The 55,580-nt window shown below is 65.9% G+C and carries 53 protein-coding genes and 1 tRNA gene (2 of these 54 cut by a window edge); 25 read left to right on the top strand and 29 right to left on the bottom strand.

Annotated elements, in window-relative coordinates:
- Together LZA78_RS08860 and LZA78_RS08855 are read right to left on the bottom strand one after the other, a co-directional pair.
- Positions 1–807: the 5' portion of an EAL domain-containing protein gene (locus tag LZA78_RS08860; protein WP_233676569.1), read on the bottom strand. Its footprint begins 36 nt before the window's first position; only the first 807 of its 843 coding nucleotides appear in the window; its start codon is at positions 805–807; the stop codon falls past the left edge of the window.
- A 93-nt stretch (positions 808–900) separates the two neighbouring features.
- Entirely contained in the window at positions 901–1,443 is a 543-nt protein-coding gene (locus LZA78_RS08855; protein WP_233676568.1) for a TlpA family protein disulfide reductase, read from the bottom strand.
- Positions 1,444–1,468: 25 nt separating this feature from the next.
- Here LZA78_RS08855 and argH point away from each other — a divergent pair, with 25 nt between their 5' ends.
- The 3 genes from argH to LZA78_RS08840 all read left to right on the top strand — a co-directional run bounded on the left by argH (position 1,469) and on the right by LZA78_RS08840 (position 6,997).
- The gene (gene argH, locus LZA78_RS08850; protein ID WP_233676567.1) at positions 1,469–2,869 is read left to right on the top strand and encodes an argininosuccinate lyase; all 1,401 of its coding nucleotides are present in this window, start codon (positions 1,469–1,471) and stop codon (positions 2,867–2,869) included.
- 303 nt (positions 2,870–3,172) lie between these two features.
- Positions 3,173–4,438: a diaminopimelate decarboxylase gene (gene lysA / locus LZA78_RS08845; protein ID WP_233676566.1), complete on the top strand. Its 1,266-nt coding sequence runs from the start codon at positions 3,173–3,175 to the stop codon at positions 4,436–4,438.
- Between the two features lie 30 nt (positions 4,439–4,468).
- Complete coding sequence (locus tag LZA78_RS08840) at positions 4,469–6,997, top strand: DUF4175 domain-containing protein (RefSeq protein WP_233676565.1); 2,529 nt, start codon at positions 4,469–4,471, stop codon at positions 6,995–6,997.
- Positions 6,998–7,000: 3 nt separating this feature from the next.
- On the opposite strand, the gene LZA78_RS08835 is transcribed toward LZA78_RS08840, so the two are convergent.
- On the bottom strand, positions 7,001–7,828 hold the full coding sequence (locus LZA78_RS08835) for a zinc-ribbon domain-containing protein (protein ID WP_233676564.1): 828 nt from the start codon (positions 7,826–7,828) through the stop codon (positions 7,001–7,003).
- 146 nt (positions 7,829–7,974) lie between these two features.
- Here LZA78_RS08835 and LZA78_RS08830 point away from each other — a divergent pair, with 146 nt between their 5' ends.
- Genes LZA78_RS08830 through LZA78_RS08820 form a run of 3 tightly spaced genes read left to right on the top strand, consistent with a single transcriptional unit; the run spans position 7,975 to position 10,273 of the window.
- On the top strand, positions 7,975–8,646 hold the full coding sequence (locus LZA78_RS08830) for a cell division ATP-binding protein FtsE (RefSeq protein WP_233676563.1): 672 nt from the start codon (positions 7,975–7,977) through the stop codon (positions 8,644–8,646).
- Positions 8,646–9,542, top strand: a complete 897-nt coding sequence (locus LZA78_RS08825; protein WP_233676562.1) for a cell division protein FtsX — start codon at positions 8,646–8,648, stop codon at positions 9,540–9,542. The genes LZA78_RS08830 and LZA78_RS08825 overlap by 1 nt, the downstream gene beginning before the upstream one ends.
- Positions 9,542–10,273, top strand: coding sequence for a lysophospholipid acyltransferase family protein (locus LZA78_RS08820; protein WP_233676561.1), 732 nt, complete (start codon positions 9,542–9,544; stop codon positions 10,271–10,273). The genes LZA78_RS08825 and LZA78_RS08820 overlap by 1 nt, the downstream gene beginning before the upstream one ends.
- Positions 10,274–10,276: 3 nt before the next feature.
- On the opposite strand, the gene sugE is transcribed toward LZA78_RS08820, so the two are convergent.
- The 3 genes from sugE to LZA78_RS08805 all read right to left on the bottom strand — a co-directional run bounded on the left by sugE (position 10,277) and on the right by LZA78_RS08805 (position 12,709).
- Entirely contained in the window at positions 10,277–10,591 is a 315-nt protein-coding gene (gene sugE / locus LZA78_RS08815) for a quaternary ammonium compound efflux SMR transporter SugE (protein ID WP_233676560.1), read from the bottom strand.
- A complete protein-coding gene (locus LZA78_RS08810; RefSeq protein WP_233676559.1) occupies positions 10,588–11,550 on the bottom strand; it encodes an acetyl-CoA carboxylase carboxyltransferase subunit alpha in 963 nt (320 codons plus the stop codon). The genes sugE and LZA78_RS08810 overlap by 4 nt, the downstream gene beginning before the upstream one ends.
- 202 nt (positions 11,551–11,752) lie before the next feature.
- Positions 11,753–12,709, bottom strand: a complete 957-nt coding sequence (locus LZA78_RS08805; RefSeq protein ID WP_233676558.1) for an L-malyl-CoA/beta-methylmalyl-CoA lyase — start codon at positions 12,707–12,709, stop codon at positions 11,753–11,755.
- A 283-nt stretch (positions 12,710–12,992) separates the two neighbouring features.
- Between LZA78_RS08805 and dgcN the strand changes: the two genes are divergently transcribed.
- The 3 genes from dgcN to LZA78_RS08790 all read left to right on the top strand — a co-directional run bounded on the left by dgcN (position 12,993) and on the right by LZA78_RS08790 (position 15,902).
- A complete protein-coding gene (gene dgcN, locus LZA78_RS08800; RefSeq protein ID WP_233676590.1) occupies positions 12,993–13,994 on the top strand; it encodes an N-acetyltransferase DgcN in 1,002 nt (333 codons plus the stop codon).
- 70 nt (positions 13,995–14,064) lie between these two features.
- Positions 14,065–15,027 carry an N-acetyl-D-Glu racemase DgcA gene (gene dgcA / locus LZA78_RS08795; protein WP_233676557.1) on the top strand — a complete coding sequence of 321 codons (963 nt, stop codon included), beginning with the start codon at positions 14,065–14,067 and terminating at the stop codon, positions 15,025–15,027.
- Positions 15,028–15,041: 14 nt separating this feature from the next.
- Entirely contained in the window at positions 15,042–15,902 is an 861-nt protein-coding gene (locus LZA78_RS08790; protein WP_233676556.1) for a D-amino-acid transaminase, read from the top strand.
- A gap of 72 nt (positions 15,903–15,974) precedes the next feature.
- Here LZA78_RS08790 and LZA78_RS08785 read toward each other — a convergent pair whose 3' ends face one another.
- Positions 15,975–16,592: a hypothetical protein gene (locus tag LZA78_RS08785; RefSeq protein ID WP_233676555.1), complete on the bottom strand. Its 618-nt coding sequence runs from the start codon at positions 16,590–16,592 to the stop codon at positions 15,975–15,977.
- Between the two features lie 245 nt (positions 16,593–16,837).
- Positions 16,838–17,581, bottom strand: a complete 744-nt coding sequence (locus LZA78_RS08780; protein WP_233676554.1) for an N-formylglutamate amidohydrolase — start codon at positions 17,579–17,581, stop codon at positions 16,838–16,840.
- Positions 17,582–17,715: 134 nt separating this feature from the next.
- On the opposite strand from LZA78_RS08780, the gene pyk reads away from it, so the two are divergent.
- The 6 genes from pyk (at position 17,716) to pheT (ending at position 23,743) form a co-directional block, all read left to right on the top strand.
- Positions 17,716–19,161 carry a pyruvate kinase gene (pyk, locus tag LZA78_RS08775; RefSeq protein ID WP_233676553.1) on the top strand — a complete coding sequence of 482 codons (1,446 nt, stop codon included), beginning with the start codon at positions 17,716–17,718 and terminating at the stop codon, positions 19,159–19,161.
- Positions 19,162–19,191: 30 nt separating this feature from the next.
- On the top strand, positions 19,192–19,419 hold the full coding sequence (locus LZA78_RS08770; protein ID WP_233676552.1) for a hypothetical protein: 228 nt from the start codon (positions 19,192–19,194) through the stop codon (positions 19,417–19,419).
- Between the two features lie 126 nt (positions 19,420–19,545).
- Entirely contained in the window at positions 19,546–19,746 is a 201-nt protein-coding gene (rpmI, locus tag LZA78_RS08765) for a 50S ribosomal protein L35 (protein WP_097068479.1), read from the top strand.
- A gap of 15 nt (positions 19,747–19,761) precedes the next feature.
- Positions 19,762–20,127: a 50S ribosomal protein L20 gene (gene rplT / locus LZA78_RS08760; protein ID WP_218631129.1), complete on the top strand. Its 366-nt coding sequence runs from the start codon at positions 19,762–19,764 to the stop codon at positions 20,125–20,127.
- Between the two features lie 128 nt (positions 20,128–20,255).
- A complete protein-coding gene (gene pheS / locus LZA78_RS08755; protein ID WP_233676551.1) occupies positions 20,256–21,338 on the top strand; it encodes a phenylalanine--tRNA ligase subunit alpha in 1,083 nt (360 codons plus the stop codon).
- The gene (gene pheT, locus LZA78_RS08750) at positions 21,335–23,743 is read left to right on the top strand and encodes a phenylalanine--tRNA ligase subunit beta (protein WP_233676550.1); all 2,409 of its coding nucleotides are present in this window, start codon (positions 21,335–21,337) and stop codon (positions 23,741–23,743) included. The genes pheS and pheT overlap by 4 nt, the downstream gene beginning before the upstream one ends.
- A 43-nt stretch (positions 23,744–23,786) precedes the next feature.
- On the opposite strand, the gene LZA78_RS08745 is transcribed toward pheT, so the two are convergent.
- Genes LZA78_RS08745 through putA form a run of 3 tightly spaced genes read right to left on the bottom strand, consistent with a single transcriptional unit; the run spans position 23,787 to position 28,330 of the window.
- Positions 23,787–24,173, bottom strand: coding sequence for a GFA family protein (locus LZA78_RS08745; RefSeq protein ID WP_233676549.1), 387 nt, complete (start codon positions 24,171–24,173; stop codon positions 23,787–23,789).
- The gene (locus LZA78_RS08740; RefSeq protein ID WP_233676548.1) at positions 24,173–24,901 is read right to left on the bottom strand and encodes a rhomboid family intramembrane serine protease; all 729 of its coding nucleotides are present in this window, start codon (positions 24,899–24,901) and stop codon (positions 24,173–24,175) included. The genes LZA78_RS08745 and LZA78_RS08740 overlap by 1 nt, the downstream gene beginning before the upstream one ends.
- A gap of 30 nt (positions 24,902–24,931) precedes the next feature.
- The gene (putA, locus tag LZA78_RS08735) at positions 24,932–28,330 is read right to left on the bottom strand and encodes a bifunctional proline dehydrogenase/L-glutamate gamma-semialdehyde dehydrogenase PutA (protein ID WP_233676547.1); all 3,399 of its coding nucleotides are present in this window, start codon (positions 28,328–28,330) and stop codon (positions 24,932–24,934) included.
- Between the two features lie 114 nt (positions 28,331–28,444).
- Here putA and LZA78_RS08730 point away from each other — a divergent pair, with 114 nt between their 5' ends.
- On the top strand, positions 28,445–28,927 hold the full coding sequence (locus tag LZA78_RS08730; RefSeq protein WP_233676546.1) for an Lrp/AsnC family transcriptional regulator: 483 nt from the start codon (positions 28,445–28,447) through the stop codon (positions 28,925–28,927).
- Here LZA78_RS08730 and LZA78_RS08725 read toward each other — a convergent pair.
- Positions 28,908–29,312 (bottom strand): META domain-containing protein, encoded by a 405-nt coding sequence (locus tag LZA78_RS08725; RefSeq protein ID WP_233676545.1) that lies wholly within the window; start codon positions 29,310–29,312, stop codon positions 28,908–28,910. The genes LZA78_RS08730 and LZA78_RS08725 overlap by 20 nt on opposite strands.
- A 76-nt stretch (positions 29,313–29,388) precedes the next feature.
- Positions 29,389–30,207, bottom strand: coding sequence for a MerR family transcriptional regulator (locus LZA78_RS08720; protein ID WP_233676544.1), 819 nt, complete (start codon positions 30,205–30,207; stop codon positions 29,389–29,391).
- Between the two features lie 111 nt (positions 30,208–30,318).
- Here LZA78_RS08720 and LZA78_RS08715 point away from each other — a divergent pair, with 111 nt between their 5' ends.
- The 6 genes from LZA78_RS08715 to LZA78_RS08690 all read left to right on the top strand — a co-directional run bounded on the left by LZA78_RS08715 (position 30,319) and on the right by LZA78_RS08690 (position 35,586).
- Positions 30,319–31,602 carry a 4-aminobutyrate--2-oxoglutarate transaminase gene (locus LZA78_RS08715; RefSeq protein WP_233676543.1) on the top strand — a complete coding sequence of 428 codons (1,284 nt, stop codon included), beginning with the start codon at positions 30,319–30,321 and terminating at the stop codon, positions 31,600–31,602.
- Between the two features lie 4 nt (positions 31,603–31,606).
- Positions 31,607–32,071, top strand: coding sequence for an Lrp/AsnC family transcriptional regulator (locus tag LZA78_RS08710; RefSeq protein ID WP_233676542.1), 465 nt, complete (start codon positions 31,607–31,609; stop codon positions 32,069–32,071).
- Positions 32,072–32,190: 119 nt separating this feature from the next.
- A complete protein-coding gene (locus LZA78_RS08705; RefSeq protein ID WP_233676541.1) occupies positions 32,191–34,149 on the top strand; it encodes a heme lyase CcmF/NrfE family subunit in 1,959 nt (652 codons plus the stop codon).
- Between the two features lie 3 nt (positions 34,150–34,152).
- Entirely contained in the window at positions 34,153–34,614 is a 462-nt protein-coding gene (locus LZA78_RS08700; RefSeq protein WP_233676540.1) for a cytochrome c-type biogenesis protein, read from the top strand.
- A 66-nt stretch (positions 34,615–34,680) separates the two neighbouring features.
- The gene (locus tag LZA78_RS08695; protein WP_233676539.1) at positions 34,681–35,457 is read left to right on the top strand and encodes an enoyl-CoA hydratase-related protein; all 777 of its coding nucleotides are present in this window, start codon (positions 34,681–34,683) and stop codon (positions 35,455–35,457) included.
- A gap of 43 nt (positions 35,458–35,500) precedes the next feature.
- Positions 35,501–35,586: transfer RNA gene (locus LZA78_RS08690), tRNA-Leu, on the top strand.
- Between the two features lie 7 nt (positions 35,587–35,593).
- Here the strand turns inward: LZA78_RS08690 and LZA78_RS08685 are convergent.
- Genes LZA78_RS08685 through LZA78_RS08655 form a run of 7 tightly spaced genes read right to left on the bottom strand, consistent with a single transcriptional unit; the run spans position 35,594 to position 41,344 of the window.
- A complete protein-coding gene (locus LZA78_RS08685; protein WP_233676538.1) occupies positions 35,594–36,307 on the bottom strand; it encodes a GNAT family N-acetyltransferase in 714 nt (237 codons plus the stop codon).
- Positions 36,304–37,431: an o-succinylbenzoate synthase gene (gene menC / locus LZA78_RS08680; RefSeq protein WP_233676537.1), complete on the bottom strand. Its 1,128-nt coding sequence runs from the start codon at positions 37,429–37,431 to the stop codon at positions 36,304–36,306. The genes LZA78_RS08685 and menC overlap by 4 nt, the downstream gene beginning before the upstream one ends.
- Before the next feature lie 8 nt (positions 37,432–37,439).
- Positions 37,440–38,207, bottom strand: a complete 768-nt coding sequence (locus LZA78_RS08675; protein ID WP_233676536.1) for an ABC transporter ATP-binding protein — start codon at positions 38,205–38,207, stop codon at positions 37,440–37,442.
- A gap of 11 nt (positions 38,208–38,218) precedes the next feature.
- Positions 38,219–38,917, bottom strand: a complete 699-nt coding sequence (locus LZA78_RS08670; RefSeq protein ID WP_233676535.1) for an ABC transporter permease — start codon at positions 38,915–38,917, stop codon at positions 38,219–38,221.
- Between the two features lies 1 nt (position 38,918).
- A complete protein-coding gene (locus LZA78_RS08665; RefSeq protein ID WP_233676534.1) occupies positions 38,919–39,626 on the bottom strand; it encodes an ABC transporter permease in 708 nt (235 codons plus the stop codon).
- A 30-nt stretch (positions 39,627–39,656) separates the two neighbouring features.
- A complete protein-coding gene (locus tag LZA78_RS08660; RefSeq protein ID WP_233676533.1) occupies positions 39,657–40,433 on the bottom strand; it encodes an ABC transporter substrate-binding protein in 777 nt (258 codons plus the stop codon).
- A 35-nt stretch (positions 40,434–40,468) separates the two neighbouring features.
- On the bottom strand, positions 40,469–41,344 hold the full coding sequence (locus tag LZA78_RS08655; protein ID WP_255697338.1) for a MurR/RpiR family transcriptional regulator: 876 nt from the start codon (positions 41,342–41,344) through the stop codon (positions 40,469–40,471).
- 421 nt (positions 41,345–41,765) lie between these two features.
- Here LZA78_RS08655 and LZA78_RS08650 point away from each other — a divergent pair, with 421 nt between their 5' ends.
- Both LZA78_RS08650 and LZA78_RS08645 read left to right on the top strand, forming a co-directional pair.
- Entirely contained in the window at positions 41,766–42,809 is a 1,044-nt protein-coding gene (locus LZA78_RS08650; RefSeq protein ID WP_233676531.1) for a cytochrome-c peroxidase, read from the top strand.
- A 123-nt stretch (positions 42,810–42,932) separates the two neighbouring features.
- Positions 42,933–43,988, top strand: coding sequence for an alpha-hydroxy acid oxidase (locus LZA78_RS08645; protein WP_233676530.1), 1,056 nt, complete (start codon positions 42,933–42,935; stop codon positions 43,986–43,988).
- Here the strand turns inward: LZA78_RS08645 and LZA78_RS08640 are convergent.
- The 8 genes from LZA78_RS08640 to LZA78_RS08605 form a co-directional block, all read right to left on the bottom strand.
- On the bottom strand, positions 43,981–44,799 hold the full coding sequence (locus LZA78_RS08640; RefSeq protein WP_233676529.1) for an energy transducer TonB: 819 nt from the start codon (positions 44,797–44,799) through the stop codon (positions 43,981–43,983). The genes LZA78_RS08645 and LZA78_RS08640 overlap by 8 nt on opposite strands.
- A complete protein-coding gene (gene exbD / locus LZA78_RS08635; protein ID WP_233676528.1) occupies positions 44,796–45,248 on the bottom strand; it encodes a TonB system transport protein ExbD in 453 nt (150 codons plus the stop codon). Before exbD ends, LZA78_RS08640 begins: the two co-directional genes overlap by 4 nt.
- 3 nt (positions 45,249–45,251) lie before the next feature.
- Entirely contained in the window at positions 45,252–46,076 is an 825-nt protein-coding gene (exbB, locus tag LZA78_RS08630) for a tonB-system energizer ExbB (protein WP_233676527.1), read from the bottom strand.
- A gap of 1 nt (position 46,077) precedes the next feature.
- Positions 46,078–46,761, bottom strand: a complete 684-nt coding sequence (locus tag LZA78_RS08625) for a Fe2+-dependent dioxygenase (protein WP_233676526.1) — start codon at positions 46,759–46,761, stop codon at positions 46,078–46,080.
- A gap of 64 nt (positions 46,762–46,825) precedes the next feature.
- Entirely contained in the window at positions 46,826–49,162 is a 2,337-nt protein-coding gene (locus LZA78_RS08620; RefSeq protein WP_233676525.1) for a TonB-dependent receptor, read from the bottom strand.
- Between the two features lie 204 nt (positions 49,163–49,366).
- On the bottom strand, positions 49,367–50,170 hold the full coding sequence (locus LZA78_RS08615) for an SDR family NAD(P)-dependent oxidoreductase (protein ID WP_233676524.1): 804 nt from the start codon (positions 50,168–50,170) through the stop codon (positions 49,367–49,369).
- Positions 50,167–51,696 carry an AMP-binding protein gene (locus LZA78_RS08610; protein ID WP_233676523.1) on the bottom strand — a complete coding sequence of 510 codons (1,530 nt, stop codon included), beginning with the start codon at positions 51,694–51,696 and terminating at the stop codon, positions 50,167–50,169. The genes LZA78_RS08615 and LZA78_RS08610 overlap by 4 nt, the downstream gene beginning before the upstream one ends.
- Entirely contained in the window at positions 51,693–52,862 is a 1,170-nt protein-coding gene (locus tag LZA78_RS08605; RefSeq protein ID WP_233676522.1) for an acetyl-CoA acetyltransferase, read from the bottom strand. Before LZA78_RS08605 ends, LZA78_RS08610 begins: the two co-directional genes overlap by 4 nt.
- A gap of 69 nt (positions 52,863–52,931) precedes the next feature.
- Here LZA78_RS08605 and LZA78_RS08600 point away from each other — a divergent pair, with 69 nt between their 5' ends.
- Entirely contained in the window at positions 52,932–53,483 is a 552-nt protein-coding gene (locus LZA78_RS08600) for a LuxR C-terminal-related transcriptional regulator (RefSeq protein ID WP_233676521.1), read from the top strand.
- A gap of 11 nt (positions 53,484–53,494) precedes the next feature.
- Here the strand turns inward: LZA78_RS08600 and LZA78_RS08595 are convergent, their stop codons facing one another.
- Positions 53,495–55,580: the 3' portion of an error-prone DNA polymerase gene (locus LZA78_RS08595; RefSeq protein WP_233676520.1), read on the bottom strand. It continues 1,220 nt past the right edge of the window; the window shows 2,086 of its 3,306 coding nt (coding positions 1,221–3,306); its start codon lies beyond the right edge, outside the window — the gene reads right to left on this strand; its stop codon occupies positions 53,495–53,497.

Raw genomic sequence — 55,580 nt, 5'->3', positions numbered from 1 at the left:
GGGCGGCACGATGCTGGGTGCGCCGAAATAATAGCCCTGCATGCAGTCGATTCCGATGGTGCGCAGGAAGGCCGCATCCTCGGGGGTCTCGACCCCTTCGGCCACGGTGAACATGTCGAAATGTTGCGCGATGGCCAGCAGCGCCTCGGTCAGCACCTGGTTGTCGGGGTTCTGCGCGATACCCTGAATGAACTGGCTGTCGATCTTGATGATGTCGAAGTAGAACTCGCGCAGGTAGCGAAACGAGGTATAGCCCGCGCCGAAATCATCCAGCGCAAAGCTGACGCCGCGCGCCCGCAGCCCCTGCATGAAGACGCTGACCAGTTCCGGCATGGTCATTGCCGAGCTTTCGGTGATCTCGAGGATCAGCCGCTCGGCCACGGTCTCATCCGCCGCCAGCCCTTCCTCGAGCGTCTTGATCCACTGCGGATAGCCGATCGAGCGCGCCGACATATTCACCGCCAGCCGCAGGCTCGGGTCTTCGGCCAGCGAGAACAGTCCCATCTCAAGCGACAGGCAGTCAAGCTGGCGGCCGAGTTCGGTGTTCTCGACCGCGCCGATGAACTCGCGCGCCGGAATGATCCGGCCGGTTTCGTCCAGCACGCGGATCAGCGCCTCGTAAAAGGCCGGGGTCTCGGATATCTCGGCCTGGTAGATCGGTTGAAAGGCCAGCACGACATCGCGCCGGTTCACGGCGTCGCGCACCATGCGCATCGTTTCGCGGTCACGCTGAGCGACGGCGAAATCCAGCGGGCTGGCCGCGTCCGGGCTCGGGGGCGCTTGGGGCGGAAGATCGCGGTTCGACATCACAGACTCCTTCGAGGTCGGGGCCAGATTCCCGCAAACCTGCTAAGAAGGCGTAAAGCCGCGAAAGTTATTGGCGAAGCGTGAAACGCGGCCTCAGCCGTCGATCACGGCCTGCAAGATCGCCTTGGCTTCCGGCGCATCCCATTCGGCGCCGCCGATCAGCCGGGCGACCTCGCGGCCCTCGGCGTCGATGATCACGGTCACCGGCAGGCCCGCGATGCCCATGGCCCGCGCGATCGACTGCTTTTCATCCTTGAACATCGGCAGGCGGGTCACCCCGGCCTCTTCGAAGAACTTCTGGATCTTGGGCAGCGGGTTGCGGCCCGTGGCCAGGGTCACGACCTCGAAGGCCTCGCCGCCCATCTCGGCCTGCAACCGGTCGAGCGAAGGCATCTCTTCGCGGCAGGGCGCGCACCAGGTGGCCCAGAAGTTCAGCACGACGACCTTGCCGCGGAACTCCGTCAGGCTGCGCTCGGCGCCGGTTTCATCAACGAAGGGCAGTTCGGGCGTGGGCAGGGGCTCTTCGAAGACGACAAGCTTGCGCATCTCGCCTGCCTTCAGGGCTTCGAGGTCGGCAGCGGCCGCGGCATTTGCACCCAGGCTCAGGGCGAGATAAAGGACGAGAAACCGCAGCATATTGCCTCCGACAAAGGGCCAGACCATGACCGACAGCAAGGATAAATCCTCGAACGCCATGTGGGGCGGGCGCTTCACTGCCGGACCGGACGCGATCATGGAGGCGATCAACGCCTCGATCGGGTTCGACCAGCGGCTCTACGCGCAGGATATCCGCGGCAGCCGGGCCCATGCGGCGATGCTGGCCGCACAAGGCATCATCAGTGATAAAGATGCCGAGGCGATCCGGGAAGGCCTGCTCACGGTCTTGTCAGAGATCGAGGGCGGGAATTTCCCGTTCTCGACCGCGCTCGAAGACATCCACATGAACGTCGAGGCGCGGCTGAAGGCGATTATCGGCGAACCGGCGGGGCGTCTGCACACCGCGCGCTCGCGCAATGACCAGGTGGCGACGGACTTCCGCCTCTGGGTGCGCGACCAGTGCGACGCGGCGATTTCGGGTCTCGATGCGCTGATCCGCGCGCTAATCGGTCAGGCCGAGGCGGGTGCCGACTGGGTCATGCCGGGCTTTACCCATCTGCAAACCGCGCAGCCGGTGACCTGGGGCCATCACATGATGGCCTATGTCGAGATGTTCGCCCGCGATCTGGGCCGTTTCAGCGATGCGCGCAAGCGGATGAACGAATGCCCGCTTGGCGCTGCCGCGCTGGCCGGCACCGGCTTCAACATCGACCGTTTCGCCACCGCCAAGGCGCTCGATTTCGACCGGCCGATGGCGAACAGCCTCGATGCCGTCTCGGACCGCGACTTCGCGCTGGAGTTCCTGTCCTCGGCCTCGATCTGTGCGGTGCACCTGTCGCGCCTGGCCGAAGAGCTGGTGATCTGGTCCTCGGCGCAGTTCCGCTTTGTTGCCATGTCGGACAAGTGGTCCACCGGCTCGTCGATCATGCCGCAAAAGCGCAACCCCGACGCGGCCGAGCTGATCCGTGCCAAGATCGGGCGCATCCTTGGCGCGACCGTGGCGCTGTTCACAGTGATGAAGGGCCTGCCGCTCGCCTATTCCAAGGACATGCAGGAAGACAAGGAGCAGGTCTTTGACGCGGCCGACAACCTGATGTTGGCGCTGGCGGCGATGGCGGGGATGATTTCGGACCTCACCGTCAACCGCGACAAGCTGCAAGCCGCGGCCTCGTCGGGTTTCTCGACCGCGACCGACCTGGCCGACTGGCTGGTGCGCGAGGCCGGTCTGCCCTTCCGCGATGCCCACCATGTCACCGGCACGCTGGTCGCCATGGCGGAATCGAAGGGTTGCGATCTGCCCGACCTGACGCTTGCGGATATGCAGTCGGTCAACAGCGCGATCACTTCGGCGATCTTCGATGTGCTCGGGGTTCACAACTCGGTCGCGTCACGGCAATCTTACGGCGGAACGGCGCCCGATCAGGTGCGCCTGCAAATCGCGCGCTGGAAGGAATTGCTGGGATGAGAACGCTGTCGCTGATTGCCCTTGCGCTGCTGGCCGGATGTTCGGCACCGCGAGTCGATGCGCAATACAGCGTCAGTGAAAACCGTGTCTATCCCACGCTTAGCACCGATATCGGCGGATTTGGACTGAAGGTGACCCCATGAAACGCCTTGTGATCCTTGCAATGCTGGCCCTGGCGGCCTGTGGCGTCGATGGCGCGCCGATTCCGCCGGGCGAGGTTGCCGCAACCCGCTGATCCCGCTTGCCGCAGGGGCCGCGCTGCTGCTACTGCGCCCACGAACCTGCCCCGAGAAAGGTCACCCGATGGACCACTTCCTCTACCGCGATGGCGTGCTTCATGCCGAGGACGTCGCGATCCCCGAGATTGCGGCCGCCGTCGGCACGCCGTTCTACGTTTATTCGACCGCCACGCTGACCCGCCATTTCCGCCTCTTCGACGAGGCGCTGGAGGGGATGGACCACCTTGTCTGCTTCGCGATCAAGTCGAACTCGAACCTCGCGGTGCTCAAGGTGCTTGGCGATCTGGGCGCGGGGATGGATGTGGTCTCGGGCGGTGAATACCGCCGGGCCAAGGCTGCCGGTGTGCCGGGCGAGCGGATCGTCTTTTCCGGCGTCGGCAAGACGCGCGAGGAAATCCGGCTGGTGCTAGAAGGCGGCATCCGCCAGTTCAACGTCGAATCCGAGCCCGAGCTGATCGCGATTTCCGAGGTCGCCTCGGATCTGGGCGTAAGCGCGCCGATCGCGATCCGCGTCAACCCCGACGTGGATGCCAAGACCCATGCCAAGATCGCGACCGGCAAGTCGGAAAACAAATTCGGCATCCCGATCGCCAAGGCGCGCGCGGTTTACGCGATGGCGGCCAAGCTGCCGGGCATCTCGGTGGTCGGCGTCGATGTGCATATCGGCTCACAGCTGACCGACCTTGCGCCCTTCGAGGTCGCCTTCACCAAGGTGCGCGAACTCACGCTGGCGCTGCGCGAGGACGGGCATGACATTCGCCGCCTCGATCTGGGCGGCGGCCTTGGCATTCCCTATGAGCGTTCGAACGCCGCCCCGCCGCTGCCGGTGGAATATGGCGCGGTGATCCGGCGCACTGTGGGTGATCTGGGCTGCGAGATTGAGATCGAGCCGGGGCGGCTGATTTCCGGCAATGCCGGGATCATGGTGGCCTCGGTCATCTATCTCAAGCAGGGCGAAGGGCGCGATTTCCTGATCGTGGACGCGGCGATGAATGACCTCGTGCGGCCCTCGATGTATGACGCCCATCACGACATCATCCCGGTGGTGGAACCCGCACCGGGCACCGAGGCACAGCCCATCGACGTGGTCGGCCCGGTCTGCGAAACCGGCGACACCTTCGCCAAGGCGCGCGGGTTGACGCCGCTTGGCGCGGGCGATCTAGTCGCCTTCCGCTCGGCCGGGGCTTACGGCGCGGTGATGTCGTCGGAATACAACTCGCGCCCCCTGATCCCCGAGGTTCTGGTGAACGGGGATCAATTCGCTGTCATTCGACGCAGACCGAGCTTTGAGGAAATGCTGGCCCGCGATAGCATCCCCGAGTGGCTCTGAGCGATTTGGCGTCGGAGCCGGAAAGGAACGATGCCGAAACGCGCCCGCCCCGCAACGCCCGCGCCGCTTGAGGCGCTGCGCCGTCCGCTCGTCCTGACGCGGGCGGGCATGGTGTTGGAGCGGGGCCTGCGCGCCTTCTGGCCGTTGCTGAGCCTTGCCGCGCTTGGCTTTTCGGCCGCGGCGTTCCGGTTGCAAGATCATCTGACGCCGGGCTGGCTATTCGCGGTGCTTTGGGCGACTGGGGCCGCGATCTTCATCGCCCTTGTCTGGGGTGCGTGGCGCTTTCGCTGGCCCGCGCGGCGCGAGGCCGTGGCGCGTCTTGATGCGACCCTGCCGGGGCGACCGCTGACGGCGCTAAGCGATGCGATGGTGCTAGGTGGCAATGATACCGCCAGCCGTGCCTTGTGGGAGGCGCATCTGGCCCGCATGGCCGCCCGCGCGGCAGGTGCGCGCGCCGTGGCCCCCGCGCCCGATCTCGCGCCGCGCGACCCTTTTGCTTTGCGTTTGACGGCGTTGACCGCGCTGGTGCTGGCCCTTCTGTTTGGCGCGCCTTTCCGCGTGCTGGATGTGCAGGCGCCCGGTGTGCTCGGCAGCGCCGAGGCCGCGATGGGCCCCAGCTGGGAAGGCTGGGCCGAGCCGCCGCGCTATACCGGCAAGCCGGGGCTCTACCTTAATTCGCTCGATAGCGACCTGATTGCCCTGCCCGAGGGCAGCCGCATGGCGTTCCGCTTCTACGGTCCGGCAGGCGCGATCCCGTTCGAGGAAACCGTCTCCAGCCCCGCGGCGCTGCCCGAGGCCGAAACCGGCGAGACGCTGCAAAAGCGCGAATTCATCATTGAACGCTCCGGCATCGTCGAGATCGGCGGCCCCGGCGGGCGCCGGTTCGAGATAACGGCGCTGGCAGATGAGACGCCAAGCGTAGCGCTTGTCGGCGTCGCCGAGCGCCGTGCCGATGGCAAGCTCGCGCAGCCCTTCCACGCGATGGACGATTACGCGGTGACCTCGGGGCGGGCGCGGGTCAGCCTCGATCTGGATGCCGTGCCAAGGCTTTACGGCCTCGCGCTTGCGCCCGAGCCGCGCGAGGATCTGGTCTTCGATCTGCCGCTGCCGATCTCAGGCTCGCGCGCGGATTTTGTTGAGACGCTGGCCGAGGATGCTGCCCGTCATCCCTGGGCGAACCTGCCGGTGAAGCTGACGCTCGAGGTCGAGGACGGGCGCGGCCAGACCGGCAGCACGGGCGCGCAGGCGCTTGAACTGCCAGGGCGGCGGTTCTTCGACCCGCTGGCTTCGGCGCTGATCGAGGCACGCCGTGACCTGCTCTGGTCGCGCGAGAACCGGGTGCGGGTGGCGCAATGGCTGCGCGCCGTGTCCTCCCGCCCCGATGAATTCATCCCGAAATACGACATCTACCTGATGCTGCGCATGACGGTGCAGCGGCTTGAGACCGGTCCTCTGACCCCCGAGGTGCGCGATGAGATCGCCGAGGCGCTCTGGCAGATGGCCGAGTTGCTGGAAGATGGCGGCCTTGCCGATGCGCTGGCCGCGATGCAGCAGGCACAGGAACGCCTGTCCGAAGCAATCCGCAACGGCGCCTCGAAGGATGAGATCGCCAAACTGATGCAGGAACTCAAAGAGGCGACCGACCGCTATATCCAGATGTTGGCCGAGCGCGCACAGCCGGAGGAAGGCCCGCAGTTCGGTCAGCAGCAACCCAGCCAGCAGATCACCGGCGACCAGATCCAGCAGCTGATGGACGAGATCCAGCGCCTCATGGAAGAAGGCCGGATGGCCGAGGCGCAGGAATTGCTCGATCAGCTAGCGCGGATGATGGAGAACCTCAAGGTCACGCAGGGGCAGGGCGGCGAGGGCGACATGCCCGGCAACCAGTCCATGCAGGATCTGGCCGAGACCCTGCGCGAGCAGCAGAAACTGTCCGACGATTCGTTCCGCCAGATGCAGGAGGGTTTCGGTGACGGCGCCGAGCCCGAGCAGCCAGGCGAAGGCGAGGGCGAAGAGGGCCAGGGCGGGACCGGAGCGGATGAGCTTGCGAAGCGCCAGCAGGCCCTGCGCCAGAAGTTGGGGCGTCAGCAAGGGCTGATGCCGCGCCTTGGCAATGAGTCGGGCGATACCGCGCGCCAGCAGCTCGATGAGGCCGGGCGCGCCATGGAAGAGGCCGAGCAGGCGCTGCGTGACGGCGACAACGGGCTGGCCATCGACCGGCAGGCGGACGCGATCGAGGCGTTGCGCGAAGGGATGCGGTCCTTGGGAGAGGCGCTGGCCGAAGAGGCCGGGCGCCAGCAGGGTAATCCGGGCGCCGATGGCGAGCGCCGTCTGGGCGATGCGCTCGGTGGCAACAGTGCCCGCGAATTGCCGCGCGATCCGCTTGGCCGCAGCCTTGGCAACGGCGATCGCATCGGCGCGCAGGACGAGATGCTGGGGGCTGACGACGTTTATCGCCGCGCGCGCGATCTGCTGGATGAAATCCGGCGCCGCTCAGGCGAGCGGCTGCGCCCCGAGGAAGAGCTCGACTACCTGCGCCGCTTGCTCGACGCGTTTTAGGGATTATTGCGCGGTGTCGTCGCGCAGCTTGTGGATGACGCCCTGCAACTGGCTATCCAGCCAGATGCGCCCCTTGTCGACGCTGGCCACATAGCTTTCCAGCACCGGCGAAAGCGGCGGGGCCAGTGCCTGCAACTTGGGCGCCGAGGTATATAGCACAACCGCGATCAGCCCGATCAGCAGCACCAGCGAAAATCCGAACCGGAAGCCCGAGCGTTGCCGTGCCAGCGTCTGCGGCGCATCGACGGACACGTCGAGGTCGATCCGGTCGGAGCTGGCGCGCAGGGTCGAGTTGATCTCTTCGATATCGGGCAGACGCTCGCGCCGCGATGCGGCGCCTTGGTCCTCGGGCTCGTCCTCTTCGGGTGATGCAATGTCACCCTCGGGGCCGCGCTGCATCTGCGCGATCTTGGCCGCGGCGCGCGAGGCAGCCTGGGCGGCGGCCGGCTCCAGCGTCATTTCTTCCTGGGTCTCGATCGGCGCGCTTTCGGTGCGGCGCTGCGCGGCCTCGCGCTCGGCCTCTTCGCGCAGGATCGCAAGCAGGCTGTCATCGAGTTGGCGCCGCGGGGTCTGGCCAGCGGCAGGGGCGGGCGCGATGCCCGGCTCATCGGCATGGGGTTCGGGGGCGGGTTCCGGTTCCGGCTGCGCGGGCGGCTCCGGTTCGGGTTCAGGCACTGGCGCAGGAGCCTCGACCACAGGCTCCGCAGCGGCTTTGCCGGGCTGGAACCAAAGCTTGCCACAGGCCGAACACTGGACTTCGCGCCCGGCGTCGGGGATGGCCGCATCATCAACTTCGTATTGCGCTGCGCAATTCGGGCAGACCAGCCGCATTCCGATAACCTACCTCTTGCCCCTCCGATCGCCATTCTGGCAATTCACTTGCATATGTTGTAGCAAGCGCGTGGCCAATATCCAAGGGTTTGCGGCACCTACAGGATTATTGCAGACGGGATTAGCGCGAACAAAGGGGCTGTGCAGTGATCGAGCTGCAAAATGTGGCAATGAGCTATGGCGGGAGCGAGCTGCTCTCGGAGATGACGCTCAAACTTGTGCCGGGGTCGTTTCACTTTCTGACCGGCCCGTCGGGCGCGGGGAAAACGACGTTTCTCAAGCTGTGTTACGCGGAATTACTGCCCTCGGCGGGGCAGCTGAGCCTGTTTGGCAGCGATGTGCGCGGCCTTGGGCGCGACGAGATCGCGGGCCTGCGCCAACGCATCGGTGTCGTGCATCAGGATTGCCAGTTCCTTGATCATCTTTCGGTTGCCGAGAACGTGGCCCTGCCGCTGAACGCCACCGGGCGCAACGTGAATGAGGGCGAGTTGCGCGAGCTGCTTTCCTGGGTCGGGCTGCGCGCCCAGGCTGAGGCGTTGCCGCCGCAGCTGTCGGGCGGCGAACGTCAGCGCGCCGCGCTGGCCCGCGCGGTGATGATGTCGCCCGATGTGATCCTGGCCGATGAGCCGACCGGCAACCTCGACTGGGAGATGTCGCTGCGGCTGCTCTCGCTGTTGATCGAGCTGAACAAGATGGGCAAGACCGTGGTGATCGCGACGCATGATCTCAACCTGATCCGCACGGCCAAGAAAGAGGTTGCGGCGCGGGTTCTGCGCATCGCAAACCGGCACTTGCAACTGGCAGGGGCGGATCTGTGATGCGGGTGGCGCTGGCTTTTCTGCGGGGCGATCTTTCGGCGGCTGGCCGGGTCGTGCCTCCTACCGGTTTCACCGCGCGGCTGACGCTGCTAACGGCGGCGGCGATGGCCTTCCTTGCGGTCTTCGCGCTGGCCTTGTCGCTCGCGACGGGGCGGCTCGCCGATCGCTGGTCCGAGGCGCTGGCGCGTTCGGCGACGATCCGCATCTCGGCCCCGGCCGAGCAGATGCAGGCCCAGGTGCAGGCGGTGTTGGGTGTGCTGTCCACGACGCCCGGCATTGCCAGCTACCGTCCGCTGGAACCCGAAGAGATGAAGGCGCTGCTCGGGCCGTGGTTCGGGCCGGACCTGCCTGTGGACAGCCTGCCGCTGCCGCAGCTGATCGAGGTGACCGAGACCGCCAAGGGGATTGACGCCGAGGGGCTGCGGCTGCGCCTTGCCGCCGAGGTGCCGGGCGCGGTGCTGGACGATCACACCCGCTGGCGCCGCCCGCTGGTCGCGGCGGCCGAGCGGCTGCGGATGCTCGGGCTTTTGTCGCTGGTATTGATCGGCGGGGCGATGGCGGGGATGATCACGCTGGCGGCGCAGGCGGCGCTGGCCGCGAACGGGCAGGTGATCCGGGTGCTGCGTCTGGTGGGCGCGCGCGACGCGTTCATCGCCAAGGCCTTCGTGCGGCGCTTCACGCTGCGCGGGCTGGCGGGGGCCGCGCTTGGGACCGGGGCGGGGATGATCGCGATTGCGCTTTTGCCCGCGACCGACGAGGCCGGCGCCTTCCTGACCGGGCTAGGCTTTGCGGGCGCGGGGTGGCTATGGCCGCTGGTCATTCCGCCGCTGGCGGCCGTGGTCGCCTATGGGGCGACCCGCGCCGCGGCGCTGCGTATGTTGAAGGGAATTCGCTGATGATCGTCGTGCAATATCTGCGCTCCATCGTCTTCATCGTGCAGATGTACATCATGTTGGCGGTGATCTCCGTCGGCCTGTTCCCGGTCGCGCTGATCGGCAGGCGCGACGGCGCGATCTGGGTGTGCCGCGCCTATTGCAAATGGGTGTGCCATTCGGCGCGCTGGATCGTCGGGCTGCGCACCGAGATCCGTGGCGAGGTGCCGTCGGGCGATGTGCTCGTTGCCTCCAAGCACCAAAGCTTTCTCGATATCCTGATGATTTATGCCGCCGTGCCGCGCGGCAAGTTCATCATGAAGAAAGAGCTGGTCTGGACGCCCTTCGTCGGCTGGTATGCCTATCTGATCGGCTGCATCCCGGTTGACCGTGGCAAGCGCGGCGCGGCGGTGCGCTCGATGCTGGCGAGAGCCAAGGACAGCCGCATGGCGGGTGGGCAACTGATCATCTTCCCGCAGGGCACTCGCGTCGCCCCTGGCGTCAAGCGCGACTACAAGATCGGTGCCGGTGCACTTTACAAGCAGATGCAGCAACCCTGCGTTCCGGCGGCAACCAACGTCGGCGTGTTCTGGCCGCGCCACGGTATCCTGCGCAAGCCCGGCATCGCGGTGATCGAGTTCTTGCCCGTCATCCCGCCGGGCCTGAAGGTGTCCGAGTTCATGGGCCGGCTTGAGGCAGAGATCGAACCTGCCTCGGATGCGCTGATGGCCGAAGCGGGCTTCGTGGCGCGGTAAGTCTCAGGCCAGTTTGAGCGCCGCGATCCCGGCGACGATCAGCGCAACGCCCGCAACGCGCATGGCGTTCACCGGCTCTGCAAACAGCACCACCGCCAGAATGGCCGTGCCAAGCGCGCCGATCCCGGTCCAGACGGCATAGGCCGTGCCAACCGGCAGGTCGCGCATCGCCCGCGAAAGCAGCACGAAGCTTGCGACCGCGCCCAGAAGCGTCAGCGCCGTCGGCATGGGGCGCGAGAATCCGTCGGAATATTTCAGGCCAAGCGCCCAGGCGACCTCAAGCAGCCCCGCGATGCTCAGCACGAGCCAGGGGCTCAAGCGGCAAGCCCTTTCGAGCCCATGTCGAGGAACTTCTTGCGGCGTTCCTTAATCAGTTCGCCACGCTTCTTGCCTTTCAGCTCGGCCAGCATCAGCGCGATTTCCGAGCCCACGGCGGCGATCGCTGCTGCACGGTCACGCTGCGCGCCGCCCAAGGGTTCCTGGATGATGCGGTCGATGATCGCGAGTTTCTTGAGATCCTGCGCGGTCAGGCGCAGCGCCTCGGCGGCCTCGCGCATCTTCTCGGCATCCTTCCACAGGATAGACGCGCAGCCCTCGGGCGAGATCACCGAATAGACCGAATGTTCGAGCATCGCGATACGGTCCGCCGTGGCGAAAGCCACCGCGCCGCCCGAGCCGCCCTCGCCGATGATCACCGACACGAGCGGGACGCCGATCTGCAGGCATTTCTCGGTTGAGCGGGCGATGGCCTCGGACTGGCCGCGCTCTTCCGCGCCCTTGCCGGGATAGGCGCCGGGGGTGTCGATCAGGGTCACGACAGGCAGGCCGAAGCGGTCGGCCATATCCATCAGGCGGATCGCCTTGCGGTAGCCCTCGGGACGGGCCATGCCGAAGTTGCGGGTGATGCGGCTGGCGGTGTCATGACCCTTTTCATGGCCGATGACGACGACGGGCTGGTCGTTGAGGCGCGCAAGGCCGCCCATGACGGCATGATCGTCGGCGAAGTTGCGATCGCCCGCGAGCGGCGTGAATTCGGTGAAGAGCGCGTCGATATAGTCCTTGCAATGCGGACGGTTCGGGTGACGCGCGACCTGGCATTTGCGCCAGGGGCTGAGATCCTTGTAGAGGTCCTTGAGCAGCTGCGCAGCTTTCTTGTCGAGCGCCGCGGCCTCTTTCTCGACATCCATCTCCGCGTTCTGGCGGGCCAGGGCGCGCAGTTCTTCTGCCTTGCCTTCGATTTCGGCAAGCGGCTTTTCGAACTCGAGATAGGTCGTCATCGGATCCCTCCGTTTCGGTGCGTCGTCTATATGACGACGCTGGCGGGGAAATGCAACTGATGCGAGGGGGAGGGAGGCTTACGTCTACGTCATGTCCTTATAACGGAAACGCCCCGACCGTGAGGCCGGGGCGTCCCTGTTTCCCTCATGCAGCGGGGCCTCCCCTCCCCACCGCTCCGGGATTCGATTCTTCACGAAGAGTTCAACCCTTAATCATTTCTGCCTGTCTGACAATAACCTCGGCCTGACGAATCGACGCGATATCGACCAAACGGCCCTTGTAGACGGTGGCGCCGGCGCCTTCGGCCTTGGCCTTCTCCATCGCGGCGAGGATTTCGCGCGCTTCGGTCACAGCGGCTTCGGAGGGCGTGAAGACCTCGTTCGACAGCGCGACCTGCTTGGGGTGGATCGCCCATTTGCCAACCATGCCGAGCGTGGCCGAGCGCAGCGCCTGCGCGCGGAAGCCCTCGTCATCCGAGAAGTCGCCGAACGGGCCATCGACCGGTAGGATGCCGTGGGTGCGGCAGGCGGCGACGATGGCGGTCTGGGCCCAGTGCCACGGGTCCGACCAGTATTTCGCGCCTTCGCGCAGCATGTAGTAGTTTTCCTGCGTGCCGCCGATGCCGGTCGTCGCCATACCCATCGAGGCCGCGAAGTCGGCGGCGCCGAGGCTCATGGCCTGGAGGCGGGGCGAGGAGGCCGCGATTTCCTCGACATGGGCGATGCCAGCGGCGGATTCGATGATGACCTCAAGCGAGATGCGCTTCTTGCGGCCCTTGGCGGCCTCGATCGCGGTGACCAGCGCATCGACGGCATAGACGTCGGCGGCGCAGCCCACCTTGGGGATCATGATCTGGTCGATGCGCTCCGAGCCGTCTTCCAGCAGCTCGACCACGTCACGATACCAGAACGGCGTGTCGAGGCCGTTGATACGGACCGAGAGATACTTGTTGCCCCAGTCGATATTGTGCGAGGCCGCGATGATGTTGCGGCGCGCCTGCGGCTTGTCGTCAGGGGCGACCGAGTCCTCAAGGTCGAGGTTGATCACGTCGGCTGCCGACTGGGCCATCTTCTCGAAAATCGCCGGGCGCGAGCCGGGGCCAAAGAGCTGGCAGCGGTTGGGGCGGGCGGGGGCGGCGGGCTGAACGCGGAAGCTCATGATCTCTCTCGCAATGATGTTTCGAGTTTTGTCGCTGGCGGGATATAATATTGCGCGCAGCGTTTCAAGGGCATTTCGCGGGCGCAGAATCATTGCTGCGGTTGCGGTGGAAACTTGACGGGTTTTGGGGTGCGGTGGGATAATAATGCGAAAATTTTCCACATGGCAGTATAATCTTCGGCAATGCTTAAATCGTAAGCGACAATTCTCGAAAAAATCCCCGCGTGGCGCGCTATTCTGTTGCTAAGTCAACAATACTGTCCAATCGGAGAGCGCCATGTCCATGATCGAGACCCCGTACCTTCTGTTCCTGGGCGACGCGCCCGATCAACTGGCGGCCAAGGTCGCGCAGGGTATCAAGGACTGGCGCCCGGAATTCGCGCTTGGCCAGTATCGCATGGAGGGCTGCAAGGCCGATATGGGGCTGGCGGACATGAACCTCGCCACCGCCAAGGCAGCCGGTGCCAAGACGTTGGTGATCGGTGTTGCGAACCGTGGCGGCGTGATCAGCCCGGCCTGGAAGAAGGTTCTGGTGCAGGCTCTGGAAGAGGGGTTCGATCTGGCCTCGGGGCTGCACAACCTGCTGCGCGACGAGCCCGATCTTGTGGCAGTTGCCGCCGCCTGCGGGCGTCAGCTGCATGACGTGCGTGTGCCCTCGGTCCAGTATCCGATCGCCAACGGCATCAAGCGCACTGGCAAGCGTTGCCTTGCCGTGGGCACCGATTGCTCGGTCGGCAAGATGTATACGGCGCTTTGCATGGAGCGCGAGATGCGCGAGCGCGGCATGAAGGCAAGCTTCCGCGCCACCGGGCAGACCGGCATCCTGATCACCGGTGACGGTGTGCCGCTGGATGCCGTGATCGCCGATTTCATGGCGGGCTCGGTCGAGTATCTGACGCCCGACAATGATGCAGATCACTGGGATCTGATCGAGGGGCAGGGCAGCCTGTTCCACGTCTCCTATTCCGGGGTGACGATGGCGCTGATCCATGGCGGTCAGCCCGACGCGCTGATCCTGTGCCACGAACCCACCCGTGCCCATATGCGTGGCCTGTCGGGCTACAAGCTGCCCTCGCTTGAGGCGGTGCGCGATATGGCGCTGGCACTGGCCAAGGTTGCGAACCCCGCCTGTCAGGTGGTGGGCGTGTCCGTGAACACCCAGCACATGCCCGAGGCTGAAGCTCTGGCCTACCTTGCGCAGGTCGAGGCCGACATGGGCCTGCCCGCCACCGACCCCTTCCGTTTCGGGGCGGCCACGCTAGTGGACGCGCTGGACGCGATCTGAGAGGCTGCGCGCGTGGCCGGGGGCGGATGCCTCCGGCGGAGGTATTTGAACCAAGAAGAAAGGGGATGCGATGATCTCCGTGACGGCGGATGTGTTCCGGCTGGCCGAGGTGTTCACCATCTCGCGCGGGAGCCGGACCGAGGCCAAGGTGCTGACGGTGCGGATCGCGCGCGCTGGCGCCGTGGGCCTGGGCGAGTGCGTGCCTTATGCGCGCTATGGTGAGAGCCTGGAGAGCGTGGCGGCGCAGATCGAGGCGCTTCCCGCCGGGATTTCGCGGGCCGAGTTGCAAGAGGCGCTGGCGCCGGGGGCCGCGCGCAATGCGGTCGATTGCGCGCTGTGGGATCTGGAGGCGAAGCTCGCGGGCAAGCGGGTCTGGGAACTGGCCGGGCTGCCTGCGCCGGGGCCGATGACCTGCGCCTATACGCTCTCGCTCGATACGCCAGAGAAGATGCAGGCGGCGGCCGCACGCCACTCGCATCGCCCGCTTCTGAAGATCAAGTTGGGCACGCCCGACGACATGCCGCGGCTGGAGGCCGTGCGGGCAGGCGCGTCCAATGCGCGGATCATCGTTGACGCGAATGAGGGCTGGAGTGCCGAGGTCTATCAGGATCTGGCGCCGCATCTGGTCCGGCTGGGTGTCGCGCTGGTCGAGCAGCCCTTGCCGGCAGCGGATGACGAGGCACTGATCGGCATTACGCGGCCTGTGCCGGTTTGCGCCGATGAAAGCTGTCATGATCGGGCGAGCCTGGGTCACTTGCGCGGCAAGTATGACATGGTGAACATCAAGCTCGACAAGACCGGCGGGTTGACCGAGGCGCTGGCCCTGCGCGATCTGGCGCGGGCCGAGGGCTATCAGATCATGGTCGGCTGCATGGTGGGCTCGAGCCTTGCCATGGCGCCTGCGGTGCTGGTTGCGCAGGGCGCCGAGTATGTTGACCTTGACGGGCCGCTTCTGTTGGCCGAAGACCGTGCCACCCCCTTGGCCTATGCCGAGGGCAAGGTTTACCCGCCCGAGGCCGGGCTTTGGGGCTGAGCAAGGAGAGACGAATGAGCCGGACTGTCTATCTCAATGGTCAATATCTGCCGGAGGAAGAGGCCAGCGTCTCGATCTTCGACCGTGGGTTCGTGATGGGCGATGCCGTCTACGAGGTGACCTCGGTTCTGGGCGGCAAGATCCTGGAGTTCGACGGCCACGTCGCGCGCCTCAACCGCTCGTTGGCCGAGCTGGAGATCGTTTGCGACATCAGCCGCGAGGAGTGGCTGGAGATCCATCGCGAGCTGATCAAGCGCAATGACCTCGACGAGGGCATGATCTATCTGCAGGTCAGCCGCGGCAATGCGGGCGATCGCGATTTCCACTACCCCCCGGCAGGCACTCCGCCGACTGTCGTGCTTTATACCCAGTCGAAGCCCGGTCTGGCCGATGATCCGAAGGCGCAAAAAGGGATCACCGTGATTTCGGTCCCGGATCTGCGCTGGCACCGCCGCGACATCAAGACCGTGCAGCTGCTTTACGCGTCGATGGTCAAGATGGCGGCGGAGAAGGCGGGCAAGCAGGACGCCTGGTTCGTCGAGGACGGTTTCGTCACCGAGGGTTCCTCGAACAACGTCTATATCGTCAAGGACGGCAAGATCATCACCCGCCAGCTGTCGAACGACATCCTGCACGGGATCACCCGCGCGTCGCTGCTGAAATATGCCGCCGAAGCGCAGATGGAGATTGTCGAGCGTCCCTTCACCGTCGCAGAAGCCCAGGCGGCTGACGAGGCGTTCTTCACCTCGGCTTCGGCTTTCGTCATGCCGGTGGTTGAGGTCGATGGCGTGGCGCTTGGTTCGGGCAAGCCCGGCCCGGTGTCCCTGCGCCTGCGCGAGATCTATCTGGACGAAAGCGTCAAGGCCGCGATCTGATCGCAACTGCCTTATGAGAATGAGAAAACCCCGGCCACAGCCCTGGCCGGGGTTTTCCGTTGCCGGGCCGTTTTACACGGCGCGCGGCGCGCGGAACTGGAAAAGATCCGGGGTCAGGCTTGCCGCATCGGTATTGTCGAGGATCAGGATGGCCTCGTCCTCGATCACGACGCGGGTGCGGCGGCGGCCTTGCACCTGCTCGAAGCGGATGCTTTCGCGGCGCGGGGCCGGGCCGTCGAGTTCAAGCTCTAGCCGTTCGCCGGGGGCGAGATCGTCGATCCGCGGCAGGTCGTCATCGGCGTCATGCACCGACGCGGGCTGCTGCGCCAGAGCCGCCGGGGCAGGGCGGGGGCACTGTTCGGGCGCGTGCAACATGGCTTCCAGCCGTTTCCACATCGCCTCGTCGGGGTTTTCCCGCAGCTCGGGTGCGGCGGGCTCAATCGTGAGTGGCTCGGGCTGTTCGATAAGACGGGTGCTACGACGCGCCTGACGCTCGGCGAAGCGCAGGGCTTCGGAGGGGGACGGTAATTCGTCCTTGGTGATGACCGGTTTTTGCGGCGCCGGAACATCTTCCGGTGTCGGTGACGGGGAACGCCGACGCAGCGGCGCGATCCCCAGACGGGGGCACCCCAGCTCTGCCCAAAGCAGCAGCGTGAGCGCCACACTTAATGCGAGAAATAACGCGAACATGAGATAATCCTTACTCTATGGAAAAACGATGACGCTGGGGAAAACACGCGGCAAGGGAATTGTGGCCGCGCGCCCTCCGCATTGTTCGCGCCCGGTGTGCAATAGGTGCGAACCGAAAGAATTGGATGGTCAGCGTGGAAACGCACGCCAATGGGTTGCAAAGAATTCGTTAATTTCAACGGGCTAAGCGGCCCGTGATGCCGCGCGAATGGTTCAGGCGCGAATCACTGCACAAATTTGGACACTTAAAGCCCGCTGTCGCGCAGCACCTGATCAAGCACTGGCGCCAGTCGGTCAGCCCAGGCGATCTGGCCGTCAGGCTGCGCGATCAGATCGTTGCGCAATTCGATCAGCACATTCGGACGGCCCGGCGTCAACGCATGCCGGTCGATGGAGTCGCCGTCGAGATGGCCCGAGTAGGGCTCATTATCGCCCACGCACAGGCCCTGCGCCGCCAGCGCCGCGATCAGCGGTTTGGCCAGCCGCTCATCCCGGTGCGAATAAAGGATACCAACTTGCCAGGGGCGCGGTGCGCGCCCGCGCAGGCAGGGCGTGAAGGAATGCACCGCGCAGATCACCCGATCCGTCCGGGCACCCGCGATATCGGCCAGCGCGGCGTGGTAGGGGCGGTATAGTCGCGCCAGGCGCTGCTCGATCTGCTCCGTGCAGGCATGCCTGTTCGCCGGAATCACCGTACCGTCATAGAGTCGCATTACCAGCGTCGGGTCGTCCTCGCCCCGGTTAGGGTCGATCACGAGGCGCGAGAAGTCGGTGGAGATCATCGGCGCATCAAGCCGCTCGGCCAGCCGATCAGCCAGCCCGAGCGCGCCGACGTCATAGGCGATATGGCGCGCCATATCCTGCGCCGCGATCCCCAGAGAACCGCCGCCAACCCAGTCGGGAACGGTGTTTGTGGCGTGGTCAACGGTCACCAGCCAGCGCGAGGGGCGCTCGGTGCCAACGGTCCGGTAGGCGGGGTGGGGCGTCATACTCTCGTCGTCCAAAATCGTCACACGAGAAATACGCGAGTTCTGGGGGGCAGGCCAGTTGCTCTGTGCGACATTTTGCGCCATAGCTGTGCCCGGCCCACGAAAAATTTTGTCAATATGAGGAACGAGGACGCATGAGACGCCTTCGCAATGTCAAGATCGTGGCCACTCTGGGGCCGGCATCGTCGGACTACACCACCATTCGCGCGCTGTTCGAGGCCGGGGCCGATGTGTTCCGCCTGAATATGAGCCACGGCACACATGCCGAGCAGAAGGCGCGCTACGATATCATTCGCCAGATCGAGGCCGATACCGGGCGCCCCATTGCGGTGCTGGCCGACCTTCAGGGCCCGAAGCTGCGCGTAGGCACCTTTGCCGCGGGCGCCGCCGATCTGGAAGAGGGCTTTCCCTTCCGTTTCGACCTCGACCCGACCGAGGGCGAGGGGCATCGCGTCTGCCTGCCTCACCCCGAGATTTTTGCCGCCCTCGAACCCGGCGCCACGCTGCTGGTCAACGATGGCAAGATCCGCCTGCGGGTCGACGAATGCGGCCCCGATTTCGCGAATTGCACCGTGACCACGGGCGGCACGATCTCGAACCGCAAGGGCGTGAACGTGCCTGATGTGGTGCTGCCGCTGGCCGCGCTGTCCGACAAGGACCGGGCCGATCTTGAGTTTGCCTGCGAGATGGGCGCCGACTGGCTCGCGCTCAGTTTCGTGCAACGCCCCGAGGACGTGATCGAGGCCCGCACGCTGGCGCGCGGCCGCGCCGCCATCCTGTCCAAGATCGAGAAACCCGCCGCCGTGAACGCTTTCGAAGAGATCCTCAAGGTCTCGGACGGAATCATGGTGGCGCGCGGCGATCTGGGGGTTGAGCTGCCGGTCCATGCCGTTCCGCCGATCCAGAAGCGCCTGATCCGCCGCTGCCGTGCGGCCGCGAAGCCGGTGATCGTGGCGACGCAGATGCTCGAGAGCATGATCGAAAGCCCGATGCCGACCCGCGCCGAGGTCTCGGACGTCGCCACCGCGATCTATGAGGGCACCGACGCGATCATGCTGAGCGCGGAATCCGCCGCCGGGCGCTACCCGGTCGATGCGGTCGCGACCATGAACTCGGTCGCGCAGTCGGTCGAAAACGACCCGACCTACCGCGAGGTGATCGAGGCCTCGCGCACCGTGGTCCGCCAGACCGTCGCCGACGGGATCGTGGCCGCCGCGCGCGAGATCGCCGAAGCCACCGATATCTCGGCCATCTGCTGCTATACCCAGTCGGGCAAGACCGTCTCGCTCATCGCGCGCGAGCGCCCGCGCGTGCCGATCATCGCGATGTCGCCGGTGGTGCAGACCCTGCGCAAGATCTGCCTGTCCTGGGGCGTACATGCCGTGCGTTGCGAAGAGGTCGAGCGGTTCAAGATGGCAGTTGTCAACGCGGCCCGCGCGGCGCGCGATTTCGGTTTTGCCGACGAAACCAACCAGATCGTCGTCACCGCGGGCGTGCCCTTCAACGTGCAGGGCACGACGAACATCCTGCGCGTGGCGCCCTGCGACGAAAGATTGATTTTCCGCACCGATCCGGAGTAAGCTTACCTAGGGGTAAGCGAGGGCTCGGCCATGATTGACATGGATACGTTGCTCGCCCTTGGGGTGGTTATTTTTCTGCTGTCCATTCCCTCGGGCGTCTCGGCATTTGCCAACAGTCGTCCTCCACATGCCGCAATTCTGGCGGTGGTCGTGGGGGGCGGGTTGTTGATCTACGCGGCGATGATGAAACCCGGCGGCTACACGATGGGCGAAGTCCCGGATGTGGTGCTGTCGGTGATCGGGCGCATCCTGCTGTAGAATTGTGTGCATACCCCCTTGCCAAACAGGGAGGGCGGCTATATCAGGCGCCCTCTATGAGCCCGCGCGGCCGGCCGAAGTGGCATGCCGAGTCGCGTGAATACCCACTCGAAAGAGGAGATGGAAATGCCCAAGATGAAGACGAAATCCGCTGCCAAGAAGCGGTTCAAGTTCACGGCGACCGGCAAGGTCATCGCTGGTCCGGCCGGCAAGCGCCATGGCATGATCAAGCGCACCACCAAGTTCATCCGCGATAGCGCGGGCACGATGATCCTGTCCGATGCGGACGCCAAGATCGTCAAGAAATACATGCCCTACAACCGCTGAACTGGAGGCTGATCAATGTCCCGCGTTAAATCCGGCAAGGTTACCCACGCCTCGCACAAGAAAGTTCTGAAGGCTGCCAAGGGCTACTACTCGGCCCGCTCGCGCAACTTCCGCACCGCTACCCAGGCCGTCGACAAGGCCAACCAGTACGCGACCCGCGACCGCAAGGCCCGCAAGCGCAGCTTCCGCGCGCTGTGGATCCAGCGTATCAACGCCGCTGTCCGCGCCTTCGACGCCGAAATGACCTATTCGCGCTTCATCAACGGCCTCGCGCTGGCTGGCATCGAAGTGGACCGCAAGGTTCTCGCCGATCTCGCCATCCACGAGCCGGAAGCGTTTGGCGCCATCGTCGAAAAGGCGAAGGCTGCCGCGGCTGCGTAATCTCCCCATCTGAGGGATTGCACTTTGAACCCCGCGCGGCGCTTTGCCGTCGCGGGGTTTTTCTTTCACACGCTTGAAATCGGGCCGGGGCGGGGCTAGCACTCCCCCGACCAGACAGGAGAGACCAGATGAACGCGCTCGACGTGCTCAAGGCGAAATATCTCGACGGGATCGCGCAGGCCGCTGACGAGGCCGCGCTGGAAGAGCTGCGCCTGGCCGCGCTTGGCAAGAAGGGCGAGATCAGCCTGAAGATGCGCGAACTGGGCCAGATGAGCCCGGAAGAGCGCCAGACCACCGGCGCCGCGCTGAACGTGCTGAAGAACGAAATCGACGCCGCGCTGCGCACCAAGAAAGAGGCGCTGGCCGATGCCGCGCTGGACGCGCGCCTGCGCAATGAATGGCTTGATGTCACGCTGCCCGGCCGTCCGCGCCGCGCGGGCACCATCCACCCGGTCAGCCAGGTCATGGACGAGGTCACCGCGATCTTCGCCGACATGGGCTTTGCCGTGGCCGAGGGCCCGCAGATCGAAAGCGACTGGTATAACTTCGACGCGCTCAACATCGCGCCCGAGCACCCCGCCCGGCAAGAGCACGACACCTTCTTCATGGCCCGCGATGCCGCCGACCCGCGCCCGCCGCATGTGCTGCGCACGCATACCTCGCCGGTGCAGATCCGCGCCATGCAAAAGACCGGCGCGCCGATCCGCGTGATCGCGCCGGGTCGCGTCTATCGCATGGACATGGACCAGACCCACACGCCGATGTTCCACCAGGTCGAGGGCCTTGCCATCGGCAAGGACATCTCGATGGCGAACCTGAAATGGGTGCTGGAAGAGTTTTGCAAGACCTTCTTCGAGGTGCCCTCGGTCGAGCTGCGCTTCCGCGCCTCGCACTTCCCCTTCACCGAGCCGTCGGCCGAGGTCGATATCCGCTGCTCGTGGGAGGGTGGCCAGCTCAAGATCGGCGAGGGCAACTCGTGGATGGAGATCCTTGGCTCGGGCATGGTGCACCCCAAGGTGCTGGAAGCGGGCGGCATCGACCCGGCCGAGTGGCAGGGCTTTGCCTTCGGCATGGGGATCGACCGTCTGGCGATGCTGAAATACGGCATCCCCGACCTGCGCGCCTTCTTTGAAAGCGACCTGCGCTGGCTGCGCCACTACGGCTTCGCCGCTCTTGATCTGCCGACTGTTTTCGGAGGCCTCTCCAAATGAAATTCACCCTCTCCTGGCTGAAAGACCACCTCGACACCACCGCCTCGGTGGACGAGATCGCCGATGCGCTGACCGACCTTGGCCTTGAGGTCGAGGAAATCGCCAACCCGGCGGGCAAGCTGGAAAGCTTCACTCTCGCCAAAGTGCTGCATGCCGAAAAGCACCCCGACGCCGACAAGCTGCGGGTCTGCAAGGTGCTGACCGATGAGGGCGAAAAGACCATCGTCTGCGGTGCGCCGAACGCGCGCGAGGGGATCACGGTCGTCCTTGCCAAACCCGGCGATTACGTCCCGGGCATCGACGTGACCCTTGGCGTGGGCAAGATCCGCGGTGTCGAAAGCCACGGCATGATGTGCTCGGAGCGCGAGCTGGAACTGTCGGACGAGCATAACGGCATCATCGAGCTGCCCTCGGGCGAGGTCGGCGAGCGGTTCGTGGACTGGCTGGCCGAGAACCGCCCCGAGGCGGTCGATCCGATGATCTACATCAAGATCACTCCGAACCGCCCCGATGCGCTTGGCGTGCGCGGCATTGCGCGCGATCTGGCTGCGCGGGGGCTGGGTGTGCTCAAGCCGCTGGAGATCGAGGCGGTGCCGGGCGGCTTCGCAAGCCCGATCAAGGTTGAGATCGACCCCGCGCTGAAGGAAAAGGGCTGCCCGCTGTTTGCCGGCCGCCTTATCCGTGGCGTGACCAACGGCCCCAGCCCGGCCTGGCTGCAACAGCGGCTGATCGCCATCGGGCTGCGCCCGATCTCGGCGCTGGTCGATATCACCAACTTCTTCACCTATGACCTGAACCGCCCGCTGCACGTCTTTGACGCGGCCAAGGTGAAGGGCGATCTGCGCATCGTGCCCGCCAAGGGCGGCGAGGAGATGCTGGCGCTCGACGAAAAGACCTACACGCTGCGCGAAGGCCAGATGGTGATCTGCGACGACAACGGCGTGGAAAGCCTTGCGGGCATCATGGGCGGCGAGCATTCGGGCTGCACCGAGGAGACCGTCGATGTCTTCCTCGAAAGCGCCTATTGGGACCCGATCACCATTGCCGCGACGGGCCGCGCGCTGCGCATCAACTCGGACGCGCGCTACCGGTTCGAGCGGGGCGTGGACCCGGCCTTCACCCTGCCGGGGCTGGAGCTGGCAACGCAGATGGTGCTCGATCTGTGCGGTGGCGAGGCCTCGGAAGTCGTCATGGACGGCGCCGTGCCCGCCACGACGCGCGCCTACCGGCTGGACCCGGCGCGGGTCATCAGCCTTGTCGGCATGGAGATCCCCGAGGCCGAGCAGCGCCGCACCCTTGAGGCGCTCGGCTTCGCGCTCGATGGCGACATGGCGACGGCGCCGAGCTGGCGCCCCGACGTTCTGGGCGAGGCCGATCTGGTCGAGGAAGTGGCGCGCATCGCCTCGCTGACCAAGTTGCAGGGCAAGCCGATGGCGCGGGAAACCTCGGGCGTGCCCGAGCCGATCCTGACGCCGGGCCAGGTGCGCGAGAAGACCACGCGCCGCACCATCGCAGCACTTGGTTACAACGAGTGTGTGACCTACAGCTTCATCGACGCGAAATCGGCGGCGCTGTTTGGTGGCGGGGCCGAGGCCACGCGGATCGAGAACCCGATCTCATCGCAGATGACGCATATGCGCCCCGACCTGCTGCCGGGCCTGTTGCAGGCGGCCGCCCGCAATCAGGCGCGCGGTTTCTCCGATCTGGCGCTGTTCGAGGTGGGGCCGGTCTTCTCGGGCGGTGAGCCGGGCGATCAGGTGACCGTGGCGACGGGCCTTCTGGTCGGGGCCTCGGCGCCGCGCGATCCCTGGGGCTCGCGCCGGCCGGTCGATGTCTATGACGCCAAGGCCGATGTCGAGGCCGCGCTGGCCGCGATCGGTGCGCCCGCCCGGGTGCAGGTCAACCGCAAGCTTGATGCCTGGTGGCATCCGGGCCGCGCGGGCAATATCGCGCTTGGCCCCAATGTGCTGGCGACCTTTGGCGAGCTGCATCCCAAGATGCTGCGCGAGATGGGTGTGAAGGGCCCGGCGGTGGCCTTCACCATCCGGCTTGAGAACGTGCCCTTCCCGAAGGTCAAGACGCCCACGCGCCCGGCACTGGCGATCTCCGACCTGCAAGCGGTCGAGCGTGACTTCGCCTTCGTCGTCGATACCGGCACCGAGGTGATCACCGCGGTCAACGCCGCCTATGGCGCCGACAAGGTGCTGATCGAGGCGGTCTCGGTCTTCGACCAGTTCACCGGCGCCAAGGCCGAAGAGCAGATGGGCGCGGGCAAGAAGTCAATCGCGCTTTCGGTGCGGATCCAGCCGCGCGACAAGACCCTGACCGATGCCGAGATCGAGGCCGTATCGGCCAAGATCATCGACAAGGTCACCAAGGCCACCGGCGGCACGCTGCGCAAGTAAGCGCCCGGACAGAACACGAAAGGCCCCCGGTTCGGGGGCCTTTTCATTTGCCGCGATCCGAGGGGTGGTTCACGCCATCCGCCCAGGGCACCGGGTCCAGATCGCGCGGGTTCACGCCCTCAAGACAGCCCGCATTCACCCCGTATTCGTTCGGGTTCGAGCGGCGCTGGTGATGCGTGTAGATCCCGCAGGTCTTGCAGAAGTAGTGTTTGGCCGTGTTGGTGCCGAACTGGTAAAGGCTCAGGTTTTCGGCGCCCTTGACGATGCGGATGCCCGAAAGCGGCGCCGAAACTGCCACTGCACCGCGCCGTCGGCAGAACGAGCAATCGCAGCGCCGCGCGGTGGCAAGCCCGTTCGACAAAGTCACCTCCAGCTCGACTGCGCCGCAATGGCAGGTGAGGCGATGCGGAGAGGTGACCTCGGGCAGCATCAGCGCCGCCGCCGCACGACGGGGATTGTGGTGCGGTGATACTCGGCCTCGGGGTGCGGCGGGCGGCCGTGGTTCTGGCCCCAGAAGTTCGCCCCGCCAAGGCGCAGCCAGTGCGGCACCATCAGCAGCAAGCCTGCGGCGAAGCCCCCGGCATGAGCCCAGTAGGCAACGCCATCGGTCAGCCCGGAGGCCGTGCCGTTGAACAGCTGCATCCCGAACCAGACGCCCAGGACGACCCAGGCGGGTATGGCGAAGATGCGGAAGAAGATGATGAAGATGAACAGCACATCGACCCGCGCGCGGGGAAACAGCAGCAGATAGCCGCCCATCACCCCGGCAATCGCGCCCGAGGCGCCGACCATCGGAATGGTCGTATAGGGTTCGGCCAGGATCTGCGCGAAAGCGGCGGCAAGTCCCCCGGCAAGGTAGAAAAGCAGAAAGCCGACATGGCCGAGCTGCTCTTCGAGGTTGTCTCCGAAGATCCACAGGAACAGCATGTTGCCCGCCAGGTGCATCATGCCCGCGTGCAGGAACATATGGGTGATCAGCCCGTGCAGCGCGTGGCCCTGCGTCACCTCGGCCGGATAGAGCGCGCCGTTGATCCACAGCGCCTGCATATCCCCGGCCAAAGGCAGCGTGAGGGCGAAGATAACCACGTTGAGCGCAATGATCGCCCAGGTCACATAGGGCGTCTTGCTCGAGGGGTTATGGTCGCGTATCGGAAACATGGGGCGAGTGTGCCGATCCGCGAACCATCGTCAAGCGTTACCGGCTGCGGCCAAGAGCTGCGCGTTGCCGCCTGCCGCCGTGGTGTCGATGCAGATGTGTCTCTCGTGGAAACAATGGGCTGCGTCGGGCATCTCGGTGATCAGCGGCAGGATCGGCCCCTTGCGGCTGGCAAGGGCCTTGGCGCAGGCGCGGGCGGTCTCGCGGTCGCCCCACCAGAGCGCGGCCGAGAAACCTTCGCGGGTCGCAAGCGCCTCGGGGGAGAGATCCGTTGCCAGTTCGGCAACACCGCCAAGCGCCGTCACCGCTGCGGCCTGAGCCGCGGCTTTCTCGGCGCCGGGGCCCATGCAGAGCAACGCGGGGCGCGGGTGCAGCGTCAGGCGATTCGACTCACCTGTCGGGCCGGGCATCTCGCGCTCCAGCGCCGGGCGGTGCGGCTTGGCCTGAGGTTGGGCAAAGCGCGCCACATATTCCGGGCCGCCCGCTTTCGGGCCGGTGCCCGACAGGCCCTCGCCGCCGAAAGGCTGGCTGCCGACGACCGCGCCGATCTGGTTGCGGTTGATGTAGAGGTTGCCGACGGTGATCGCCTCGGTCACCTCCTGCACGCGGTTGTCGATGCGGCTGTGCAGCCCGAAGGTCAGCCCGTAGCCGGTGGCGTTGATCGTCTTGACCACCTTGGGCAGGTCCTCGGCGGCGAAGGTCGCGACATGCAGCACCGGGCCGAAGATCTCGCGCTCGAGATCCGCGATGCTGTCGATGCGGATCACGGTGGGCGCGACGAAATGGCCGGTTAGCCCCTCGGGCAGGTCCATCTCCTTCAGCACGCGGCCCTCGGCGCGGGCCTTGGCAATATGGGCGCGGATGGTGGCCTCAGCCTCGGCGTCGATCACGGGGCCGACGTCGGTGCTCAGATCCCAGGGGTTGCCGATGCGCAGCTCATCCATCGCACCAAACAGCATCTCGGTCAGGTGCGGGGCGATTTCGTCCTGCACATAGAGGCAACGCAGGGCCGAGCAGCGCTGACCCGCCGATTGGAAAGACGAGGCGAGGATATCGCGCACCGCCTGCTCGGGCAGCGCGGTCGAGTCGACGATCATCGCGTTCATCCCGCCGGTCTCGGCGATCAGGGGCGCGCCCGGGTCCATCGCCTGCACCATCGCGCGGCGGATCGCCTGCGCGGTATCGGTGCCGCCGGTGAAGCACACGCCATTGACGCGCGGGTCCGAGGTCAGGCGTGCGCCCACGGTCGGGCCGTCGCCCGGCAGCAGTTGCAGCGCCTCGCGCGGGACACCGGCAAGGTGCATCAGACGCACGGCCAGGGCGGCGATGATCGGGGTCTGCTCGGCGGGTTTGGCCAGCACGGCGTTGCCAGCGGCCAGCGCGGCCGCGATCTGGCCAGTGAAGATCGCCAGCGGGAAGTTCCACGGGCTGATGCAGGTAAAGACGCCACGCGGCGCGGTGTCTTCCGTGGTTTGCGAGGCGTAGTAGCGCAGGAAGTCCACGGCCTCGCGGATCTCGGCCACGGCGTCGGGCAGGTTCTTGCCAGCTTCGCGGGCGATCACCGCAAAGATCTGGCCGTAGTGCTCCTCGTAAAGGTCGGCTGCGCGGTTCAGAACGGCGGCACGGGCGGCGGCATCGGCCTGCCAGGGGCGGGCATTGCCAAGTGCGGCCTCGATATCGGCGGCCGAGGCCGGGCGCACAAGGCCCACGACCTCGCCGGTGGCGGGGTTCTTCACCTCTTCGGCGGCCATGGGGGCGCAGTCGCCCGCCACAAGCGGGCTTGCCTCGGGCAGCAGGCCCGCGGCAAGCGGCGCGCGCGCGGCCTCGATAGCCGCAAGCGTGCCGGTCTGGCTCAGGTCGTGGCCTTGCGAGTTGCTGCGGCCGGGGAACAGGTCGGCGGGTCGGCTCAGCGCCGGGTTCTCGACCGTGCTCAGGGCTTCAAGCGCGGCAAAGGGGCAGGCCGCGACCTCCTCGGGCGAGACGTCCTCGTCCACGATCTGGTTCACGAAGCTCGAGTTCGCACCGTTTTCCAGCAGGCGACGCACGAGGTAGGCCAGCAGGTCGCGATGCGCACCGACGGGGGCATAGATCCGGCAGCGGGTATTTTCGGACTTCAGCACGATGTCATGCAGACGCTCGCCCATGCCATGCAGGCGCTGGAATTCGAAATCGCGCGTGTCGGTGCCCATCTCGGCCACCATGTCGAGCACGGCGGCGACGGTATGGGCATTGTGGCCCGCGAACATCGGATAGATGCGGTCGGACATCGCCAGCAGCTTGCGGGCGTTGGCGATATAGCTCACGTCGGTCGAGATCTTGCGGGTGAAGACCGGGAAATCGGGCAGGCCCTGAACCTGTGCACGTTTCACCTCGGCGTCCCAATAGGCGCCTTTCACCAGACGCACCATGATCTTGCGATCAAGCCGCGTGGCCAGCGCGTGCAGCCAATCCAGCGCGGCGCCCGCGCGGCGGCTGTAGCCCTGAACGACGATGGCAAAACCGTCCCAGCCCGCCAGCTCGGCATCCGACAGGACGGCCTCAATCACGCGCAGCGACAGCACGAGGCGATCGACCTCTTCGGCGTCGATGGTAAAGCTCATGTCGGCCTTGGCGGCCATGCGGGCAAGGCGAACGACCACTGGCACCAGTTCAGCCATCACGCGCGCTTCCTGCGCAACCTCATAACGCGGGTGCAGCGCCGAGAGCTTGACCGAGATGCCGGGGTTGTCGCGCAGTTGGCCGGGCTTGCAGCGCTTGGCGATGGCCTCGATCGCCTTGGCGTAGGAGGCCTCGTAGCGGCGCGCGTCGGCGGCGGTGCGGGCGGCCTCGCCCAGCATGTCGTAGCTGTAGGAATAGCCCTGCGCCTCAAGCTTGGCCGCGCGATCCATCGCGCTTTCGATGGTTTCACCCAGAACGAACTGGCGTCCCATTTCCTTCATCGCACGCGACACGGCGGTGCGGATCACCGGCTCGCCTAGGCGTTTCACGGCACCACGCAGCGCGCCCGCAAGGCCGGGGCCGCGCTCTTCCAGAACCTTGCCGGTCAGCATCAGTGCCCAGGTCGAGGCGTTGACCAGCGAGCTGGCCGAGTGACCCAGATGCTTGCCCCAGTCCGAGGGGGCGATCTTGTCTTCGATCAGCGCGTCCATGGTGGGCGCATCCGGCACGCGCAACAGCGCCTCGGCCAGGCACATCAGGGCGATGCCCTCTTCGGTGGACAGGCCGTATTCCGCAAGGAACACCTCCATCAGGCCCGGGCGGGCCTCGGCGCGGATGCGGCGCACCAGCTCGGCGCCCTTGCCCGAGATGCGGGCGCGCGCAGCCCCGTCCAGTGCGGCCTCATTCGCCAGACGGCGCAGCAGCGGCGCTTCGGGCTGGAGAGTGAGCGCGTCGATCTGTTCGAGGGTCGGCGGCAACGTCGAGTGAATCATGGGACTGACCTTGAAGGGGGATTTGCTTTGTCCCAGAATACAGGGAATGCGCCGGGCGATTTGACCGATGATGGCGAAACCGCAGGCGAAACGACTGATCTTGAGGTGAAATGCATGCCAAACGACCTGCCCGATCTGGACGGTTACGACCGCAAGATTCTGGCGGCCCTTGTCGAAGAGGGGCGGTTGAGCATGACCGAGCTTGCACGCCGCGTCGGGCTGACCAAGTCGCCGGTGCAGGCGCGGGTGAAGCGGCTGGAGGAAAGCGGGGTGATTTCAGGCTACCGCGCGGTGCTCAGCCCGATCCGAATGGGGCTTGCGCATGTGGCCTTCGTCGAGGTGCGCCTGAGCGACACGCGCGAGGCCGCGCTGCGCGCCTTCAACCGCGCCGTCCGCGCCCTGCCCGAGATTGAGGAATGCTACATGGTCGCGGGCGGGTTCGATTACCTGCTCAAGGTGCGCACGCGCGACATCTCGGACTATCGCCGGGTGATGGGCGAGAAGATCTCGGCCCTGCCGCATGTCGCGGCGACCTCGACCTATGTCGCGATGGAGGCCGTGCAGGAGGCCGGGGGCGTTATTTCTCCGCCAGTATGACGACGGTTTCGCCGGTCAGCAGTTCCAGCGTAGTGCCGTTCAGCCGCGCCTGATCGACCCGGCCGATGGTGGAATGGAATGCCTGTTCTGCCTGCATCTGTTCGGGCGGGCAGGCCATGCGGGTACCGGCCAGCGCGCCGATATGCAGCTTGCCATCGCGCGTCTCGACGCGGCCGTTGTAGCGGTTGCAGCCGGAACTTCCGGTGATCGTGTTTTCCTCGCTGCGGGTGAGGGTGACGCTAACCTCTGGCGCGACAGGCTGCCCGGCGATCTCGCGCACCTGCCATTCGGCGCCGATGGGCAGGGCGGCCAACGCGTCGGTCGTGGCGTCCTCGCGGCAGGCAGTCATCGACAGGGCGGCAAGGGCGATCAGGGCAAGGCGCATCGGGCTTCCTTTCGTGGGGCGGGGCCAAGCATGACCGCGCGTGCCGGGGCCCGCAAGGCGGCTCACGCAAGCGTGCTCAGAACGTCGGCGGGGTGTTGACCCAGATGACAACCGTCTGGCCATCGGCCGCGTTGGCCCAGGCGTGCGGGCGGCGGCTTTCGAAATAGATCGAGTCGCCGGGGCCAAGCTCATGCACCTCTTCGCCATCGAGGGTGATGCGGAAGCGCCCGTCGATCACGGTGATGAATTCCTCGCCCTCGTGGTCATAGCCACCCTGCGACGTCGCGCCGGGCGAGAGGATGAAGCGGTGACAGTCCATTTGTCGGCGGCCCTCGGCCAGGACCTCGACGCGCACGCCCTCGACCGGCATCGGCCAGAGCCGCGCGGCGCCCGCTCGCACCACCGCGCCACCGGGCTCGTCCTGATCGGAAAGCCGCGAGACGGTTGTGCCGTAATAGCGCGCGAGATCCGCGAGCGTCTTGAAGCTGACCCCCGCGCCGGTGCGCTCCAGCGTCGAAAGCGCCGAGGCGGAAACGCCCATCTTCTGCGCGACATCGTCAAGCTTTTCGCCGCGCACCTGGCGCAGATGGCGCAGCGAGGCGCCCAGCTTTTCGTTCAGGATCTCGGGGGCGGGGGGCGCGCTGCCCTCGGCCTCAAGCGCGGCACGGATCGCTGCCGGGTTCAGCCCGCTTTCCCGGCGCAGGAAGGTGATGCGCTGCAACCGCGCCACATCCGCGGCCGAGTAAAGCCGCTGCCCCGAGGCCCGGCGCGTCGGCGCGACAAGGCCCTGCGTCTCCCACAGGCGCAGGGTCGAGGGTGCAACGCCCACGGCGCGCGCAGCTTCGGTCACGCGAAACAGGGGTTCATCAGGGATCTGGGCAGTCGAGTCGGTCATTTTCCAAGCCTTACACCGGCAATATGCAGCGGGTCACGAAAGAGGTCAAAAAATTTCTTGCAGAAAAAATGCAAAGTGCGATGTTGAGGCATCTCGAATCGGAGCCTACTCATGACTGTGCAAACCTCGCCGGAACTTTCCGCCCGCAAGAACGCCGCCATCGCCAAGGGCGTCGGCATGACCACCCAGATCTATGCCGAGCGTGCCGAGAACGCGGAGCTGTGGGACAAGAACGGCACGCGCTATATCGACTTCGCCGCCGGTATTGCCGTGGTGAACACCGGCCACCGTCACCCCAAGGTGATCGAAGCGGTCAAGAAGCAGCTCGATGCGTTCACCCACACCTGCCACCAGGTCGTGCCCTATGAGAACTACGTGGCCCTGGCCGAGCGCCTGAACGCCAAGGTTCCGGGCGACTTCGCCAAGAAGACCATCTTCGCGACCACCGGCGCCGAAGCCGTTGAGAACGCCATCAAGATCGCCCGCCACTACACCGGCCGCGCCGGCGTTGTCGCCTTTGCGGGCGGCTTCCATGGCCGTACCTTCATGGGCATGACGCTGACCGGCAAGGTCCAGCCCTACAAGGCCGGTTTCGGCCCGATGATGAACGACGTGTGGCACCTGCCCTTCCCGAACCCGCTGCATGGCGTCTCGGGCGATGAGGCGATCGGCGCGCTCGAGCGTCTGTTCAAGGCCGATATCGAACCCGCGCGCGTTGCCGCGATCATCGTCGAGCCGGTTCAGGGCGAGGGTGGTTTCTACCCGGTGCCGGAAGGCTTCATGAAGCGCCTGCGCGAGATCTGCGACACCAACGGCATCGTGCTGATCGCCGACGAGGTCCAGACCGGCTTTGCCCGCACCGGCAAGCTCTTCGCGATGGAGCATCACGGCGTTGCCGCCGACATCACCACCATGGCCAAGGGTCTGGGCGGCGGTCTGCCGATCTCGGCCGTCACCGGCCGCGCCGACATCATGGACAGCCCGAACCCGGGCGGCTTGGGCGGCACCTATGCTGGTAACCCGCTTGGCATCGCGGCGGCCCATGCCGTGCTCGACGTGATCGAGGAAGAAGACCTCTGCGCTCGTGCCGAACGTCTGGGCGGCCGCCTCAAGCAGCGTCTGGCCGGTATGCGCGACCAGGTTCCGGAGATCGTCGATATCCGCGGCCCGGGCTTCATGAACGCGGTCGAGTTCAACGTGGCCGGCACCGACACGCCGAACCCCGAGATGACCAACCGCATCCGCGAAGAGGCTCTCAAGCGTGGCCTGATCCTGCTGACCTGCGGCGTCTATGGCAACGTGATCCGCTTCCTCGCGCCGCTGACCATCCCGGATGCGATCTTCGACGAGGCGCTCGATGTCCTCGAAGCCTCGATCCTCGCGGCGAAAGGCTAAGGCCATGTGGGGAGAGGGGCCGCGCGTCGAACGACTGGACGAAACCGATCAACGGCTGATCGCCGCGCTTCGGCGCGACGGCCGGGCCGCGGTTTCGGACCTCGCAGGGCAGCTCGGCCTCTCGCGCGCCACGGTGCGCGCCCGGATCGAGCGGCTGGTGGCCAAGGGGGAAATCTCGGGCTTCACCGTTCTCACGCGTTCGGACGTCGCTGCGGCGCCCGTGCGCGGTCTGATGATGCTGTCGATCGACGGTCGTGGAACCGAGCGGATCGTGCAGCGTTTGCTTGGCCTGCCTCAGGTGCAGGCCGTGCATACAACCAACGGTCAGTGGGATCTGATCGTCGAGATCGGCGCGCGCAGCCTGCCGGATCTGGACGAAACCCTGCTGGCGATCCGGCGCTTCGAGGGCGTGCTGCGCAGCGAAACCAATTTGCAGCTGTCCTCGCGCAAGCCCTCGGCGCGGCTCTGAACGGGCGGGGATGACCCCGCCCGCCTCACCATGACGTGTGGGGCGCGACAATCGCGCGCATCCTCCTTGGCCCGGAGACGTTCGGCCTCTATGATCGCGCCCGCGAACAGGAGGACATCATGATTGCAGAGCTAGGCCACTTCGCCCTTATCCTTGCGTTTTGCGTGGCCATCGTGCAGGCGCTGGTGCCGCTGATCGGCGCGCACAAGAACTGGTCGGGCTGGATGGCCGTGGCCGAGCCCGCGGCCTCCGCGCAGTTTCTGCTGATCGCGCTGTCCTTTGGCGCGCTGACCTATGCCTTTGTCACCTCGGACTTCTCTCTGCAGCTTGTCTATGCGAACTCGCATACCGACAAGCCGATGCTTTACAAGGTGTCGGGCGTCTGGGGGAACCACGAGGGCTCGATGCTTCTGTGGGTGCTGATCCTTGCTCTGTTCGGCGCGGCCGCCGCCTGGTTTGGCGCGGCCCTTCCGCCGCGTCTCAAGGCACGGGTGCTTGCGGTGCAGGCCTGGATCGGGGCGGCCTTCCTTGGCTTCATCCTGTTTACCTCGAATCCCTTCACCCGTCTGGCCGAGCCGCCCTTCAACGGGCAAGACCTCAACCCGCTGCTGCAAGACCCCGGCCTCGCCTTCCACCCGCCGTTCCTCTATCTCGGCTATGTGGGGCTTTCGATGGCCTTCTCCTTCGCCGTGGCCGCGCTGATCGAGGGCCGCGTGGACGCCGCCTGGGCGCGTTGGGTGCGGCCCTGGACGCTTGCGGCCTGGATCTTTCTGACCATCGGCATCGCCCTTGGCTCGTGGTGGGCCTATTACGAGCTTGGCTGGGGCGGTTTCTGGTTCTGGGACCCGGTCGAGAATGCCTCGTTCATGCCCTGGCTCTTGGCGGCGGCGCTGCTGCACTCGGCCATCGTCGTGGAAAAGCGCGAGGCGCTGAAAAGCTGGACGATCCTGCTGGCGATCATGGCCTTCGGTTTCTCGTTGATCGGCACGTTCATCGTGCGTTCGGGCGTCATCACCTCGGTGCATAGCTTCGCCAATGACCCCGAGCGGGGGATTTTCATCCTCGCCATCCTGGCCTTCTTCGTCGGCGGCGCGCTGACGCTTTATGCGGGCCGCGCGGGCGCGATGCAGGCCAAGGGCGTCTTCTCGATGGTCTCGCGGGAAACCGCGCTGGTGATTAACAACATCCTGCTGGCGGTTTCGGCGCTGGTCGTCTTCGTGGGCACCGTCTGGCCGCTGGTGGCCGAGATGGCCTGGGGCCGCAAACTCTCGGTCGGCGCGCCGTTCTTCGAGAAAGCCTTCACCCCCTTCATGATCATCCTGGCGATCCTGCTGCCCATTGGTGCGATGATGCCGTGGAAGCGTGCCAAGCTGGGCAAGCTGGTGCGCCCGCTGGCCCCGGCACTGGTGCTGGCACTGGTCTGCGCAGGGTTTGCCTGGACGCTGGAGACCGGGCGCTCGCTTCTGGCGCTTGTGTCCTCCGGTCTCGGGGCGTGGCTGGTTTTCGGCTCGCTGGCCGAGATCTGGCAACGAGCGGGCCGCACGCCTGCGCGCATCCTGCGTCTGCCACGCGCCGACTGGGGCAAATGCACGGCGCACTCGGGTCTGGGGATCGTCTTTGCCGGCATCGGCCTGCTGATGGCCGGTCAGGTCGAGGATATTCGCGTGGCCCAGATCGGCGAACCCTTCGAGGTCGCGGGTTACGCGATCACGCTCGAAGAAGTGCACCAATTCGACGGGCCGAACTATGTCTCGACCACCGCTACCCTGAACGTCGAGCGTGACGGCAAGCTGGTCACCGTTCTGCATCCCGAAAAACGCGCCTATCCGGTGCAGGCGATGCCGACGACCGAGGCCGATATCGACAACGGCTTCCTGCGTGACATCTATCTGGTGATCGGTGACAAGCAGGCCAACGGCGGATGGGCCGTGCGCACCTATATCAAGCCTTTCGCCAACTGGATCTGGGCGGGCTGCCTGATGATGGCCTTCGGCGGTCTGCTCAGCCTGACCGACCGGCGCTACCGCGTGGCCGCCGGCGCGCGCCGCACCTCTTCCAACGCCGTTCCCGCGGAGTAAGCCATGCTCAAACGTCTTGCCCTTTGCCTTCTGCTGGCCAGCCCCGCTTTCGCCGTCCAGCCCGACGAGGTGCTGCCCGATCCCGCGATGGAGGCCCGCGCGCGCCAGATCAGTCAGGTGCTGCGTTGCCCGGTCTGTCAGGGCGAGAATATCGACGAATCGAACGCCGAGGTTTCGCGCGATCTGCGCTTGCTGGTGCGCGAACGCCTGCTAGCGGGGGACACCGACAGTGAGGTGCTCGACTACATCACCGACCGTTACGGCGAATATGTCCTGTTCGAGCCGGAGAAGACCGGCGCGAACCTGATCCTCTATTACCTCGGACCGGTGGCGCTGCTGGTCGCGATGGGCGGCGCCTTCGTCTACCTGCGCGGTCGTCGCCGCGAGGATGGCCCCGGCACCGGGCTTTCGGCCGAGGAAGAGGCGCGCCTGAAAGAGCTGATGCAGGACGAACCTGGCAAGTGACGCAGTGTTCCGCTTCCCCCGCCGCGCCACGCCGCTAATGTGGCGCAAAGGCGAGGGAGGACGCGCATGGGCTACGAGGCAATCCGATACGAACTGACCGAGGGTATGGCGGTAATCACGCTCAACCGCCCCGAGGTGATGAATGCCCTCAACACCGCGATGCGCGCCGAGATCCTCGACGCGCTGCGCCGCGCCGCGACCGAGGCGCGTGTTGTCGTGCTGACGGGGGAGGGGCGAGCCTTCTGCTCGGGGCAGGATCTGGCGGATGGCGCAGCCTCGGGCGCGTTCGATCTGCAAAAGGTGCTGCGCGAGGAATACGAGCCGATGCTGATGGCGATCTATGATTGCCCGCTGCCGGTGATCTCGGCGGTGAATGGCGCGGCGGCGGGGGCGGGGGCGAACCTTGCGCTGGCGGCGGATGTGGTGATCGCCGCGCAATCGGCGGCCTTCCTGCAAGCCTTCACGCGGATTGGCCTGATGCCCGATGCGGGCGGCACCTACTGGCTGCCGCGTCAGGTGGGCTTCGCGCGGGCCATGGGGGCGGCACTGTTCGCCGACAAGGTCTCGGCCGATCAGGCCGCGCAATGGGGCATGATCTGGGAATCGGTGCCCGATGCCGCGTTCGCCGCGCATTGGCGCGCGCGGGCCGCGCATCTGGCCAAGGGCCCGACCGCCGCCTATGGCGCGATCAAGCGCGCCTTGCGCGAGGGCTATGGCAATGACCTGCCCGCGCAGCTTTCGCTTGAGGCCGAGTTGCAGGGCCAGCTGGGCCAAAGCCGCGACTTCCACGAGGGCGTGACCGCCTTCCTGCAAAAACGCCCCCCGGTCTTCGAGGGCCGCTGACGGGGCTTGCCCCCGTCCGTGCCGCGGGTTAGCCAGAACCCGTGCGGGCGTGGCGAAATGGTAGACGCATGGGACTTAAACTCCCTTGGGCGCAAGCCCGTGCCGGTTCGAGTCCGGCCGCCCGCACCATCCCCGATCAGCGTGGTCCAAGCAGATAGCTCGCCGTTGCGCGGTCGAAGCCAACAATAGCCTGCCCGGCAGCGAATGCGGGCTGGAGCGCGCCCCGCAGCCGCAGCCGCGCGGCAAGGGCTGCCTGCGGGTCGGCGGCCATCAAGGCGTCGATATCGCGCGGGATCGCCACGGGCTTAAGATCGGTGGGCGGGGTAGGGACCCGGCCTTCGGCGCGCGCCACGACCTCGGGCGCATCAAGCTGCCAATGCGCCATGATCCGGTCGGACGGCAGTCCCGCGTTGATGCCCGGCATCGCCCCGTAATAATCGACGAAATACTCCGACGCGGTGGCCCCGAGCACGCCGATATTCAACCCGGCATTGATCGCGCGTAGCGGATCGTAGGTCCAACGCACCCGAGTGATCCCGCGCGCAAGACAACAGTCGCGCTGGAACCATTTCATTCGCGCACCAAGCCCCAGCCCGCGCGCCTCTGGCGACACCGCCAGCCGGTGCGAGTGCTGCAGGCCCGCTGTCGCCGTTGGAAAGCCGAACAGGAAGGCAAGCATCCGATCACCCGCGAAGGCGCCTGCCAACAGCGCGCCTTCGTGTTGCAGCGACAGCATGATGTCCGAGTTGTCGGGGCGTTCGCCCTCGCCCCAGACCTCGACCTGAAAACGCTCGGCCCGGGCGAGTTCGTCCAGCCCGTTCAGCTCGCGCAGCGTGACCTCGGCGCTCATGCGCGGAACTCCTCGGTCATCCGGGTGACGGTTTCAAGGAAGGGACGGTCGAGCGTCACGCCGACGCCCGGCCCGTTGCCCGGAACCGGCATCAGGCCATCCGCGGCCTCGAGCGGTTCGTTGATGATATCGCGGTGGAAATAGCGGCTGGCCGAGGAGGTATCGCCCGGCTTGGTGAAGTTGGGCAGCGTCGCGAGGTGGATGTTATGCGCGCGCCCGATCCCGCTCTCCAGCATGCCGCCGCACCAGACCGGCGCGCCGAAAGCCTCCGACACATCGTGGATCGCGCGCGCTGCCGCATAGCCACCGACGCGCCCGACCTTGATGTTGATGACGCGTGCCGCGCCCGCCGCCAGCGCCTTGCGGCAATCGGCGGGGGTGCGGATCGACTCGTCAAGGCAGAGCGCGGTGGCGATCTCGCGCTGCACCAGCGCATGGTCGTGAATGTCGTCCACGGCCAGCGGCTGTTCGATGTAATCGAGGTTGAAGGCATCCATCGCGCGCAGCGTGGCCAGATCGGCCAGCCCGTAGGCGGTATTGGCATCGACGGTCAGCTTGACGTCCGGATAGGCGCGCCGCACCGCTTTGAGCAGTGCCAGATCATGCCCCTGCGCGACCTTGAGCTTGATGCGCTTGTAGCCCGCCTCGACGGCCTCGGCCACGCGCTCAACTGTGGTGTCGATCGCGGTGATGCCAAGCGAGACGCCCACCGGAACCGCATCGCGCACGCCTCCAAGAGCCGACTTCAGCGGCAGGCCGAGCGATTTGGTCCAGAGATCCCAGAAGGCCATCTCAACCAAAGCCTTGCTCATGCGGTGGCCGCGCCAGGGCGCCAGCAGCGCCGCCAGCTCGGCCGGGTTGCCAAAGCGTTTGCCGACGATCTGCGGCAAGATCAGGTCGCGCAGAAACCCTAGCGCGCCGGGGATGGTTTCCTCGAGATAGTCGGGGAAGGGGTCCATCACCCCCTCGCTGAACCCCTCGACGCCCTCGCCGCGCAGGATCAGCACGGGGAAGGTCTTGTCGGTCAGCGTCTGGTTCGAGACCTTGAAGGGCGTCACCAGCGGCAGGTTGACAATGCGCAGCTCGGTGGACTCGATCTTGAGCCCGGTAAACGGAACGGTCATTTGGGTTCTCAACGGATTTTGGAGATGAAACGGGCGAAGACTTCGCTCTCGGGGTTGTTGAACAGCTTTTCGGGTGGGCCCTGTTCGGCCACGAGGCCCTGATGCAGGAACACCACCTCGGTCGAAACCTCGCGCGCGAAGGCCATCTCATGGGTGACGACGATCATGGTGCGGCCTTCGGCGGCCAGATCCTGCATCACCTTGAGCACCTCGCCCACCAGTTCCGGGTCGAGCGCCGAGGTCGGCTCGTCGAACAGGATCGCGTCGGGTTCCATCGCCAGCGCCCGGGCAATCGCCACGCGCTGCTGCTGCCCGCCCGAGAGTTGCGAGGGGTAGTGGTGCATCCGCTCTGCAAGGCCTACGCGCGCCAGAAGGGCCTCGGCCTGATCGCGGGCCTCGGCCTTGGGCTTTTGCTTCACCTGCACCGGCCCCTCCATCACGTTCTCCAGAACGGTGCGGTGGGTCCAGAGGTTGAACTGCTGGAATACCATGCCAAGGTGCTGGCGCATCCGCTCGATCTGGCGCTGATCGCCGATGCGGCCGTTGCTGAAGGCGATCGTCTCGCCATGCACCGCGACGCTGCCCGAACTGGGGATTTCAAGGAAGTTCAGGCAGCGCAGGAAGGTCGATTTGCCCGAGCCGGAGGCGCCGAGGATCGAGATCACATCATGGTTGCGCGCTTGCAGGGAGATGCCCTTAAGCACCTCATGCGTGCCGAAGCTCTTGCGGATGTCCTGGGCGTGAACAACCAGGTCTTGCGGGGTTTGAGGCTGCATTGTCAGGTTCCTTACGCGCGGCCCGGGGCCGCCATGTGGCGCGACAGGCGGCGCTCGGCGAAGCGCCACAGATAGACGAAGCAGGCGGTGATGATCAGGTAGAGCACCGCGGCCTGGAAATAGACGGAGAACTCGAAGCTGCGCGAGAAGATCTGCCGGGTGCGGCCCATCAGGTCGAACACGGTCACGATCGAGGCCAGCGCCGAGGCTTTCATCAGCAAGATGATCTCATTGCCAAGCGCGGGCCAGGCGATGCGATAGGCGTGGGGGAATACGACCCGGCGCAGGATCGTGGGGCGCGACATGCCCACGGCGCGTGCGGCCTCGACCTCGCCCAGGGGCACGGCCTGAATGCCGCCGCGCAGGATCTCGGTCTGATAGGCGCAGGAGTTCACCGCGAATACCAGAACGGCGCAGTTGAACGGGTCGCGGAAAAAGCCCCAGAGCCCAAGCGTCGTCAATTCGGCGCGGAACTGGCCCGAGCCGTAGAAGACGAGGAACAGCTGCGCCAGAAGCGGCGTGCCGCGCACGAAGGAGATATAGGCCCGCAGCGCAAGCTGCGCGGGGAGCGGCCCGTTGGCGCGCAGCAGCGCCAGTCCCGGCGAGGCCGCGGCGGCGATGGCAGCCCCCAAGCCGGTCAGCGCAAGCGTGGTCGCCGTGCCGTCGAGCAGCTTGGGCAGGTTGGTGGCCAATGTGTCGAGGAATGCCATCTCATGCCCTCCGCAGGCCACGGTTCGCGCGCCGCTCAAGCCGCGCCAGAACCAGTTCGGACAGCAGGCACATCAGCCAGTAGATCAGGCAGGCCACGAGGTAGAAGGTGAAGGGTTGCTTGGTCACGCCCACGGCCACCTTGGTCGCGCGCATCAGATCGTCGAGCGCGATGACTGACACGAGTGCGGTATCCTTGAGCAGGTTGAGCCACAGGTTCCCCATGCCGGGCAGCGCGTAGCGCCACAGAAGCGGCAGCTTGATGCGCCAGAAGATCTTGCGCGCCGACATGCCGATGGCACGGCCCGCAAGGATCTGCCCCTCGGGCACGGCCTGGAATGCGCCGCGCAGAACCTCGGCCGCGAAGGCCGCGAAGACCAGCGCCAGCGCGATCACCCCGGCCGCGAAGGGCGGGAAATCGACCGGGCCCGCTTCGGGCGCGATCCAGGCCATCACCCGGTTCAGCCCGAGGCCGAGACCGTTATAGACGATGAACAGCGTCAGGATCTCGGGCAGGCCGCGCATCAGCGTGGTGTAGCCCACGCCGATCGCGCGCAGCGCCGGGATATGCGACAGCGACAGCGCCGCCACCGCAAACCCCAACAGCAGCCCCACGGGCAGGGTGGTCAGCGCAAGGCGCATCGTCACCCAAAGCCCCGCGAGGATCTCGTCGCCCCAGCCGAGGGGGCCGTAGGAGAACAACTCCATCATCACATGCCGCCTCTCGCCGGGAGCGCCCGATTACTTCATCGTGTAGATGTCGATGGTGAAGTACTTGTCGTTGATCGCCTGATAGGTACCGTCGGCGCGGATTTCCTCAAGCGCCTTGTTCAGACGCTCGCGCAGGTCGTTGTCTTCCTGACGCAGCGCGATGCCCACGCCCTCGCCGACAAAGGCCGGATCGGTGATCGGCTCGCCCGCCAGCTTGCAGCAGGCACCGTCTTCGGTCTTCTCGACGAAGTCGAGCAGCGGCAGCATGTCGCCCACCATCACGTCAAGCCGGCCCGAAGCCATGTCGAGGCTGGCCTCGTCCTGCGTCGGGTAAAGGCGCACATCCGCATCGGGATACATCTGCACGGCATAATCGGCCTGCGTCGTGCCCGCCTGAGCACCCACGACCATGCCCTTGAGCGCGTCATTGGTGAATTCGGTGATCTCCGATTCCTTCGGCACGACATGGGTCATCGCCGCCATGTAATAGGGCTCGGTGAAGGAGACCTGCTTCTTGCGCTCTTCGGTAATGAACATCGAGGCGATGATGAAGTCGTATTTCTTGGCAAGCAGGCCGGGGATGATGCCGTCCCAATCCTGCGCGACCACCTCGCATTCGGCGCCGATGCGCTTGCACAGTTCCTGGCCGATCTCGACGTCAAAGCCTTCGACCTTGCCTTCGGGGGTGACGTAGTTGAAGGGCGGGTAGGCGCCCTCGGTGCCAAGGCGCAGCGTCTCGGCCTGGGCGCCGCCTGCGAGCGTGGCGAAGGCGAGCGAGCAGGCCAGAAGTTTCGAAGCAATAGTCATCATGTTTCCCTGTTGTTGGAGGCTGTTTTGATTGGTTATTGGGCGACCGGTGTCAGCGGGTTGCCGACATGGCCTGTGAACGCGCCGTAAAGCCGCGCGATTTCGTTGAGCCGGGCTTCGGCCCCCTCGCCACGCGCGAGGAAGATGTCGTTGATCATCAGGTTGCCAAGCAGCGCCAGATGCGCGGTCGAATCCCAGAACTGGTTGAACTGGGTCGCCACCATGAAGACCTCGTCGGCGTAATCCGCGCCCCAGGCGCAGTAACGGTCGGTGAAGATCGTCACGGCGATGCCGCGCGCCTTGGCTTCGCGCGCCAGAACCAGCGCCTGACGCGAATAGCGGCGGGCCTCGAAAATGGCGAGGCAGGTGTCCTGCGGCGCGGCGCCTTCGACCAGCACCTCGGCGAAGTTCCCCGCCGACAGATCCACGATCTGCACGCCGGGGCGCACATATTGCATCTGGCTGGCGAAATACTGGGCCAGCCCACGCTCGGTCTGGAAGCCGGTCACGAGCACGCGCGGGCGCTTGGTGAACCGCTCGACCGCGGTCTGCCATTCGGGGGTGCGCGCGAGCTCGTAAACGCCGACCAGCCCGGCCATCTCGGCTTCAAGCCCCTGCGACAGGCGTTCTTCGCGCTGCCCCGAGGTGCTGCGCAGCGCCTGAAGGCGATCCTTGATCAGCCAGGGTTGCTCGCCGATGTCGTCCTTCAGGTGATCCTTGAGGTCCTTGAAGTTGGCATAGCCGATCGCGCGGCAGAACCGGCCGATGCTGACCTCGCTCACCTCGATCTTGGCGGCGAGGGTCGCGGCGGTCTCGAACGGGAGGTCCGAGAACTGCGCAAGCATGAAGCTGGCAATCGCCCGCATTGAAGGTGATCCCGTCTCGGCGGCCTGGGCAAGCCTTGCGCGCAGCGGCTGATGGTCGGGCGTTGTCAGGGTGCTTACTCCGGGTGCGAATATGACAGCTTTCTGACATTGCAAGCAGCATTTCACCAAACTTGCAAGTGCGATGTTGTCGTTACTTCCGGAATCCGCCTTTTACCGAGGTCTCAAAAGCGATTGAGCGCAGCAAGATGGCACTGGTTGAGGGGGGGCGAGGTGGATCGGTTGCCGTGCCCGACGCCGAATCGGCGCTTTGCGAAGGCATGCACCGTGTCGTCGCCCTGAGCACGCCAGAGATATGTTGCAATTGGCGCCAGACAGAAATCCGCCGGATTAGAGGGGAATATTATATAATTAGAATAATTATAGAAATTTTGATCTGCCTCAAGGTCGTCTTCGAAACGGCCAGCTAAATCGAGAGCGCGCGAACGTCATTAAAGGGTAAAGACCGATGAGACCTATCCTGACACCCGCATTCGCTACGACGCTAATCCTAGCCGGAGGGGCGCAGGCCGACGATGCGGCATTGCGTTCCATGGCGAAGGAGTATTTCGAGCCGATCCCGCTTCAGGCGCCGATGCTCGAAAACAACGTCATCAGCCGTGACCGTGTCGATCTTGGGGCCAAGCTTTTCTTCGATCCGCGGATGTCGCGTTCGGGCCTTTTCTCGTGCCAATCGTGCCATAACGTCGGGATCGGCGGCGTCGACGGGCTGGAGACCTCGGTCGGTCATGGCTGGCAGGCGGGGCCACGCAATGCGCCCACGATGCTCAATGCTGTGTTCAACATCGCCCAGTTCTGGGATGGCCGCGCGCCCGACCTCGCGGCGCAGGCCAAGGGGCCCGTGCAGGCCGGCGTCGAGATGAACAACACTCCCGACAATGTCGTGGCCACGCTCAAATCGATGCCGGGCTATGTAGAGGGTTTCGATGCGGCTTTCCCCGGTGAGAGCGACCCGATCAGTTTCGACAATTTCGCCCTGGCGATCGAGGCCTTCGAGGCCACGCTGATTACGCCGAACTCGCGCTTTGACCAGTTCCTGATGGGCCAGGACGGGGCGATTTCCGATCAGGAAAAGAACGGGCTTCAGCTGTTTGTCGATACCGGCTGTGCCGCGTGTCATGCGGGGATCAACGTCGGCGGGCAGGATTACTATCCCTTCGGCGTGGTTGAGAAACCCGGCGCGGCGGTTCTGCCCGAGGGCGACAAAGGGCGTTTCGCGGTGTCGGAAACGGCTGATGACGAATATGTCTTCCGGGCGGCACCGCTGCGTAACATCGCGTTGACCGCACCCTACTTTCATTCCGGCAAGGTCTGGGATCTGAAGGAGGCCGTGGCGATCATGGCGAATTCGCAGCTTGGCGCCGAGCTTGAGGACGCCCAGATTGACGATATCGTGGCGTTCCTTGGCACGCTGACCGGCGAACAGCCCGAGGTCGTTCATCCGACGCTGCCCGCACGCACGATCAACACACCGAAACCGGCGCCGATGTAAGGCCGGTCCCGATTTCTGCTTCAAACGGCCCCTGCGGGGGCCGTTTTCATCTGTATGCCAATACATTGCCAATCGGGCGCAGCTGATGCATTAGTTGAGCGAAATGCTCTGAAAATGTAACTCATGCACCGACTGGCCCTGGATCACTACGAACCCCACGCCCGCGATACCCTTTCGGCGCAGGCATATGCCTATGTTTCCGGTGGCGCGGGGCATGGCGCAGCGATCCGGCGCAACCGCGAGGCCTGGGGACGTGTCTTGCTGGATCCCGCGCTCGGTCGTCGGTTGCGCGATCTCGACTGCGGGTTGGATCTGTTCGGGCGTCGGTATCGCTTTCCCTGCCTGGTCGCGCCGATGGCCTATCAGCTCCTGGCACATCCTGATGGCGAACGCGCCACCGCGCTTGCCGCGGCGGCCCAAGGTGCAGGCTTCGTGCTGTCATGCCAGACATCGCTGCCGCCAGATCAGGTCGCCGCGGGACCGTTCTGGTTCCAGCTCTACCTCCAGCCAGACCGCCGCGCGACACGCGCCTTGGTCGAAGCCGCGATCGCCGCCGGGGCCGAGGCGCTTGTCGTTACGATGGACGCCCCGCTCAACGGGATCCGCAATGCCGAGATCGACGCCGGGTTTGCGCTGCCCGACGGGGTCCGGCCGGTCATGCTGGATGCGCTGCCGGCGCAGGCGAGCCGGCAAGCCGAAAACCCGATTGCTGGTGCGATGGCCGCCGCGCCGGACTGGGCCGACCTGGCCACGCTATGCGCCGAGGTGGCCTTACCCGTTCTGGCCAAGGGCGTGATGTCGCCCGCCTCGGCGCGCGCCGCGCTGGAGGCTGGCTGCGCAGGTGTCATCGTGTCGAACCATGGCGGTCGCGTGCTAGAGGGGCTGCCGGCTACCGCGCAGGTTCTGCCACAGATCCGCGCGGCCTTCCCGCATGCGCTGATCCTTGTCGATGGCGGCATCCGCTCGGGCGAGGATCTGTTTCGCGCGCTGGCGCTAGGGGCCGATGCCGCGCTGCTCGGGCGGCCCGTCTTCTACGCGCTGGCGCTTGGCGGGGCGCAGGGCGTTTCGACCTGCCTGCGCCGCCTGCATGACGAGTTCGCCGTGACCATGGGCCTGATGGGGTGCGAGAGACTGGCCGAGATCACCGCCGAGCGGCTTTACCGCCCCGAGGTCACTTGAAGGCATAGGCGATCGGGAAGCGCATCTCGAACGGGCCGCTGCCCATGGCGGCGGGCGGCGCGGGCAGGCGATCAAACTCGTCGATCAGAGCCAGCGCCGCGCGATCCAGCACCGGCCAGCCCGAGCTTTCGGAAACCGCACGCGCCTGCACGCGCCCGTAGCGATCCAGCGTGAACGAGATGGTCACCTTACCCTCGGCGCGCGCCTTGCGGGCGGCGGACGGATAGGTCTTGGCCCGCGCCAGCGCCAGCACGAGGTCTTTTTGCCAATCGGCGATCTGTGCCTTCTCGTCGTCGTTCAGACCGATTTCGGTATCGGTCGCACCCGATTGCGCATCCTGACCGGCGCTTGGTCGCGGAGCAGCGGCCTGACTTGCCGCGGCCGGGGTTTCGACATGCTCGCGCTGAACTTCGGTCGGGGTTTCCTTGGCGTCGGTGTCCGACTGATCGTCCTCCAGCGGATTTGCGATGCGGAACTGAAGCTCGGGGTCTTCGACCGCGATGGGGATCTGCGCCAGCAGCGGGTCGTCGGTTGCCTTGGCCAGCTCGCGCTCGGCGGGGCTGTCGAGGGCGGCCTGACTGTCTTGCGCCGGATCGCCTTCGGCCAGGTCTGTCTCGGGCGCGGCCAGTAGCATTTCGACCGGCGCGAGGTCGATGAACTCGCGCCCCTTCAGGCCCGGATCAAGCGCGGGATCGCTGAGCGGCTGCGGCTGCGCAAGCCAGATCCCGGCAAGTGCCAGATGCGCGGTCAGGCTGAGGCCCGCGCCCAAAAGCAGCGCAGGCCCGCGCCGGGGCGAGAAGACGAGGCTCATGGCTGGCGCTCCGCGCGGGCGGGTGTGGCATCGTCCTCGCCCTCCAGCCCGACAAGCCCGATCTTGAGGTAGCCCGCCCCGCGCATCTTGTTCATCACGGCCATCATCTCGCCATAGGGCACGGCGCGATCGGCCGAGATGTAGATCCGCGTGTCGCGGTTGAGCGTGGTGAGGATATCAAGCTCCATCGGTAGCTCGGCCAGCGTGACCTCGCGATCGCCGACGATCACGGCAAGCTCTTCGTTCACGGTGACGATCACCGGCTCGGTCGGGCGCGGGGCAGGGGCTGCTGTTGCGACGGGCAGCTCAACCGGAACATCGACGGTCGAGAGCGGGGCGGCGACCATGAAGATGATCAGAAGCACCAGCATCACGTCGATGAACGGCGTGATGTTGATTTCGGAATGCGCGGCCAGATCGTCCCCGGCCTCGGACAGACGCACAGCCATGGCTTACTCCGCAACCTGAAGGCGGGGCAGATCCGCCTCGGGTGGCAGTCGCAGCGCAACGATGTCGTTCTGCTCCGGCGCATCGATACCATCGCGGTCGAGATCGCGCGACAATGTGCGCTCGACCAGCGCGGCGGCATCGGCCAGCGCGATCCGGTAGCCAGCCACGACCCGCGTCAGGTGGTTGTAGAGCAGCACGGCCGGGATCGCGGCGACCAGCCCGATGGCCGTGGCCAGAAGCGCCTCGGCGATGCCGGGGGCGACGACCGACAGGTTCGTGGTGCCGGACTCGGCGATGCCCACGAAGGCATTCATGATCCCCCAGACGGTGCCGAAAAGACCCACAAAGGGCGCGGTCGAGCCGATCGAGCCGATCACCGTCACGCCCGATTGCATGGCGCGCGCTGCCCCGGCCTCGATCCGCACGAGGTCGATGGCGGTGCGCTCCTTGATGCCCGCCGTGCCCAGGCCGGTCGAGGCTGTGCGCTCATTCATCGCCGCCTGCTGCATCCGTCCGACGGCGCCGGTGCGCGCGACCTCTGCGCCCAGCTTTCCATGCCGCAGCACTGACGCGTAATCGCGCCGCAGCCGCCGGGAGGCGAGTAGCACCTGCAAAAGCTTTCCACCCCAGATCGCCCAGGCGAGAACCGAGGCGAGCAGCAGACCAAGCATCACCGATTTGACGACCCAGTCGGCATCCATGAACATGGCCAGCGGTGTAAGCGCCTCGGTCTCGGCGGCGGCGCGCAGGGCCTCCGCCAGCTCGACGAGTCCGGCGGCGTCAACCCAGCCGATCAGCGTTGCGTTCGATGCGGAAGATACGGTCATGTCAAACCTCGGCCCATTGGCGGATCAGGTTGTGGTAGATCCCGGTCAGGCGCACGACCTCGGGCGTATTCGCCCCGAGTTGCTCCCCAAGGGACTGGATGGACTGGTCGAGGTCGAAGAGCATCTCGCGGCGTTGTGCATCGCGCATCATCGACTGAACCCAGAAGAAACTGGCAACGCGGCAGCCCCGTGTGACGGGGGTGACCTGATGCAGCGAGGTCGCGGGATAGATCACCGCGGAGCCCGCAGGAAGTTTCACCGCCTGCGCGCCGTAGTGCCCCTCGATCACCAGCTCGCCGCCGTCGTATTCCTCGGGTTCGGACAGAAAGACCGTGCAGCTGACATCGGTGCGGATCTGGCGGCCCTCGCCGGGGATGACGCGGATGGCATTGTCGACATGAACGCCGAAAGTCTGCCCGCCAGCATAGCGGTTGAACATTGGCGGCAGGATCTGCGCGGGCAGCGCCGCCGAGACCCAGACCGGGTGGCTGGTCAAGGCGCGCACCAGTCTCTGTTGCAGACCGGGCAGGATCGGGCTGTTGAGCGGGATCTGCGCATTGCGCTTGATCTCGGCCGATTGCGCGCCTGCGGTGGCGCGGCCGTCCTGCCATTCGGCCCGCTCAAGGATTGCGCGAAAATCGGCCACCTCGGCCGGGCTGAGGATATCGTCGAGGGTTATCAGCATGGTGCCACTCCTGTGAACGGACCCCGGGCAGCCGATGGCAGCCCGGGGCATCGAAGCCCGAAGCTCAGAACTTCATCTTGAGAGAGATCGAGGCCGACCGGCCGGGCGCGACATAGACAAACGGCGTCCCCGAGCGGTAAGCCGCGTCGTAGTAGGTTTCGTCTGTCAGGTTGTCGATGCGCGCCGACAGGACGGTCGTCTGGGTCAGCTCGTATTCCGCCATCGCATCGAAGCGCCAATAGCCGGGCAGCTTGTTGCCGTTCTCGGCGAAGGTGCCAAGCGTCATCGGCCCGCGCCAGGTCGCCTGACCGCCAATCGTCCAGCGATTGTCCAGCGCGTATTTCGCAAGCAGGTTGAAGCTTTGATGCGCGGTATTGGCCAGGCGGGTGCCGATGGCGCTGCTGTCGGCGCTTTCCAGGATCTCGGAATTCATCAGCACCGCACCGCCATAGAGCGAGAGCCGCTCGGCGACCTTCCCGGCGACGCCCAGTTCGACACCGCGGATGCGGTACTTGCCGCTGTCGGCCGTGACCGCCGCCGCACCGCGCCCGGTTGTTTCGCGCGCATTGTCCTTGGTGGTCTGGAAGGCCGCTGCGGTGAACAGAAGATGTTCCCACTCCCACTTGGTGCCGATCTCGATTGCGGTGTTCTCTTCGGGGTCAAGCAATTGCCCTGCCTCGTCGAGCCCGTTGTAGCTGCCGCCGCCTGCGTCCAGTTCCTGCCCCATCGGGTTCGACGAGGTGGCGATCGAGGCATAGACCATGCCCTGGTCGTTCAGCTTGTAGGTCAGGCCCGCGTTCCAGTTGAACATCGTGTCCTGCCGGGCGTAGCTGTAGCCCGAACCCTCGCGGGTGATGTCGTAATCGTCGACCCGTGCGCCGAGGTTCGCGGTCAACTGCTCCGAAAGCTTGAACGTGTCGGTCAGGTAGAGCGAGGTCGTATCGACCGTCGTCGTGCGCGGGTTGCCCGACAGCGGCAGCGCCGCGCCCGCGGCCCAGCAGGCCGAGGTATCGGGGTTGTAAAGATCCACGCCCGAGCAGGTCGTGCCGGTCAGCCCGCCGTAATCCTCGGAATCCAGCCCCGAATAGGCCTGCTGCTCGATCTCTTCGCGCGACACCTGGAAGCCGATCACGAAGTCATGGCTTATCGGGCCGGTATCCAGGCTGAACGCACCCTCGGTCGTGTTCGAGAGCATCCGGTTGACCTGGTAGCTCGACTTCATCGAGGTGGTGACGGTGCCCGTCGTGCTGTCATACGACGAAGGCACCGAGGCGATATAGTCGATGGTGCTGCGGCCGATCCGGGTGCGGTTCGACAGTTTCAGCCCGTTGTCGAAAGCATAGCTCGCCCCGAAGGTCGCTATATCCTGCGTGCCATCCTGGAAATCGCGATCGGCGATGCCATACCAGGTGTCGCGGTCCAGCCCGACCGTCTCGGTCGCGGGGCCGCCGTCGATCCAAGGAATACCCCAGTCCGATTGCTGGTTCATCTCGAGGTGATAGGCGCTCAACTCAAGCGTCAGCGCATCGCTGGCCTTGTATTCGGCAGCAACCGACAGGCCCCGGCGGTCGTCATAGACGCCGTCGCGGCCGGGCACATCGCCGACCTGTGCCATTGCGTTGACCCGCGTGCTCAGCCGCTCATCCCAGACCTTGTTCCAGTCGATGGTCTGGCGCAGCAGCCCGTCGGTGCCCACGGTCGTCTCGGTCTCGGTGAAATCGTCGGCCTGCGGCTTCTTGGTTATCACGTTGACCGCACCGCCCGTGGTGCCGCGCCCGGCGATCGAGCCCGAGGGGCCCTTGGTGATCTCGACCTGCTCGGTCTGGAAGGTCTCGCGGATCGCCGCGCCGGAATCGCGCACCCCGTCGATATAGGTGTCGTTCGTCGCCTTGAAGCCGCGGATGTAAAGAACGTCGCCAAAGGCATTCCCGCCCTCGCCGGTGCCAAGCGTCACACCGGGGGTGGTGCGCGCAAGCTCGCGGATCGAGGTGGCGTTCTTGTCGGCCAGAACCTCCGCCGTAACCGCGTTCACCGTGCGCGCTGTCTGGCTGAGTGGCTGGTTCAGCAGCGAATTGCCCGAGCTGACGGCCTTGTAGCCAGCCTGCGGGTCTGCATAGGGCGAAAGCCCGCCCGCGCCCGCAACGGGGCTTGGCGCGGCGGCGGGGGCTTCGGCCTCGGTCGGCGCTGCGGTGGTGGTGGCTGCCGACGCAGTCGCCGTGCCGGAGGCGGTTGCTGGCTTCTGCGCGGGTTCGCTCGTCTCGACCTCAAGCACCGGCAGCAAGATGACGCCGGTCTGGGTGGTATCCTGAGCCAGCGCGGGGCTGGCCGAGCCAAGCGCCGCGAGTGTGGCCAATGCCAGTGACTGATTGCGGTTGGTCGTCCCTCGCGACGTGAAATTCACCGACCTCAGGGAGGCCGTGGACTGGGTGCTGCGCATTGCGTTCCTCTTTGTCTGTCCTGTTCGGATGGGTGGCTAAGACAAAGAGGCTTGGCTTCCTTACGGCGGCGATAAATGATTCCGATAATAACAGTCAAGTATGATCCGGCGGTTCGAGTCTCCTTCTGTTCGCGCGCCTTCAAAGCTGTCCACCACGGAGGCCTTGCGTCACTGCGCGGTCCAGCCTCCGTCAACGGGGATCGACGCGCCGGTCAGGTTATGCGCGATCGGATTGCACAGCCAAAGCGCCAACGCACCGATTTCCGCCGCGACCGAGGTGCGGCGCGAGGGCTGTTTTTCCGCCAGCAGATCGGCCACTCCCGCCGAGCGGTCGCCGCCGTGCAATGCTGCGCGGGCGGCGATTTGCGGCTCGATGATCGCAGTTTCGGTCCAGCCGGGACAGATGCAGTTCACCGTCACCCCGCCGCTTTCGCGGCTGCCTGCGGCGGCATATTCCAGCGCGGCGACGCGCGACATTCCGACCAGCCCGAATTTCGAGGCGACATAGGGCGCCTTGTTCACCGAGGCCACCAGTCCATGCACCGAGGCAATGTTGATCACCCGGCCATAGCCCCGCGCGGCCATGCCCGGCAGGGCGGCCTGCATGGTGGCGAAAGCGGCGGTGAGGTTGATCGACAGGATACGCTGGAAGGTCTCCATCGGCATATCCGCGATCGAGGCGGTGTGCTGGATCCCGGCGTTGTTGACCAGAATGTCGATCGGGCGCCATGCCGCCGCCTCCTGCACCAGCCTGCCTGCGGCGTTCGGGTCCGATAGGTCGTGACCGAAGAACCGGGCCTCGGGGGCACCGGCATCGATCAGCGCGGCGCAGGCGGCCTCGGCCTGCGCGGCATCGGCAAGCCCGTGCACCGCGATGGCGGCCCCTGCGGATGCAAGGGCGCGCGCGATCTCAAGCCCGATGCCCTGAACCGAGCCCGTCACGAGGGCGCATTTCCCAGCCAGATCCGTCATTTCGTCATCTCCTTGAGTTGGTCGCGCAATGCGTTCTTGAGCACCTTGCCGTAGTTGTTCTTGGGCAGTTCGGGCACGACGTAATAGCTTTTCGGGCGCTTGAAGCGGGCGATATTGGCCAGGCACAGGGCGTCAAGCTCGGCCTCGGGGACAGCGGCGTCGGGCCGGAACACGACGAAGGCCACGACGTCTTCGCCCCATTCGGGATCGGGGCGACCGACGACGGAGACCTCGTGCACGTCGGGGTGGGTCAGCAAGACCTCCTCGACCTCGCGCGGGTAGATGTTCGTGCCGCCCGAAATGATCACATCCTTGGAGCGATCATGCAGCGTGAGATACCCGTCGGCATCAAGCGCGCCCATGTCCCCGGTCATCAGCCAGCCGTCGCGAATGGCCTTCGCAGTGCTTTCGGCGCCGTTCGAATGGCCCGTCCAGTAGCCCGCCATCACCAGCGTGCCCTGCACCGCGACTTCGCCCACCTCGCCCGTGTCGGCCTCTGTGCCGTCGGCACGCAGGATTCGCAGCCGCACGCAGCTTTGCGCCCGCCCGACCGAGCCGAGCCGTGCCTTCCAGTTCGGCGCGCTGCGGTCGGCGACCTCGGCGCGGGTCAGCGAGGTGATCGCCATCGGGCATTCGCCCTGGCCATAAATCTGCACGAAGCGCGGGCCCATGACTTCGACCGCCTCGACGATATCGGCCAGATACATCGGCCCGCCGCCGTAGATCACCGTCTTGATGCCCTCGAACCCGCCGCTCTCGCGGGCAGCATCGACCAGACGACGCACCATCGTTGGCGCGGCGAACATCGAGATCGGCCCCACTTCCGCGCTTAGCTCCAGCACCTCCTGCGCGTCGAACCCGGCCGAGAGCGGAACCACATGGCGCGCGCCGCGCATGATATGGACGAAGTTGTAAAGCCCCGCGCCATGCGACATCGGCGCCGCGTAAAGGATGGCATCTTCGGGGGCGACGTCATCCACATCGGCAAGGTAGCTCAGCGTCATCAGCGTAAGGTTCAGCGCGGTCAGCATCACGCCCTTGGGGCGACCGGTCGTGCCCGATGTGTAGAAGAGCCAGATCACATCGTTTGGCAGGGTCGGGTGCGGTGCCGTCCGAGGCAGGTCCGAAACCGGCGGCAGGTCTGCAATCGGCTGAAGCGCGCAAGATGCGCCGTTCAGCGCTTCGGCCAGATCTTCGGCCATGTCGGACGAGACGAAGCACAGCCGCGCCTCGGCATCGCCGATGATCCATGCGGCTTCGCGCGGGTGCAGCTTGGCATTGATCGGCACGGCGACAGCACCAAGATGCCAGATCCCATAAAGCGCGATCAGGTATTCCGGGCAGTTCTTTGCGAAGACCGCCACGCGGTCGCCCGGCGTGATGCCGGATCGGGCGAGCCACCCGGCCAGCGATGCCACGCGCGCGGCCAGCGCGCCATAATTCGCGACCACGGTATTGCCCAGAAGCAGCGCGGGCCGGTCGAGGAAGACATCGACGGTGCGGTTGAGCCATTCTGCGGGGTTCATCGGCCGATCTTTCGCGCTTCGAGGATCGAGCAGTAATTCGCCACGCCCGAGCCCCCCATGTTGAAGACGCATCCAAGCTGCGCGCCGGGCTGTTGCATCTGCTCGGCCTCGCCCACCAGTTGGCGCGCCGCGATGACATGCATTGAAACACCCGTCGCCCCAACCGGGTGCCCCTTGGCCTTGAGCCCGCCCGACAGGTTCACTGGCAGTGCCCCTCCGCGAAGCACGGTGCCGTCGTCGATGGCACGCGCCCCCTGACCGGGCCGCGCCAGCCCCATCGCCTCGTAGACAAGGAGTTCGGCGATGGTGAAACAGTCATGCACCTCGGCGAAATCCAGATCGTTCACTGTGATGCCCGCGGCCTCATAGGCGCGGGCAAAGGCCTGCGCCGGGCCTTCGAAGGCGGTGATGTCGCGCCGCGACATCGGCAGGAAATCGTTCACCTGAACCGCGGCGCGAAAGCCTACGGCGCGGCGAAAATCATCCAGCATGTCATCGGCCACCAGCACGAGCGCCGCCGCCCCGTCCGACACAAGCGAGCAATCGGTCAGCCGCAGCGGCCCGGCGATCAGCGGGTTCTTTTCCGAAACCGTGTTGCAAAACTCAAAGCCGACATCCTTGCGCATCTGCGCCAGCGGATTGGCCAGCGCGTTCACATGGTTCTTGGCGGCGATCCGCGCGAGGGCCGCGGACTGGTCGCCCCATTTCTGGAAATAGGCCGAGGCAAACCGGCCGAAGATCTCGGGGAAGGTCGCTCCCGCCTCTTCGGCGGCATAGCTTGCGTGGCTCAGCGCCTCGGCGACGCCCGCCGTGGGAAGGTGGGTCATCTTTTCGGCGCCGATCACCAGCGCCACGCGCGCCTCGCCCGCGCGGATGGCATTGCGCGCGGCGTAGATCGCGGTCGAGCCGCTCGCGCAGGCATTCTCGCAGCGGGTGGCGGGCTTGAAGCGCAGTGCGTCATCTGCCTGCAACGCAAGCGAGGCGGCGAAGCCGTCGGGCACGAGGCCCGCGTTGAAATTGCCCAGCCAGATCCCGTCCACGGCGCTTGCCGGGATACCGGCATCGCCTAGGGCCTCTTGCGCGGCCTGCACGATCAGGCTTTCCAGCGTCTCTCCTTCGAGCCGCCCAAACCGGGTGTGGCCCCAGCCGACGATTGTGGCATCCATTTTCGTTCCTCCCTCTCGCGTCCCGTAATAAGCTTGTGCGCGATGCCGCTCTATTCGTGGAACTACGCTATGACCGAGGATGACGAGGCCCTGAGCGCCTTCAACTTTGCGCCGATCGGGCTTGTGCTGACGCATCGCCGTGTCGTGGTTCGTGCCAATGCCCAGATGTGCAAGGTCTTCGGCTATGCGCGCACGGCGCTGGAGGGCCAGTCGCTGTCGATCCTGTATCCCAGCCATGAGGAATTCGACCGGATCGGCGTGATCGGTCTGGAACGGATGCGGCGCGAGAATTTCTACGTCGATGAGCGGATCATGAAGCGCCGCTCGGGCGAGCATTTCTGGTGCCGGGTGCGCGGGCAGTCTCTGACACCCGAAAACCCGTTCGAGCGCGCAGTCTGGAGCTTTGCCGACATTTCCGGCCTGCGCCCGATCGTCAATCTTACCCTGCGCGAACGGCAGATCGCGATGCATATCGCCGAGGGGCTGACCAGCAAGGAAATTGCGCGGCTTCTTGATATCTCGCACCGCACGGTCGAGGCGCATCGCGCGCGCCTGCAAGAAAAGCTCGACGCGCGCAACACTGCGGAAGTCATCGCCCGGATTACCGGCCTGCCGCAGTAACCGCCAAGCCGTCAGTGAAAATCGCGGCTGGGGAACAGCCGTTTGGCCTGCTCGCGCGGGTGTCTTGCGCGGGCGGGGTAGCGCGGCGGGCGCGGGGCGTCGTCGGCCTGGGGCTGGGTGATGCCGATCACCTCATCCATCGGGTGGCCCAGTTCCGACAGCCGGTGCGACAGATCCTCGATCTGATCGGCGATCAGATGCACGACGATGCCCTCGCGCTCCAGCCGCCCGGTCACGCGCAGAAGCCGCCCGCCCATCACGACGCGGCGATAGCGTTCATAGACCTTGGGCCAGACGACGATATTGGACACGCCGGTTTCATCCTCAAGCGTCAGGAAGATCACGCCCGAGGCCGTCCCCGGCCGCTGCCGGGTGATGACAAGACCGCAGACGGTGGTGCGCTTGAGCGGCGCCGTGGGCAGGCGGTCATGCGGCGTCAGGCCGGGAATGGCGGGGCGCAACAGCTCCATTGGATGGGCGCGCAGCGTCAGGCGCATGGCGAGGTAATCCTCGACCACCTCCTCGCCCAGATGCATGGCGGGCAGGCTGACTGTGGGCTCGCGCAGCCCCTCGCCGTCGAGCGGGTCCGAGAACAGCGGCAGCGGCCGGGGCGCGCGGATCGCCCGCACCTGCCAAAGCGCGTCGCGCCGCCCAAGCCCCATGCCCGCGAAGGCATCCGCCTCGGCCAGGCGTTCCAGCGTGGGGGGCTGAATGCCCGCCCGCAGCCAGAGGCTTTCAGGGTCGGGATAGCCGTTGCCCCGCGCCGCCACGATCCAACCCGCATCCTCTTCGCGAAAGCCCTTGATTTGGCGAAACCCCAGCCGCAGCGCCAGCGCGCCGTCGGCGCGGCGTTCCAGCCGGTTGTCCCAGGTGCTGCTGTTCACGCAGACCGGGCGCAGCTCAACCCCGTGCTCGCGCGCATCGCGCACGATCTGGGCGGGGGCGTAGAAGCCCATCGGCTGCGAGTTCAGCAGCGCGCAGGCGAAGATCGCCGGGTGATGGCATTTCAGCCAGGACGACACATAGGTCAGCATGGCAAAGGCTGCCGCGTGGCTTTCGGGAAAGCCGTAATCGGCGAAACCCTCGATCTGGGAAAAGCACTGCTCGGCGATTTCCTGGCTGTAGCCGTTGCGCAGCATCCCGCGGATGAACCGCTCGCGGTGCTGGCCGATGGTGCCCATGCGCCGGAACGAGGCCAGCGAGCGGCGCAGCTGGTCGGCCTCTTCGGCGGAATAGCCCGCGCCGACCACGGCGATCTGCATCGCCTGTTCCTGAAACAGCGGCACCCCCAGCGTCTTGGCGGTCACCTGCTCCAACGCCGGGCCGAAGGGTTCGGGGCGCTCCAGCCCCTGCCGGCGGCGGATATAGGGTTTGACCATGCCGCCCTGGATCGGGCCGGGGCGCACGATGGCCACCTCGATTACCAGATCGTAGAAGGTCGCGGGTTTCATCCGCGGCAGGAAGTTCATCTGCGCCCGACTTTCGACCTGAAACACCCCCACGGCATCGGCCCTTTGCAGCATCCGGTAGGTGGCCGCATCCTCTTGCGGGATGGTGGCAAGCGTGTGGTCTACGCCCTCATGCGCGCGCAGCAGATCCAGCGACTTGCGGATGCAGCTAAGCATCCCGAGCGAGAGGATATCGACCTTGAGAATGCCAAGCGCGTCGATATCGTCCTTGTCCCATTCGATGACGGTGCGGCCCTCCATCGCGGCATTCTCGATCGGGCACAGCTCATCAAGCCTGCCGCGGGTGATGATGAACCCGCCGACATGCTGGCTGAGATGGCGCGGAAAGCCGATGATTTCGCCGATCAGGCGGATGGTCTGGGCAAGGCGCCGGTCGCGCGGGTCCAGCCCCAGCTCGCGGATGCGCTCGGGGTCGGCGCCGCCGTTCGACATGCCCCAGATCTGGCCCGACAGCGCGGCGGTCACATCGAGGCTGAGCCCCATGACCTTGCCCACCTCGCGGATCGCTGCGCGCGAGCGGAAATGGATCACCGTGGCGCAAAGCCCCGCGCGGTGGCGCCCGTATTTCTCATAGATCCACTGGATCACCTCCTCGCGGCGCTCATGCTCGAAATCGACGTCGATATCG

Source organism: Rhodobacter flavimaris, assembly GCF_021378075.1.
GTDB lineage: Bacteria > Pseudomonadota > Alphaproteobacteria > Rhodobacterales > Rhodobacteraceae > Rhodobacter > Rhodobacter flavimaris.
The sequence above is the reverse complement of the archived record's forward strand: the minus strand, read 5'-3'. Positions and strand labels throughout refer to the sequence as shown.

What these genes read in the sequence shown, in the direction of transcription:
- LZA78_RS08790 (WP_233676556.1), top strand. Translation starts at nt 15,042, where the DNA reads ATGAGCCGGACTGTCTATCTCAATGGTCAATATCTGCCGGAGGAAGAG.
- LZA78_RS08660 (WP_233676533.1), bottom strand. Translation starts at nt 40,433, where the DNA reads ATGACTATTGCTTCGAAACTTCTGGCCTGCTCGCTCGCCTTCGCCACG.
- dgcN (WP_233676590.1), top strand. Translation starts at nt 12,993, where the DNA reads ATGATCGAGACCCCGTACCTTCTGTTCCTGGGCGACGCGCCCGATCAA.
- LZA78_RS08725 (WP_233676545.1), bottom strand. Translation starts at nt 29,312, where the DNA reads ATGCGCCTTGCCCTGATCGCCCTTGCCGCCCTGTCGATGACTGCCTGC.
- LZA78_RS08770 (WP_233676552.1), top strand. Translation starts at nt 19,192, where the DNA reads ATGATTGACATGGATACGTTGCTCGCCCTTGGGGTGGTTATTTTTCTG.
- LZA78_RS08665 (WP_233676534.1), bottom strand. Translation starts at nt 39,626, where the DNA reads ATGATGGAGTTGTTCTCCTACGGCCCCCTCGGCTGGGGCGACGAGATC.
- exbB (WP_233676527.1), bottom strand. Translation starts at nt 46,076, where the DNA reads ATGACCGTATCTTCCGCATCGAACGCAACGCTGATCGGCTGGGTTGAC.
- LZA78_RS08615 (WP_233676524.1), bottom strand. Translation starts at nt 50,170, where the DNA reads ATGACGGATCTGGCTGGGAAATGCGCCCTCGTGACGGGCTCGGTTCAG.
- LZA78_RS08695 (WP_233676539.1), top strand. Translation starts at nt 34,681, where the DNA reads ATGGGCTACGAGGCAATCCGATACGAACTGACCGAGGGTATGGCGGTA.
- lysA (WP_233676566.1), top strand. Translation starts at nt 3,173, where the DNA reads ATGGACCACTTCCTCTACCGCGATGGCGTGCTTCATGCCGAGGACGTC.
- LZA78_RS08715 (WP_233676543.1), top strand. Translation starts at nt 30,319, where the DNA reads ATGACTGTGCAAACCTCGCCGGAACTTTCCGCCCGCAAGAACGCCGCC.
- LZA78_RS08840 (WP_233676565.1), top strand. Translation starts at nt 4,469, where the DNA reads ATGCCGAAACGCGCCCGCCCCGCAACGCCCGCGCCGCTTGAGGCGCTG.
- LZA78_RS08705 (WP_233676541.1), top strand. Translation starts at nt 32,191, where the DNA reads ATGATTGCAGAGCTAGGCCACTTCGCCCTTATCCTTGCGTTTTGCGTG.
- LZA78_RS08600 (WP_233676521.1), top strand. Translation starts at nt 52,932, where the DNA reads ATGACCGAGGATGACGAGGCCCTGAGCGCCTTCAACTTTGCGCCGATC.
- LZA78_RS08640 (WP_233676529.1), bottom strand. Translation starts at nt 44,799, where the DNA reads ATGAGCCTCGTCTTCTCGCCCCGGCGCGGGCCTGCGCTGCTTTTGGGC.
- LZA78_RS08745 (WP_233676549.1), bottom strand. Translation starts at nt 24,173, where the DNA reads ATGCTGCCCGAGGTCACCTCTCCGCATCGCCTCACCTGCCATTGCGGC.
- LZA78_RS08625 (WP_233676526.1), bottom strand. Translation starts at nt 46,761, where the DNA reads ATGCTGATAACCCTCGACGATATCCTCAGCCCGGCCGAGGTGGCCGAT.
- pyk (WP_233676553.1), top strand. Translation starts at nt 17,716, where the DNA reads ATGAGACGCCTTCGCAATGTCAAGATCGTGGCCACTCTGGGGCCGGCA.
- LZA78_RS08810 (WP_233676559.1), bottom strand. Translation starts at nt 11,550, where the DNA reads ATGACGACCTATCTCGAGTTCGAAAAGCCGCTTGCCGAAATCGAAGGC.
- LZA78_RS08785 (WP_233676555.1), bottom strand. Translation starts at nt 16,592, where the DNA reads ATGTTCGCGTTATTTCTCGCATTAAGTGTGGCGCTCACGCTGCTGCTT.
- LZA78_RS08670 (WP_233676535.1), bottom strand. Translation starts at nt 38,917, where the DNA reads ATGGCATTCCTCGACACATTGGCCACCAACCTGCCCAAGCTGCTCGAC.
- LZA78_RS08685 (WP_233676538.1), bottom strand. Translation starts at nt 36,307, where the DNA reads ATGAGCGCCGAGGTCACGCTGCGCGAGCTGAACGGGCTGGACGAACTC.
- LZA78_RS08700 (WP_233676540.1), top strand. Translation starts at nt 34,153, where the DNA reads ATGCTCAAACGTCTTGCCCTTTGCCTTCTGCTGGCCAGCCCCGCTTTC.
- pheT (WP_233676550.1), top strand. Translation starts at nt 21,335, where the DNA reads ATGAAATTCACCCTCTCCTGGCTGAAAGACCACCTCGACACCACCGCC.
- LZA78_RS08855 (WP_233676568.1), bottom strand. Translation starts at nt 1,443, where the DNA reads ATGCTGCGGTTTCTCGTCCTTTATCTCGCCCTGAGCCTGGGTGCAAAT.
- LZA78_RS08650 (WP_233676531.1), top strand. Translation starts at nt 41,766, where the DNA reads ATGAGACCTATCCTGACACCCGCATTCGCTACGACGCTAATCCTAGCC.
- LZA78_RS08710 (WP_233676542.1), top strand. Translation starts at nt 31,607, where the DNA reads ATGTGGGGAGAGGGGCCGCGCGTCGAACGACTGGACGAAACCGATCAA.
- LZA78_RS08645 (WP_233676530.1), top strand. Translation starts at nt 42,933, where the DNA reads ATGCACCGACTGGCCCTGGATCACTACGAACCCCACGCCCGCGATACC.
- LZA78_RS08720 (WP_233676544.1), bottom strand. Translation starts at nt 30,207, where the DNA reads ATGACCGACTCGACTGCCCAGATCCCTGATGAACCCCTGTTTCGCGTG.
- LZA78_RS08740 (WP_233676548.1), bottom strand. Translation starts at nt 24,901, where the DNA reads ATGTTTCCGATACGCGACCATAACCCCTCGAGCAAGACGCCCTATGTG.
- LZA78_RS08820 (WP_233676561.1), top strand. Translation starts at nt 9,542, where the DNA reads ATGATCGTCGTGCAATATCTGCGCTCCATCGTCTTCATCGTGCAGATG.
- pheS (WP_233676551.1), top strand. Translation starts at nt 20,256, where the DNA reads ATGAACGCGCTCGACGTGCTCAAGGCGAAATATCTCGACGGGATCGCG.
- menC (WP_233676537.1), bottom strand. Translation starts at nt 37,431, where the DNA reads ATGACCGTTCCGTTTACCGGGCTCAAGATCGAGTCCACCGAGCTGCGC.
- rpmI (WP_097068479.1), top strand. Translation starts at nt 19,546, where the DNA reads ATGCCCAAGATGAAGACGAAATCCGCTGCCAAGAAGCGGTTCAAGTTC.
- LZA78_RS08805 (WP_233676558.1), bottom strand. Translation starts at nt 12,709, where the DNA reads ATGAGCTTCCGCGTTCAGCCCGCCGCCCCCGCCCGCCCCAACCGCTGC.
- exbD (WP_233676528.1), bottom strand. Translation starts at nt 45,248, where the DNA reads ATGGCTGTGCGTCTGTCCGAGGCCGGGGACGATCTGGCCGCGCATTCC.
- rplT (WP_218631129.1), top strand. Translation starts at nt 19,762, where the DNA reads ATGTCCCGCGTTAAATCCGGCAAGGTTACCCACGCCTCGCACAAGAAA.
- LZA78_RS08610 (WP_233676523.1), bottom strand. Translation starts at nt 51,696, where the DNA reads ATGAACCCCGCAGAATGGCTCAACCGCACCGTCGATGTCTTCCTCGAC.
- LZA78_RS08825 (WP_233676562.1), top strand. Translation starts at nt 8,646, where the DNA reads ATGCGGGTGGCGCTGGCTTTTCTGCGGGGCGATCTTTCGGCGGCTGGC.
- LZA78_RS08730 (WP_233676546.1), top strand. Translation starts at nt 28,445, where the DNA reads ATGCCAAACGACCTGCCCGATCTGGACGGTTACGACCGCAAGATTCTG.
- argH (WP_233676567.1), top strand. Translation starts at nt 1,469, where the DNA reads ATGACCGACAGCAAGGATAAATCCTCGAACGCCATGTGGGGCGGGCGC.
- LZA78_RS08605 (WP_233676522.1), bottom strand. Translation starts at nt 52,862, where the DNA reads ATGGATGCCACAATCGTCGGCTGGGGCCACACCCGGTTTGGGCGGCTC.
- dgcA (WP_233676557.1), top strand. Translation starts at nt 14,065, where the DNA reads ATGATCTCCGTGACGGCGGATGTGTTCCGGCTGGCCGAGGTGTTCACC.
- LZA78_RS08675 (WP_233676536.1), bottom strand. Translation starts at nt 38,207, where the DNA reads ATGCAGCCTCAAACCCCGCAAGACCTGGTTGTTCACGCCCAGGACATC.
- putA (WP_233676547.1), bottom strand. Translation starts at nt 28,330, where the DNA reads ATGATTCACTCGACGTTGCCGCCGACCCTCGAACAGATCGACGCGCTC.
- LZA78_RS08780 (WP_233676554.1), bottom strand. Translation starts at nt 17,581, where the DNA reads ATGACGCCCCACCCCGCCTACCGGACCGTTGGCACCGAGCGCCCCTCG.
- LZA78_RS08835 (WP_233676564.1), bottom strand. Translation starts at nt 7,828, where the DNA reads ATGCGGCTGGTCTGCCCGAATTGCGCAGCGCAATACGAAGTTGATGAT.